Source organism: Aeromonas sp. S2(2024), from assembly GCF_041402505.1.
GTDB classification, from domain to species: domain Bacteria; phylum Pseudomonadota; class Gammaproteobacteria; order Enterobacterales; family Aeromonadaceae; genus Aeromonas; species Aeromonas media.
The window spans coordinates 452,291-508,162 of sequence record NZ_JBGLRL010000001.1 but is presented as its reverse complement, the minus strand read 5'-3'; the positions used below and the strand labels follow the sequence as shown (position 1 = coordinate 508,162).

The following is a 55,872-nucleotide window of genomic DNA, read 5'->3' as shown; positions in this document are numbered from 1 at the left end:
CCGTCCAGATCACCGGCAGCAGCCAGGGATTGAGATCCGGATGGGGCGAGAGCCACAGATGCCACAGGATGACCCAGCCCAGCAGACCGAAGAAGCCGACCAGGGTCAGCAGACGGGCGAAGCGGGTGCTCACTGGAGGATCTCCAGCACCTGCTCCGGCGGGCGGCCGATGCGGGCCTGACCATTCTTGATGACGATGGGGCGTTCGATAAGCTTCGGATGCTGGTGCATGGCGCGAATGAGGGCATCGCCGCTCATCTCGGCCAGCCCCAGCTCCTTGTAGAGATCTTCCTTGGTGCGCATCAGCTGGCGCGGATCGCGAAAGCCGAGCTGACCCAGAAGGGTGCGGATATCATCTTCGCTCGGCGCCTGTTCCAGATAGAGCACCACCTCCGGGGCTATTCCGTGCTGTTCCAGCAAGGCCAGGGTTTCACGGCTCTTGGAGCAGCGCGGGTTGTGATAGATTTGGGTCTCGCTCATGGTAACTCCCTGATATTGCAAGATGGGACAACAAATGGCGCTATTGTAGGGGAAACGGATGGGCAGGGTAAGCGGGAAGGATATGGAAATGAAACGAATCTGTTGGCTGATTGTGGCGACCCTGCTGGGGGCCTGCAGCCCGGCGCCCGACTTCACCGACGAGACGGGCAAGAGCATCAGCCTGAGCGCCCTGGCGGGCAAGCCGCTGCTGGTCAACTACTTCGCCCCCTGGTGCGCCCCCTGTCTGCGGGAGATGCCCCTGCTCGCGGCGCTGCACCGGGAGGGGCGGATTGGAGTGATCGCCATCAACTATGATCCCGCCTCCCCTGGTGAGCTGGCCGAGCTGGCCCGGCGCCATCAGATAGCCGTCCCCCTGATGGTCCCCCTCGATGAAGCCAGCCTCCCCTTCCCCAGACCCGGCGCGCTGCCCACCAGCTACCTGCTCGATGGCGAGGGCCGGTTGCAGGAGACACTGGTGGGAGAGATAGATGAACACAGGCTCGCCGACCTCAGGGCCTGGGCTGCAGCACAGCCCTGATGGCCCCATGACGAAACGGGGTGCCCCATCGCTGGTGCACCCCGTTTCGTCACAGGAGCGGTGAACCGGACTAGCCCTTCAGGCTGTCCAGATCCTTCTTCGCCCTCTCCAACTGGGTGATGCGTGCCTCGATGCGGGCCAGGGTCAGCTTGTCGCTGGTGGTGCCGCGAGCCACCACCAGCTCGTCGATGGCGGCCTGATAGTCGCCGCGCAGGGAGAGGGTCTCCGCCCGCGCCATGTGCAGGTCCGTCATCCTGCCGGCCTTGCGATAGGCGTCCGACAGCAGGCTCCAGGCCAGGCTGTTCTCGTCGTGCTCCCGGGCATAGGGGTCCAGGATGGCGATGGACTTCTGGTAGTTGCCCCCTTCCAGATAGGCGTTGCCGAGGTTGACCACTACCACCTCGTTGTCCGGCATCCGGGTGCGGAAGCGCTCCAGCCGGGCGATGGCCTGGGCGCTGCGCCCCTTGGCGAGATCGATGTCGGTCAGGGCATCCACCACGAACAGATCTTCCGGATGGCGGGCGGCCAGCCCCTGCATCAGGGTATCGGCCTCGTCGGTGCGCTTGAGCTGCAACAGGGCCAGCGCCTTGCCATAGGTGGCGGCGTCTTTGAGGGGGTAGTCCCCCTTCTGCAGGCGGCTGTCGAAATAGGTGAGCAGCGCCTGGGGGCTCTCGGTGCCATAACGCACCTGAATGCGCACCTTGGCCAGCCAGAAGTCGAGACTGGGGGGCAAGGCTCGGCGGCCATAGCTGCCCGCCCGGGCGCGGGCTTCGCTGATCCGGGTCTCGGGCAGAGGGTGAGTGAGCAGCATCTCGGGCGGCTTGCTGGCGTAGCGATACTCCGCCGCCAGCTTCTGGAAGAAGTTGGCCATGCCCATGGGATCGAAACCGGCGTCATACAGCGTCTTCATGCCGATGCGATCCGCCTCGTATTCGTTGTCACGGGTATAGTTGATGGCCGACTGCATGGAGAGCCCGAGGGTAGTCTGCAGCGCGGCGATACCGGCGGTGGGGTTGATCACCGCAAGCGCGATGGAGCCCACCAGGCCAGCCAGGGTCATGGCCGAGCTGCTCGCCTGCGCCTCCATGTAACGGGCGATGTGGCGCTGGGTCACGTGGGTGATTTCGTGCGCCAGCACCGAGGCCAGCTCGCTCTCGCTGTCGGCGTAGAGGAAGAGGCCGGTGTGCACCTTGACCCGCCCGCCGAGGAAGGCGGCCGCGTTGATGCTGGGATCGTTGATGAGGAAGAAGGTAAAGGGGAAACGTACCCCGTCGGCATTGGTGAGCAATCGCTGACCCAGATCGTCGATGTATTCGTTCAGCACGGGATCATCGATGATGGGCAAGCCCGCCCGGGCGAACCGCATGAAGGCGTTGCCATAGCGCACTTCCTGCTCGATGGGCAGGGCCGCGACCCCGGCGGTGCCGATGTCGGGCAACTGGTTGTTCGCCTGGGCATGGAAGGTGGCGCCCATCAGGGAGACCAGCAGGGGAAGTGATGCCATCAAGGGGGAAAAGCGGGCCACTGTGTTTCTATCTCCATCAGAAAGTGCTCGGGGGCAGAATACCCTTGCCCATCAAGGCCTACAAGCGTTGTTTCGCCCTCCCATCGCGGCCATAATGACGGCCATCACGCACCATGGAGCCTCCCCCGATATGGAACCGCACTGGGAACAGCTCGACCTGACCCCCTGGCGCTGCCCGGAGCCGCTGATCCGGCTCAAGCTCTGGTTGCGCGGCGCCCGGGCCGGTCAATCCCTGCTGATCCTGCTCAAGGATCCCGGCTCCCGCCAAGACATTCCGGCCTGGTTGCTGCGGCAGGGCCATCAGGTGCAGCGCCTGCAGGAGTCAGACGCAGCTCTCACCCTGCGGCTCGTCGTCCAAAACCGGCCATCATGATGGTGCCAATGCCCATGATATGGACCAACACCGGATCGACCCTTTCCATCGCCATGACCCGATAAACCAAGGAAGCCTCGATGTTAGATGTATTGAAGCGCTGGTATCAGACCCGTTTTTCCGACCCCGATGCCGTCACCCTGTTCCTGCTGCTGGTGTTCTGCTTCGCGGTGCTCTGGCTGTTCGGCGATCTGCTGGCGCCGCTGCTGGTGGCCGTGGTGATGGCCTACCTGCTGGAGTGGCCGGTCAGCCGGCTGCAACGCACCGGGCTCTCCCGTACCTTCGCCACCAGCCTGGTGCTGCTGCTGTTCATCACGGTGACCACCCTGATGGTGCTGGGCCTCATTCCCACACTGGTGAGCCAGGGCGTCAACCTCGCCAAGGAGGCGCCGTCCATGCTGGCCCATGCCCAGGACGCTGTGCGCACCCTGCCACAGAAGTACCCGGAGATCATCGACGTCAGCCTGGTCGAGACCATCATCGACAACATTCGCCAGCGTATCCTGGCAGGCGGCGAGCAGTTGGTGAGCGCTTCGCTCAGCTCCCTCATCAACGTGGTAGCCATCCTCATCTACGCCATCCTGGTGCCCCTGATGGTGTTCTTCATGCTCAAGGACAAACAGGTGCTGATGGGCGGCCTGCGCCGCTTCCTGCCCCGCAACCGCACCCTGGTCAACCGGGTCTGGGTGGAGATGAACGACCAGATCATCAACTACATCCGCGGCAAGGTGATCGAGATTCTCATCGTCGGGGTGGCGACCTATGTGCCCTTCGCCCTGATGGGGCTGCGCTACTCGGTGCTGCTGGCGGTGGCGGTCGGTTTCTCCGTGCTCATCCCCTACATTGGGGCCGTGGCGGTGACCGTGCCCGTCGCCATGGTGGCCCTGTTCCAGTGGGGACTGACCCCGGACTTCGCCTGGCTGATGGTGGCCTATCTGGTCATTCAGGCCCTCGACGGCAACCTGCTGGTACCCCTGCTCTTCTCCGAGGCGGTCAACCTGCACCCTGTGGCCATCATCATCGCCGTGCTGGTGTTCGGCGGGCTCTGGGGCTTCTGGGGCGTCTTCTTCGCGATTCCCCTGGCAACCCTGGTGAAAGCGGTGCTCAACGCCTGGCCCAAACGGGACGATCTTCCCCGCCCCGCCCCCTGATGACGGGAGAAGCCGCCACCTCTTTTCTGTTATTGCCGCGATCTCGTCGACCACAGACTCCGTTCCCGCCTGAATCCAGGCGGGACACCATGACGCTATCGACTTGAATTTCAAATAAAAACAGGCTTCACTGACAAGGTCATCGGCAGTATGCTCTGCCAGCCCCGACTCTGAAGGATCAGTCCATGCCCCCTGTTCGCCCCCTGCACCGCGCCGCCCTTGGCGCGCTCCTGACCCTGCTGTTCGCCACCCCGGCCCGGGCCGAGGTCGATCTCGGCTCCCTCGATATCTTCGTGCAGGACAGCCCCACCAGCCCGGTGCCCAAGGGGCTGGTGCTGGGCGGTGCCGTCATCGGTGGCGATGCCCGCTATCAGGGCCAGGATGACACAGCCCTCGCGATACCGGGTTTCATCTACTTCGGCGATCAGTTCATGTTTCTCGGGGACAGGGCCCGCTACTACTTTCACAAGGATGACAGTTTCGCCGCCTACGGTTACGGCAGGATGCGCTTTGGCAACCTGGATCCCGACGATGCCCCCGAGCTGGCCGGCATGGAGCAGCGCAAGTGGCAGCTGGAAGGGGGCATAGGCGCCAGCCTCATCACCCCCTATGCCCTGCTCAGCACCCGCCTCAGCACTGATGTGACCGGGCGCAGCAACGGCCAGGAGCTGCTGCTGTGGGCCGACTTCCCCATATTGCGGGACAAGCTGCTCATCATGCCCGGCATGGGGATGATGATCCGCAGCGACAAGATGGCGAACTACTACTTTGGCGGCGTCTCGGGGGGCGAGGCCAGGGCACAACGCCCCGAGTGGGACACGGGCACCACCCTCTCCCCCATGGTGGCCATCATCACCAGCTACCGTTTCAGCCCCCACTGGATCGGCATGTTTGCCGCCAACTACGAACGCTACGACGACGACATCGCCAACAGCCCCATCGTCCAGCACGATGGCGAACTCTACGCCGGCTTCGGCGTGGGCTATATCTGGTAACCCCATCCGGCAGGACTGAATAACAGAAAAGGAGCCCATGGCTCCTTTTCTTGTGCTATCGGGCAATGCATCACCCTTGCAACCCGGCCAGGAACTCGGCCAGCGTCCGGTTGACGAACTCGGGGTTCTCCAGGGTCGAGATGTGGCCCGCAGCCGGTATCTCCCTGAAGGGGCAGTTCAGCACCTCGGCCATCAGATAGCCCTCCAGCACCGGGCGCGCCTTGTCCTCGCAGCCTGTCATCACCAGGCTCGGCATCGCCATCTCTTCGAGCCACTCGATGCGATCCTCCCGGGTCACGAAGCTGCGCCCCACCGCCACCAGACTCGCCACCTGGTCCGCTGGCCACTGGGCGAGCCGCGCCTTGAAGCCGCTCATCAGGGCGGGATCCGGCTCATGGGCGAAGAAGAGCGGCGCCACCTGCTCGATGACGGGGGCAGGCAGGGTGCCCAGCTGCTCTATCATCGCCAGCATGCCGAGGTAGCGCTCGCAGGGGATCTGGGGCTCCCAGCCAACGAAGGTATCCATCAGCACCAGTCCCTTGAGCCGCTTGGGCGCCATGCGCGCGAGCTCCACGCCCCACATGCCGCCAATCGACAGCCCCACCAGCACGCACTGCTCGATGTGGAGGGCATCGAGCAGTGCCAGGTGATCCCGGGCCAGGGTTGCCAGGGTGCAGCCACCGTCAGGGAGCACGTCGGAATCACCGTGGCCCCACAGCTCGGGGACGATGCAGCGATAGCTACCCTTGAGCGCCTCGACTTGCGGCGCCCACATGGCACTGTCCCACAGATAGCTGTGGCCAAAGAGCAGCACAGGGCCCTGCCCCTCGTCCAGATAGGCCATGCGGCGACCCGCTATCTCCATAAAATGCTTCATGTTATCTCCTGTTGCCAGCGGCTGATGAGGCGGCAGTATCAATCGCCATACATTGCCTCATGTTTTTTCTATTGCCAGCGGCTGATGAGGCGGCAGTATCAATCGCCATACATTGCCTCATGTTTTCTTCTGTCTTGCTGCCAGCGATGGGGCGGCAGTGTAACACGTCGGCCTTGGCAGTGGCGCCTCCCTGGGGCAAGCTGGGACGACCCACAGAAAGGACTCGAACAGGAGAAGACCATGCCGAAGGAAAAGAGCAAGAAACGCCCGCGTCTGGACAAGAAAACCTATGAGCACAGCCTCGCCCGCCTGCACGAAGAACTGGTCAAGCTGCAGGAGTGGGTCAAGCAGGAGGGACTCAAGGTGGTGGTGCTGTTCGAGGGGCGCGATGCCGCCGGCAAGGGGGGCGTCATCAAGGCGATCACCGAGCCGCTCAATCCTCGGGTCTGCCGGGTCACCGCCCTGCCCGCCCCCTCGGACAGGGAACGCACCCAGTGGTACTTCCAGCGCTATGCCGCCCACCTGCCGTCGGCGGGCGAGATGGTGCTGTTCGATCGATCCTGGTACAACCGGGCGGGAGTGGAGCGGGTGATGGGTTTTTGCACCGACGCCGAATACCGCGAGTTTCTGCGCGCCTGCCCCGAGTTCGAGCGGATGCTGACTCGTTCCGGCATCACCCTCATCAAGTACTGGTTCTCGGTCAGTGACGAGGAGCAGGAGAAGCGCTTCAAGGAGCGCATCAACACCCCCATCAAGCGCTGGAAGCTCAGCCCCATGGACCTGCAATCCCGCTCCCGCTGGGTGGAGTATTCACGCGCCAAGGATGACATGTTCACCTACACGGATACCGAGGACTGCCCCTGGTTCGTGGTCGATGCCGACGACAAGCGCCGCGCCCGCCTCAACTGCATCGCCCACCTGCTCGGCAAGGTGCCCTACGAGGCGATCCATTACGAGCCCATCACCCTGCCCCCCATCAAGACCGAGGGCTATGAGCGCCCGCCCCTGACCAGCCAGACCTTCGTGCCCGACATCACCGCCGATCTCGAAGCCTGAACCTTGCGCCCTGCCGGCTCGATTACCGAAACGACAGGCAATAAAAAGCCGGTCTTTCGACCGGCAAAAAGGCATTGAATACTAAAGAAAACCAACGCAAAAAAATCATCAAGTACGGATATATCTGGCGGTACGGGGGAACGCCTGCTCCTTGGCATCGAACAGGTAGCAAGCCTCCGCCGGAATGCCGACGCTGTACTCCTGACCCGTGGCCACGTCCACGTCCGAGCTGGCCTTGACGGTGAAGTCGTGACCATCCACGTCCATGTAGACGAAGGACTCGGCACCCAGGTGCTCGGCTACCTGCACCACGCCGCTAACCTTGCTGTCGGCATGGGCATGATCGAGCGGTACCAGGTGCTCGGGACGAATGCCCAGCTCCACCTTGTCACCGACCGCGCCGCTGCGGGCATCGACCCGGGCACGCACGGTGTCGCCGGAGGTCAGCTTGATCACGCACTCCTGCTCGCCTATCTCCAGCAGCTCGCCCGCCAGGAAGTTCATCTTGGGGGAGCCGATGAAGCCCGCCACGAACTTGTTGTCCGGGTTGTGGTAGAGCTCAAGCGGGGTGCCGAACTGCTCCAGGTTGGTGGTCGCCTCACCCTTGAGCGGGCTCAGCACCACGATGCGGTTGGCCAGGGTCATGGCCTCCACCTGATCGTGGGTCACGTAGATGATGGTGGAGTTGAGCTCCTTGTGCAGCTTGGCGATCTCGATGCGCATCTTGACCCGCAGGGCGGCATCCAGGTTGGACAGGGGTTCATCGAACAGGAACACCTGCGGCTGCTGTACGATGGAACGGCCGATGGCCACCCGCTGGCGCTGACCGCCGGAGAGGGCCTTGGGCTTTCTGTCCAGCAGGGGCTCGAGCCCCAGGATCTCGGCGGCACGCATTACCCGCTTGTGGATGTTCTCCTTGTCCATCTTCTTGAGCTTCAGACCGAAGGCCATGTTCTCGTAGATGTTCATGTGCGGGTAGAGGGCGTAGGACTGGAACACCATGCCCACGTTGCGCTCCACCGGCGGCACGTCGTTCATGTAACGACCGCCGATGGTCAGCTCACCGCTGGTGATGTCTTCCAGCCCTGCGATCATCCGCAGCAGAGTGGATTTGCCGCAACCGGACGGGCCGACGAAGACGATGAACTCCCCTTCCTTGATGGCGAGGTTGATGTTGCGCAGCGTGTCCTTGTGGACCGCCGGATCGTAGTTTTTGCGAACGTTGTTGAGTACTACTTCAGCCATGACGAGCTCCGCTCTTGAATCTTTGCAAATCGTGACGGCCGGGGGAGCCTGCTCCCCCGGCCATTAACCTTAACCTTTCACACCGCCCGCGGTGAGGCCACCCACCAGCCAGCGCTGCGCCATGAGGAAGACGACAGTGATGGGCAGACCGGACAACACGGCGGCTGCGGCGAAGTCACCCCACAGATAGTTCTGCGGATAGAGGTATTGCTGGGCACCGACCGCCAGGGTCAGGTTGTTCACATCCTGCAGCAGGATGGAGGCCACGGGCACCTCGGTGATGGAACCGATGAAGGCCAGAATGAACACCACCGCCAGGATGGGCACCGACAGGGGCAGCAGGATCAACCTGAATGCCTGCCAGGGAGTCGCACCATCGATGGCCGCCGCTTCTTCAAGCGAAGAGTCGATGGTCTCGAAGTAGCCCTTGATGGTCCACACGTGCAACGCGATGCCGCCCATGTAGGCCAGGATCAGGCCGCCGTGGGTGTTCAGACCCAACCAGGGGATGTAGTCACCAATCTTGTTGAAGAGCGCATAGATGGCCACCAGTGCCAGCACCGCCGGGAACATCTGGAAGATCAGCATCCCCTGCAAGATGGTCTGCTTGCCACGGAACCGCAGGCGGGCAAACGCATAGGCACAGGTGGTGGAGAGCACCACTATCATCAGGGCGGTGATGCCCGCGATCTTGATGGAGTTCCACAGCCAGGTCAGCACTGGGAACGGTGGCGGCGTGATGCTGCCATCGGCGTTGGTGATGGACATGCCGAGCGCCAGCTTCCAGTGATCCAGAGTCGGATTGGAGGGGATGATCTCCCCCACCGAGAAGTTGCCGTTACGGAACGAGATGGCGATAACCATGATCACCGGGAAGATGATCAGTGCGAGGAAGCCCCACATGACCAGGTGGGTTGCCCACACCCGGTATTTCACTGATTTGGGTTGTACGATAGCCATTGAGAAGCCTCCTTACAGCTTGTCCGCTTTGGACAATTTCAGGTTGAGCAGTGCAAGCGCGCCGACGATCAGGAAGATGGCGGTGGCGATGGCACTGGCCAGACCGTAGTCCTGACCACCCGAGCCCTGGAACGCGATCCGGTAGGTGTAGTTCACCAGCAGATCCGTGGTCCCGGCCGGGGTACTGGCCCCTATGATGTCCGGCGCTCCGTTCGTCAACAACTGGATAAGCACGAAGTTGTTGAAGTTGAAGGCAAAGGATGCAATCAACAGGGGCGTCAGCGGCTTCATCAAGAGCGGTACCGTGATCTTGAAGAAGTTCTGTACCGGACCCGCACCGTCCATGGCGGATGCCTCATAGAGATCTTCCGGGATGGCCTTGAGCAGCCCCATGCAGAGGATCATCATGTAGGGATAGCCGAGCCAGGTGTTGACGATGAGGATCATCACCTTGGCCAGGAAGGGGGTGGTGTACCAGTCCGGCTTGATGCCGAACGCCGCTTCCAGGAACAGGTTGATCTCGCCAAAGTTCTGGTTGAACAAGCCCTTGAACACCAGGATGGAGATGAACGCCGGTATCGCATAGGGCAGGATCAGCATGACCCGGTAGAAACCGCGCCCCCTGAGCTGCTCCCACTGCACCAGGCAGGCCATCACCATGCCGATGGCCAGGGTGAAGGCCACGGAGCAGGCGGAGAAGATCACGGTCCAGACGAAGATCTGCATGAAGGGACCCTGGATGCCCGGGTCTGTCATGATGCGGACGAAGTTCTTCCAGCCCACGCTCACCACGAAGCCAGGGGCTATGCCCTTGCCGACGAAGTGACCGTCAGTATCTATGTACTGATAGAAGCCGGTGTCCGGGTTAGGCAGCATCAGCTCGCCACTCTGGTTGTCACGCAGCAGGTTGCCGTCCTTGATAACGACACCGGACTGCTTGAGCACGGCTCCGTCCACCAGCTGGGTGTAGAGGGGCTTTTGCGCCGCGAACTTGCGCAGGCTGCTAAGGGTCAGGTGAATATTGCCATCCGGCAGTACCAGATCCAGAGCACTCAGGTGAGTACGGTGATCGACGATGGCACGGATGGGTGCCGCTTGGTCGATCGCTTCCCCGTTCAGGGGTTGCAACTGAACAGCCTGTGGCTCGTCATGAACCCGGCCCTCACGGACGGCCAGTTCACGTGCCTTGTTGTTCAGCAAGGTAAGGGGTTGACTGATAAAGGATTGGTCGTCCTGTTGCAGCAGCAGCTGAAACTGATTGTTCTCACCACCCAGAAGGGTGAAATCGAATTCACCGCCGGTCACCTTATAGATTTTTTTCAGATGGAAATCCCGTGCCTGCTCGAGGGAGAGCAAGTTGGACCCCGAATAGTTGGTGAAGGCGATGCCGATCGTGTAGGCAAGAGGGAAGATGATAAAAACAACCATGCCTGCCACACCGGGGAAAATATAGCGGTGGGCATAGGTCTTCTTGTTCATGAAGACATAGAGACCGACGGAAACGACCACCAGATCGAGCAGGGCAAACACCCACTCGCCGCTGGCATACATCATCACGGCCGCATAACCATTAAGCACTGCGATCAGTGCCGCCATGGTCCACTTCAGCCAGACGTACTTGTCTTTCTTCGGACCGGCATAGGATTCAATAGAAGGTACTACTTCCATGCCAATTAACCTTTATTGCGCCAAGAGAGATTGGAGAGAGTGGGAGGCCGTTGCGGCCTCCCGGGTAGTGTGTGCTTACTGGACGATGCGCTTGGCAGCGGTATCCAGGGCTTCGTCAACGCTCTGACGGCCAGAGGTGACGTTCTTGAGGGCAGTTTCGAAGGAAGACCAGAAACGGCTCATCTCAGGCACGGACGGCATCGGCTCGCCATTCTGGGCGTTCTGCATGGTGGCCTTGATGTTGGGGTCGGTTTCCAGAGTCTTCTGGAAGGACTTCAGCGCCACGGCACCCAGCGGCTTGTCGGCGTTCACCGGTGCCAGACCGGCATCGGTCAGCAGGTAGTTCTCGAGGAACTCGATGGCCAGATCCTTGTTCGGGCTGGCGGCGTTGATGGTGGCACCCAGTACGCCGACGAAGGCCTTGGCCGGATTACCCTTCAGGGTGGGCAGCGGCGCTACGCCGTACTTGATGCCGCTCTTGTCCAGGTTGCTCCAGGCCCAGGGGCCGTTGATCATCATGGCCACTTCGCCCTTGTTGAACTTGGCATCCATGACACCGTAGTCGATGCCCTTCTCCAGGTGACCGGACTTGATCATCTCGGAGATGTAGCCGACGCCCGCCTTGGCACCCGCGTTGGCCACGCCGGTGTCTTTCACGTCATAACCGGTGGCGGTCTTCTTGAAGGCATAGCCACCGTTGGCAGCCACCAGGGGGTAGCTGAAGTAGGGGGTGTCATAGGCCCACATGATGGCGCGCTTGCCATTTTTCTTCATCTCTTCGTCGATCTTGGCGATCTCTTCGAAGGTCTTCGGCGGATTGGGCAACAGATCCTTGTTGTAAATCAGGCTGACGGCTTCCACCGCGACCGGGTAGCCATAGGTCTTGCCATCGACAGCCATGGCGTCCCAGGCGAACTGCTCGAACTTGGCCTTGGTGGCGGCGTTCGGCGTCACGGGCACCAGCAGACCGGCCTTGACCCACTCACCGTAACGGTCGTGAGCCCAGAAGAAGATGTCCGGGCCGTTGCCAGTGGCGGCGGCTTGCTGGAACTTCACTTCTACCTGATCCGGGTGAGCGACGGTCACCTTGATGCCGGTCTCGGCTTCGAACTTCTTGCCTACTTCGGCCAGGCCGTTGTAGCCCTTGTCACCGTTGATCCAGATGGTCAGCTGACCTTCGTCAATGGCGGCAGTGGCAGAGCAAGCCACGCCCAGAGTAGCCAGACCGATCAGGGATGACAGCAATTTCTTTTTCATGAGCCTTTCCTTGTATTAGTTCCGCGCTGTAAGAGCATTGTGTGCGAGATGAATATTATCCCAAGCCGTCACCGCCTCACATGACGCAACTCGCATTTTTGAAATGCAATTACGTATTTTCTTCCAGAAAGTTCTGAAAACATTTTCTTATTTCAGGGGGTTATCGCCATTTATTGGCATATTCCTCGCCAAAAATGGAAATTAAATAACCAAATGGAAATAAAAAAACACGAATGAAAGGGTTTTCACCTCATTGAAAACCCTTTCATGGTGGTTATTCTGTTTAATTTGTTAACAAAGCACCGAGTTGGTTTCGATGCGACTTACCCCCTTAAATAAAAAGACACCGCAGCGAAGTGCGGTGTCTTTTTGCCAAAAGTGGAAAGCAGATCACATTACGACTGACGCAGCAGCTGATCCTTGAGGTTGGGCGGCACGCCCCGTATGGTCAGGGTGTCGGTCTGGGGATCGTAGAAGACCCGGCTGTTCAGCAATTTCTGCTCGAAGCTCAGGGTCAGGCCGCCACCCGAGCCGACAAACTTGGTCAGGCCGCGCAGGGTGGAGCGATCGGCCGGGAAGCGATCTTCCAGCTCGTATTCCTGGCCGATGAAGCTGTAAAAATCGAGATCGCCATCGCCAGGCAATTCCGCTGACAGCTCCTTGATTTCGATCTCTTCACCGGCGCTGGCCTGCTCGGTGCAATATTTGAAGACCTGCTTCTTGTAATCATTGCGCTCGTCGGATTCGAGCTGGCGGCTGTCGCAGTAATCGTCCACCGCCTGCAGCAAGCCTTTATTTTGTACCTTGGCATCCATGCCCTCACGGGCACCCAGCAAGTCCATGAAAAAGTCCCCCAGCTTGCGGCCGACCCGCCCCTTGCTGAAGGTGATATAACGGCGAGAGTCTGGCTGGGTTTTCCACTCGGTCAGATCGATGCGGGCCACCAGGTTGAGTTTGCCGATATCCAGATAATGAATGTGGCGCAGGTCCAGCGCCTCACTGACGGTGACGCTCTCCTTGCCCTCCAGCAGGGCAACCATCATATAATCGACCCCGACATAGTTGTATTTGGCAATCAGCAACACGCCCTGCTCGTCCAAGGCGTGCTCCACCAACTGTTTGACCAGCATCTGGGTCAGGGTAATAGAGAAGGGGACGAATTCGGTCTGCTCGCCAAGCAGCTGTTCGAGGGCGATGCGAAAGGCCGGTGACGGCTGTCTGGGAGCCTCTTCACCTTCTGCCAGCTCGGCGACGTCGGCTTCCGGGTCGGCAAAGAAGCCGAAGCCCTTGCCACCCTTGCCGTTGTAGATGCGATGCAGTTCTGCCATCAGCCCTTGCACCGCCTCGTCGGCAGGCAGCGTCTGACTGCGGGTATCGGCGTGCGGCTGACCGTCATTGCCGGCGCGCAGGGAGTGAAGAATGATCTTGTCGATATCGAGACTCATGTCACAAAGCCATAGTGTTAGCCGAAAGGGTGAAGTATTATAAGGCGCTTTGAACCGAGATGAACCCAAGATTATGCCCATCGTATCAAAGTACAATAACGAGCAGTTTGACGCCCTGATGAACGACCTGATCACCGCCCTGGAGAAACACAAGGCGCCGGTGGATCTCAGTCTCATGGTGCTTGGCAACCTGACCACCAACATCATCAACGGTATGGCCCCGGCCCAGCGTCAGGCGATCACCGAGAAGTACATCCAGGCGCTCACCGCCTCGGTGGATCATCGCCACGATGCTCACTGAGTTTCTTCGCATTATTTGATGTTTTTCAAGCAGATGGATCATTATGGTCGAAACCGGCAACCCCTATCGTGATAACGTTTCTCGCCTGATCACCTGGGGGCATTGGTTCTCCTTCTTCAACATCATCCTGGCCATGCTGATCGCGACCCGCTATCTGGGTTCCATCAGCTGGCCATCGACCACGCTCGGGGTCACCTATCTCATCATCAGCTGGATAGGTCATTTCTCGTTCCTGAGCTTCGTCACCTATCTGCTGACCGTCTTCCCCTTGAGCTTCGTGCTACCCAGGGAGAAGCCACTGCGCTTCATCTCGACCATCATCGCCACCCTGGCGCAGGTGCTGCTGCTCATCGACACCCAGGTGTTCCAGCTGTTCAAGTTCCACTTGAATGGCCAGGTGTGGCAACTGCTGCTGGATCAGGCCCAGACCGAAGAGGGCTCGATCTGGAGCATCATCTTCGTCGCCGTGCCCACCATCTTCCTGCTGCAACTGCTGCTGTCGGCCTATGTGTGGCGCAAGATCAACAAGCGCAAGCGCCGCCAGTACGGCAATCAGGTGGGGCTGGCCCTGCTGGTCTGCTTCATGCTGACTCACCTGGTCAACAGCTGGGCCGATGCAACCCTGTATCAACCCATCACCATGCAGCGCGCCAACTTCCCGCTCTCCTACCCCATGACAGCCCGAAGCTTCCTGGCCAAGCATGGCTGGCTCGATCTCGAGCAGTATGAGAAAAAGGCCGAGAACCAGGGCAGCGCCGAGCATCGTCTGCTCTATCCCCTGCGCCCCCTCAGCGTGAGTGCGCCGAGCGAGCACAAGAACCTGCTGGTGGTGGTGGTCGACTCCCTGCGGGCCGACATGCTCAACAACATCAACATGCCCAATCTGCAGCGCTATGCAGATCAGCACCTCAACTACAGACGCCACATGAGTGGCGGCAACGATGACGCCATGGGGATGTTCGGCCTCTTCTACGGGCTGCCCGGCCACTACTATGGCGACATCCGTGCCGACAAGCGCCCGCCGGTGCTGTTCGACGAGATGCTGCGCCAGGACTACCAGTTCGGCCTGTTCGGTGCACTGGAAGACGCCAAGCAATATCAGCAGAGCCTGCTCGCCGGCCTGCGCAAGCAGGTGTTTGTCTCCCGCCAGAGTGATGACACTCGCCTCATCGGCGACTGGCAGCAGTGGCTTGGCACCCGCACCGCGGACAGACCCTGGTTCTCCCTGGTCTATCTCTCGAGCCCGGGAGATTATCAGGTGCCCGCCAGCCTCAAGGGCCCCTTCCAGCCCGAGCTGACCCGGTTCAACCCGGCCACCGCCTATAGACCCGAGAACCTGCAAAAGCTGGAGAATCGCTACAAGAACTCGGTGTTCTACACCGATCAATTGCTGGAGCAGATGCTCTCCCAGCTGCAGCAGCGGGGGCTGAGCGAACAGACCATAGTCGTCATCACCTCCAATCACGGCCAGGAGTTCAACGAAACCCAGAGCAACAGCTGGGGCTATGGCAGCAACTACTCTCCCTATCAGGTGCAGGTTCCTTTGGTGCTCGCCTGGCCTGGGATAGATAGCCAGCCACAGGAGCAGGCAAGTAGCCACCTGGATCTGGTGCCGACCCTGATGAAGGGCATGCTGGGGGTACGCAACCCCCCTCGGGACTACAGCACGGGGCGCAGCCTGTTCGACACCAGCCCGCGCAACTGGCTGCTGGCCGGCGATCAGAATGACTTTGCCATCTATCAGGACAACACCATCACCCAGTTCAACAAGCAGGGTGACTTCGAACTGCTGGATCGCGCCACCTATCGCCCCATCAAGCACGGCACCCCGGACATGGGCGCCATGATCCAGGTGATGAACGAGCTCAACCGCTTCTATCGCACCCCCTAGATGCTCTGATGGCGTAGGTGCTCTGACGGCTCCAATCAGCCCGCCTTCTCGGCGGGCTTTTTATTGCCTCAAGATCCAGTCAGGACACCTCACTTCCCCTCCCCCGGTCAGCGCCCTTCGCAAACGTATGCCCTGCAACTACTGATTCATCTCTCAAAAAACTCAGTCCGATCAAGATCATAAAACCAAAATGATAATGATTATCAATTATTGAAGCGAAGGGATTCATCTGCAATAATCCGCGCCCTTCAGGCTTAAATAAAAATCATTATCAACAATGAAAACACTGCTTCACTACTGGCCCATGCTGCTGTCCGGTACAGCCCTGGCCGCCAGCGATCCCGTTGGGACAGATCCCGAACCCAGGGCCCACGAGACCATAGTGGTCAAGGGGCAGCGCATCGAGCAGAAGCTGTCCGATGTCTCAGTCTCCATCACCGTCATCACACAAGAAGATCTGGATCGCCAGGTCGCCACCGAACTCACCGACGTGTTCAAGAACGAACCCGGGGTCTCGGTGACCGGCTCGGCCGGTCGGCCGGTCGGCCGCAGAACATCATTATCCGCGGCATGGGCGGCAACCGGGTGCTCATCATCAAGGATGGGGTGCGGGTCAGCGACGGTTTCGGCGCCGACGACCTCAACGACAAGGTGGGCCGTTTCAGCTTCGATCTCGATGACGTCAAGCAGATAGAGGTCGCCAAGGGTGCCGGCTCCTCTCTCCATGGCTCCGACGCCATCGGCGGCACCATTGTCATCTCTACCAAGCAGCCGGAGGACTACCTGCAGGGGCAGGATGCTTATCTGGGCAGCAAGGTGCTGCAGGACGGCAGCAGCGACAAGCAGAAGCTGAGCGCCACCGGCGCCGCCCGGGTATTGAATAGCGAGCACCTGCTGCGGGTCTCCGGCTGGCAGGGGCACGAGACCGCCAACTATGACGAGAGCCGCATCCCGGCGGATCTGGACGGCCTCAGCGCCTCCACCAGCTCCCGCTTCCCGTTAAGCGATCACCACCTGCTGCGCCTGGAGCTCGACTACTTCGAGGACAATGCGAAGCGGGATCAGGGGCCGCGCGAAGTGCCCCAGCCTGACGGCAAGTGGCAGGTGCGCCAATACCACGAGCAGGGCAGCCAGCGCACCCAGGGGGGCAAGCTTGGCTGGGAGGCGAGCGATCTCGACAGTCTGCTGGCGGATCAGTTCACCTGGAGCCTCTATGGCAACCACTCCAAGAACAGCGCCAACAAGCGCAGCCTGCTGCAAAACGACCTGCTGAGCGGCTATCCCCGCTACCGCAGCGAGCGGGAGCTCTCCACCTTCACCGAAGAAAGGGTCGGCAGCGAGCTGGACGTACGCCGGGATCTCGTCACCGGCGACATCGCCCACAAGCTGAACTACGGCGTCGAGCTGGAGCGTACCCGCCACGAGCGGCCGGTGGAGAAGCTGAGCCTAGAGGCGGGGGTGCCCCAGCCCAGCCAGTCCGAGCCCTTCAGCAGTGCCCGCACCGACCGGGCCGGCGTCTGGCTCGGCGACGTGGCGACCCTGGGCCGGTGGCAGTTCACCCCCACCCTGCGCATGGATCACCAGTGGCTGCGCCCGCAAGATGGCAATCAGGGCGAGAACCACAGCTGGCATCTCTCCCCGAGCCTGGCCACCAGCTACCGCGTCAACGAGCAGTGGCGCAGCTGGCTCAGCTATGCCAACGGCTTTCGGGCCCCCTCCTACGACAAGGTGTACGGCAACATTCCCCACTACTTCGCCCTGCCGCCATTCCAGATCATCGCCAACACGGATCTGAAGGAGGAGACCAGCCACAGCGTTGAGTGGGGGCTCAGCGGCGAGGGGGAGAACTGGAGCATCAAGCCGGCCCTCTTCTACAACCGCTACTACAACTTCATCGACTGGCGCGAGGTGGGATTGCGCCTGAGTGACGGCGTCATCCTGCGCCAGTACCGCAACGTGGCCAAGGCAGAAACCTGGGGGGCGGAAATCGCCGCCAGCTACTGGCTGACCCAGGAGTGGGAGCTGGCCACCAAGCTCGGCTGGGTCGACGGGGAAGACAGCCAGGGCGAGGCGCTGCGCACCCTGACGCCGCTGGAGGGCAACACCCGCCTGAGCTACCAGACCCATGACTGGAGCCTGGGGGTGCAGGCGGACTACGCCGCCGCCATGGACAGGGTGCCCAGCTGCGGCAACAGCCTGACCAAGCGCCAGGATGCCTGCCTCACCAGCGCGGGCTGGTTCAGCCTCGCCATGACGGCGGACTGGCTGATCACCGATGCCCTCAAGGTCAACCTCAAGCTCGATAACCTGTTCGACACCCGCTACACCCGCTATCAGGATGTGGCCGGGCTGGAAGCCGGTACCGATGCCGGGCTCTTCACCCAGAGCGGCCGCACCTTCAGTGCCAGCCTGCGCTACACCTTAGTGGGGATCTGATGCACAGCCTGCTTGTACTGGCCAGCCTGCTGGCCACCCCGGCCCCTGCCGCCCCGCTTCCTGAGGCAACCCAGGAGGCCGCGCCCCTTATCCCCGAGCGCCCACTGCTGATGAAGGGGGAGATAGCCCGCCTCGACCCCTATGGCGGCTGGCGTGACGACAGTCGCCGCGCCCCCGAGCTGCTAACGCTGCTGCGCGAGCAGAACCGCTGGACCGAACAGCAACTCGCCGGCCAGCAGCCGCTTGCGAAGACGCTGCAAGCCGAGTGGCAGGCCCGGGATAGGGGCGAACCCCTGCCAGAAGAGTGGCTGACCGAGGCCGGCAGCCAGTGGCGCATGAAGGCGGACGGCAGCCTGTGGCAGCGCAGCGACGCGCGCTCCGCCCCCCGCCAGCGGCTGGCCTCCCGTCAGCCCGATCAGGGTTACTACGAGGTTGCCGCCTGGGCCCTGCACCCGGATGGCCGCCTGCTTGCCCTGGCCGAAGACCACCGAGGGGACAGGGACTACCGCATCACCTTGCTGGATCTGGCGAGCGGCGAGACGCTTGCCTCTTTGCCACACCGCGCCAGCGATCTGCTCTGGAGCCTGGATGGCAAGGCCCTCTATACGGTCGCCAACGAGCGCCACACCCTGCGCCCCTGGCAACTGTGGGCCTGGCAGGCAGGCAAGGAGGCGCTGGTGCACCAGGAGGCCGATCCCGCCTGGCTGCTCAGCCTCTATCGCACCACGGACAAGCGTCACCTCATCTTGCAGAGCAACAACCACGACAGCTCGGAGCAATACCTGCTGGATGAGGGCGGTCCTACCCTGCTCAAGCCCCGTGAGCGCGGGCTCGAGTACTACCTGGATACCCAAGGGGACAGGGTGCTTGTCAAGAGCAACCGGGCCGGGGCCATGGGTCTTTATCAGGCACCCAGCCTAGCTCAGGTAGCGGCCGGGCTCTGGCAACCCCTCTGGTCAGGCGAGGGCCGGGAGCTCGAGAAGTGGCGCCTGTTTGCCCACCACACTGTGCTGCAATACCGCAAGGCCGGGGACGACTGGCTCGATGTGCTGGATGCAGGCGGCAAGCTGACCCACAGCCTGGCGCTCACCGAAGGGGCCGGCACGGCCTGGATCCAGGGTGCCCATGATCCCGCCAGCCAGCAGATTTTGATCCGCCGCCAGGGCATGGCCGAGGCGCCGCACCAGCGCTGGCTGGATCTGGCCTCCGGCACCTGGAGCCAGGAGCAGCTGGCCTCCTCCTCCCCCTACCGCAGCGAGCGGCGCTGGGTCGTCGGCCGGGACGGCGTCCGGGTGCCTGTCTCCCTGGTGTGGCGCAAGGACATTCAGGCGCCCAAGGCGCTGCTGCTCTATGGCTATGGTGCCTACGGCACCCCCATGCGCCCCTACTACCAGCCCCAGGTGCTGAGCCTGCTGGATCGCGGCTTCGTCTACGCCATTGCCCATGTGCGCGGCGGCGGTCTGCTGGGAGAGGCCTGGTACAAGGAGGGTCGCGGCCAGCAGAAGCAACACAGCGTGGACGATTTCCTGGCGGTGGCAGAGAGCCTCGCCCGGGATCCCGCCATCGATCCCACCCGGCTGTTCGCCATGGGCGGCAGCGCCGGCGGTCTCTTGGTAGCGGCGACCCTCAATCAGGCGCCGACTCGCTTCGCCGGCGCCGTGCTGCAGGTGCCCTTCGTCGACATGCTCGGCACCATGATGGATCCCGAGCTGCCCCTCACCCGCCAGGAGTACGGGGAGTGGGGCAATCCGGCCATCCCGGCCGACTATGCGGCCATGCGCCGCCTGAGCCCCTACGACAACCTGAACGCGGCCCCCTACCCGCCCCTCTATGTGACGGCCGGGCTGCACGACAGCCAGGTGCCCTACTGGGAGCCCCTCAAGTGGCTGGCCCGCCTGCGGGCCCACAGCACAGGGGCCGGACCCTATCTGCTGCACACCGAACTCGAGGGGGGCCACCTGGCCAATCCCCGCACGGCCGAGCTGCGCGCGGCCCGGGAGTATGCCTTCCTGCTCTCCCTGGCGGGGGTCCGTCACTGATGTCCGCATTCACCTTTTCTGTTTTGGAGTCACCCATGAAACCCTCCTCCCTGGCCCTCTGGCTGGCGGCAACCCTGCTCTCCCAGCCCCTGCTGGCGGCCGAGCTGCAGTTTGTCGATGAAGAACCCCTGGCCACCACGCCCCAGGCCTGGCTGGAGCAGCGCCTCGGCGTGACCCTCGCCCCCGACTACGACAGGGCCAGCCTGCTCGGCCACCACCATAGCTTCCGCATGCTGGTCAACGGCCTGCCGGTGGCCACCACCCAGGCCGCCGTCAGCATAGACAGCGCCGGCAGACCCTGGCGCCTCTATCACAATCTGCGCCCCCTGCAGAGCGCAGCGCCCGGCTGCGATGCCAGCATCAGCCTGGATCCCCTGCTGGACCAGCTGCGCGCCGACGGCAGCCAGATAGCACCGCTGGGACAGGTCGAAGCCTGGTACTGGCGTGACGGCGACACCCTGGTGCCGGCCCTGCGCCAGCGGGTGAGCGAGCACAAGGCGGGCAATGCCAAGGCCAGCCGAGTCCAGCTGTTTGCCAGTTGCGACGGCGATCGCGAACTTGGCCGCTGGGGGGATCAGGCGAGCACCCAGGCGCTGCGTACCCCGGATGCGGGGGATCTGCGGGTCCTGGCGCGGGTGTTCGATCCCGATCCCCGCACCCAGTTGCAAGACGCCAGCCTGGTCTGGCACGAGACCCTGGTGCTGGCAGATGCCGCCTATCAGGACAAGGTGGCACTGCCGGTCACCCTGCTGGGCAATGACTATGTGCTGAGCGGCCCCCACGCTCGAGTGGTGGATGCCATCGAGCCCACCACGACCCCCTACGGGGCAGACAGCCAGCAGGCCTTTCGCCTGACCCGGGACGATCCGGGCTTTGCCGACATCAACGCCTACTACCACCTGGACTTGGCCCAGCGCCACCTCAAGGCGCTCGGCTTCACCGACCTCATCCCCGGCGCCCTCGACATCGACACGGACGCAGGCTATCAGGACAACTCTCTCTACGATCCGTTCGAGCGCAGGCTGGAGCTGGGTCGCAGCGGTGTCCCCGATGCCGAGGATCCCATGGTCATCTGGCACGAGTTCGGCCACGGAGTGCAGCACCACATAGTGCCGGATCTCGGGGAAGAGGGGGACTGGGGCGCCATCGGCGAGGGCTTCGGCGACTTCCTGGCCGCCAGCCATCGCCAGCGCAGCGAGGCGGGCCGCCAGTTCGAGCCCGCCATGGTGTTCAACTGGGATGCCCGCTTCACCGACCGCACCCCGCGCCAGCTGGACGATGCTCGGGCCCGCTACCACCCGGACTACAACTACCCGGCCCACCGCACCATCAACGGCAGCAACGGGGATCAGCTGTGGGGCACCCCGCTGTTCCAGGCCCTGCTGGCGTCTGTGGCCGAGCACGGGGAAGGGGCGCGGGACGAGTTCGATCGCCTCGTCATCGAGTCTCACTTCGGCCTGGGGCCCGCCATCCGCATGCCGCAGCTGGCCCGCATTACCGTGGACACGGCGGCGCGCCTCTATCCGGCGCGCTCCTATGCCCGCCATCTGGAGCAGGCGTTTCGCCAGCACGGCCTGCTGCAGGCCCCCGTCAACGTCGCTCTGGCCGAGGGCAGCGCTCTTGCGCTGGGGCAGCGTCAGTCGGTGCAGCTGGACCTCAGCAACGCCGGCAGCACCCCGGTGACCCTCAACGCCCTGACCCTGTCCCTGCCCGCCGGCTTGCAGGCCGATCCCCTGGCCTGGTCAGCAACCACCCTGGCGGCCGGTGCCAGCCTCACCACCACAGTACGACTGCTGGCCGCCAGCCCGCTGGCCTGTGGCGACGAGGTGAGCCTGCCGGTGAGCCTCGCCATGAGCGGTACCAGCCCGACCGAGCGTCAGTGGCAGCAGTCCCTCACCCTGCCCATCGGCACCCCCGTCATCAGCCGGGCCAACGGCCAGCCGCTGACCCTCAAGGATGCCCAGAGCGAGGAGGTGCGCGGCATCAGCGAAACCAGCCTGGTGCTGGAGAAGAGCGACGCCCGGGTGAGCGATCGCCTGCAGCTGAACCTGGACTTGCAACACCAGGCCCTGGATGAGCTGGAGATCTGGCTCAACTCCCCCTCCGGCACCCGCATCCAGATCTGGGACAAGGGATACAGCCCGTTGCCACGGCTCAAGGGGGTCTTCCCCACCGAGCTGCTGCCCCTGCAGCCCTTCACCCCCCTGGTGGGAGAGCCGCTGGCCGGTCGCTGGACCCTGGAGGTGGTGGACAGCAAGCCGGGCCATCAGGGGCGCATCACCGGCTGGAGCATCAGCCAGCGCACCGGCGCCCAGTGTGGTGAGCCCGTCGCCCCGCCGGATGACGGCATCATCCACTTCGACACCGCGGACAGCAGCGGGGGCGGCACTGTCAACCTGCTCTGGCTGCTGTCGCTCACCCTCTGGCGCCGCCTCTGCCGTCGCGGCTGATCCATCCCCATAAAAGCAAAGAGGGACCAAGGCCCCTCCAAGGACAAGAAATGAAGATGAGAATGACCCCGCTGGCCTGTCTGCTGGCCCCCCTGCTCAGCGCCTGTGGTGGTGGTGGATCCGATGAGGCGCCCCTGACCGCGCCGGACTACCGTCTGACGGTCAACCTGCCCGCAGCAGGCACCCTGTGCGTCAACCTGAACCAGAACGACAACTGCGAGCCAGGCGAGCCTGTGGTCAGTGGCGAGGCTGGCGCGCGCCAGTTGAGCGCCAGCGCCCCCGGCCTGCTCACCAGCCCCTTGCTGTTCATCCCCCGGGAGCCGGACGCCCTGGCCCTGACCCACCCGGCTGCGCGCCTGGACGATCAGCACCTCACCCCCACCCCCTTGAGCACACTGTTGCAGAGCCGGGTCGCGGACGGGATCCCGCCGGCCCAGGCCCTGGCCGAGCTGCTGCTCGCCCTTGCGCCCCTGCAACCGGGTCAGGGACTCGCGGCCCTGGTGCAGCTGGAGGAGTTCAACAGGGCACTGGAGGCGCTCGCCCTGACGACACGGGATGACGCCGCCAGCCTGCCCGGTCTTGCCACCGGCGAGCGCCAACGCCAGATCTGGCAGGGGCTGGTCACCCTGCTGCCCGAGTTCGCCCGGCACTTTGCCGCCAGCCCCGAGCTCCTGAGCCAGCAGGCCAGACTCGCCGCCGTGCTGATGCAGCAGCAACCCCGGGCGTTGGTGACCGCCAGCGGCGTCACTACCTACACGGACGAGGTGGATTACCTGCTGACCCAGGAGCCTGCGGATCACCCGGGTCAGGAGGCGAGCCTGGGCCAGGCGCCCCTGCGCTATCGCAAGCTGGACAGCAAGGGGCAGCCCCTGGCGGACAATGCCGACGAGTGGGAGTGCGTGGAGGATCTCAACACCGGCCTCATCTGGGAGAAGAAGCTCGATGATCCGGACAGTCCGCGGGATCTGCACAAAGTCTTCGCCTGGGAGTTTGGCAACTATCACCCCAGTCAGGCGGAGCTGGATTATGCCTGCCCCGAGGGGGAGGCCATCTGCTCCACCGAGCAGTATCGCCAATGGCTCAATGGACAACGACTCTGCGGCATAGGGCACTGGCGCCTGCCCACAGCCCAGGAGCTCGGCAGTCTGCAACACTATGGCTCCCTCGCCCGCCAGGATGGCCAGCTGGTCAGCCTGGATGTGCGCTACTTCCCCGACGTCGGTCCCTCGAGCGGCGACTTCGATGGCAGCTACTGGACCCAGACCCTGACCCCGTCCCGGCGCCTCGAGAGCGTCCCCATCGCCGTCATCAGCCCTCAGTTCCTGGGGGAGGATGCGGGCACCGATTACCCCTATGGCGTCCAGAACGAAAATGAAATCAATGCCATACAACTGCGCCTTGTGGCCGAGGTAACCCGATGAACAAGTATCTTCTGACCCTGCTGCTCACCCTGTGCAGCCCGCTGGCACTGGCCATTGCCATCTGCGACGACACCCTGCCGCGCACCAGCCCCAGCTCCCGCTTCCTGGATCGCGGCAACGGCACCGTCACCGACCGGGCCTCCGGCCTCACCTGGATGCGCTGCCAGCTCGGCCAAAGCTGGCAGAATGGAAGCTGTAGCGGCGAGCCGACCCGGCTCTACTGGCAGCAGGCCCTGCTGACCGCAGAGCGGATCCGCACCGAGCCGAGCCATGCCCTCCACGGTTTCGGCGGCCACACCGATTGGCGCCTGCCCACCATCAAGGAGCTCATCAGCATACTGGAGTCCGCCTGCTACAAGCCGGCATTGAACGAGACCCTCTTCCCCCGCGCCATGGCCGGGGACGGCAAGGAGGTGAACGACGGCTATGTCTACCTCTGGTCCTCCACCCCGGTGCCCGCCAGCAAGGGCGTCGCCTATCTGGACATCACCAGTGGCGCCGTCGGCATGCGGGCCCCCGGCTCCTGGGCAAAGCAGGTGCTGCTGGTAAGGTGAGCCATCCGGGCGGGGACTCCCCTGCCCGGTTTTCCCCCGAATGGCCCCTTTGGGGTGGAAGGCGTCAAAAAAGCATCAAATTACGTCACCCTGTGCCGGTTCAGGCGGGTTTTGCGCGCCGGAGCGCTGGCGTGAAACGGGCAGAGCGGTTAGTCTAGCGGCGTTGAACCAATCCCATGAGGTACAGATGAAAACCGTATTGCGTTTTAGCCTGCTGGGCGCCTTGTTACTGGGCGGCCATGCCTTCGCCGCCGAACCGAAAAAATTTGATATCAGCATGTTCCCTGCCGCCGAAGTGAACCAGGAACGTGTCGTGATCCGCCTGCCGGAAGTCGAAAACGAAGCCGACATGATGGTCGAGCTGCAAGTGGGCAAGAAGATGCTGGTGGACTGCAACCTGCCCCGCTTCGCCGGCAACCTGGAACAGCACAGCGTCAAGGGCTGGGGCTACAACTACCTGACCCTGGGCCAGGTCTCGGGTCCTGTCAGCACCCTGATGGCCTGCCCGGATGGCCAGAAGAAAGAGAGCTTCGTCCAGATCTATGGTCAGGGCTTCTTCGTGAACTACAACTCCAAGCTGCCGTTCGTCATCTATGTGCCGCAGGAGTATGAAGTGCGCTACCGTCTGTGGCGTGCCGACAACCTGGCGCAGCCAGCCATGATTGAATGAGCGCCCGACGCTCAGGTTCAGCCAATCCATGAACACATAAAGGCGCCGCATGGCGCCTTTATTTTATTGTTTTTACCCTGCAGAGACCGGGTCCAGCTGTACAAAACCTGACATAACTCCACTATTTTTCAGGCTTTTTGTGCTGCGGACCGCAAAATTCTCCCTCGGGATGAGACAAAGGCTGTTCGATAAAAGATATTTATTAACATAGTAAGAAAATTGATTTTGCACTCTGCGACGGCCTGATGATACTTGCCCGCAAAGGTCAAACTAACCAGAACAAGAGCACTATGAGCTTCGAATCAGACAAGCGTTTCAACGACTTCAAACATTTTCCCCGTGGCCTGCGTCGCAGTGGCGAATTCACCGTGGCCGAAGCGGACAGTCTGGAAAAATACGGCACAGTGATGCTGGCGCTCTATCAGGGCAACCTGGCCCCCCGCGATGACGTAGAAAGCGCCTTCATTGAGCAGGTCAAGTCTGGCGCAGCCGGCAGCAACCCCCACGCCAAGGTATGGTTCAAGTACCTGAAGGTGATTGGTCCCAAGCGGGTGCACCGTCTGTGCACAGTCGCGGGTGGCGCCAATGAGGATGCGGGCGGCAGCTTTGAGGGCGGTGGCGGCGGTGGCAGCGACGAGTCCCTCGATTAATGGATACCGAGCTGCTTCGGACCTTCATCGAGGTCAGCAAGACCCGGCATTTTGGCCGGGCTGCCGAGAATCTCTACCTGACCCAGTCGGCGGTCAGCTTTCGGATCCGCCAGCTCGAGCAACAACTCGGGGTCAGCCTGTTTGCCCGCCATCGCAACAACATCCGTCTGACCGCCTCCGGTGAGCGTCTGCTGCCTTACGCAGACGCCATCTTGCATACCCTGGGCCGCGCCAGGCAGGACGTGGCCCTCTCCCCCGGTTTCAGTCAGCAGCTCGCCATAGGTGCACCCGCGGTGTTCTGGGAGCTCGACTTCAATGACTGGCTCAACCATGTCTATGCCCTGGCCCCCGGTCTCGCGGTGCGCCTCGAAACCGCCTCCCGCGAGCACCTGTGCCGCCAGTTGCTGGAGCGTTCCCTCGATCTCGCCCTGCTCTCCGAGCCGACCAAGATAGACGAGATAGCCCTGCACCCCATCGGCGAGCTGGTGTTCGAGCTGGTAAGCCGGGAGCCGGCCGCCAATGCGGACAGCCTGATGCAGATGCCCCATATTCACCTCGACTGGGGCACCAGTTTCGAGCCCCCTTCCAGCCGGTTGCAGAGCCTGCAGAAGACTCCTGTGCTGCACTCGAGCTCTGCCAGCATGGCGCTGCAGTTCGTGCTGGCCAATGGGGGCGCCGCCTATCTGCCGCGGCGCATGGTGAGCCCCTTCCTGGAGCAGGGACAACTGCACCTGGTGGAAGGGGGACAGGCGCTGAGTCGCCCGCTCTATCTCGCCTATCTGGAGAAATCCGATCGCCGGGAGCTCATCGATCAGCTGCTCACCCTGCCGCTGGGATGGGATGGCGCCGATCTGCGGCTGCCATCGGCCGAGTAGCCGGGCCTCAGCCTGAGCAGCATGAAAAAAGGGGCCAAGCGGCCCCTTTGTTATGGATGCGTGCCGTCAGCCATGGTGACGACGGTCGTTGGCCTGGGCCAGCAGGGTGCGGCTCTCGCGCAGGAACTCGTCGGCGTGTTCGCCGAAGAAGCTGGACACTTGCGAGAAGGCCTCGATGAAGCCGTCCCTGTCCCCCCGCTCCAAGAGCCCCAGCGCCTCGCCGAAGTTCTGGTAGTAGCGGCGGATCATCGCGAGGTTCTGCGGTGACGACAATATGATGTCGGCATAGAGGTGGGGATCCTGGGCAAACAATCGTCCCACCATGGCGAGCTCCAGCCGGTAGATGGGGGAGCTCAAACTCAGCAGGCGATCCAGATTGGCCTGCTCCCGGGAGAGGTGCCAGCCGTAGGCGAAAGTAGCGAAGTGGCGCAGCGCCTGAATGAGGGTCATGGCCTCGTCGTGAGCCTTGGCCTCTACCTGCTGCAGCCGTGCACCCCAGATGGCCATCTGATCCAGCAGCCACTGGCTGGCGGCGGGGTCGCGGCCCTGGCAGCAGACGATCACCTGCTTGGCGAGGCTCGCCACATCCGGCCCGAACATGGGGTGCAGCCCCAGCACAGGTCCCTGGTGCACCGCCAGCATGTGCTCGAGCGGCGCCGCCTTCACGCTGGTCACGTCCACCAGCAGGCAATCCGCAGGCAGCTTGCCGAGCCGGTCGATGATCTGGCAGGTGATGTCGATGGGCACCGCCACCATCACCAGCCCCGCATCGGCGAGGATCTCGTCGGCGCGCGGCCAGTCCCCCTGCTCCAGGGTTTCGACCCGGTAGCCGGAGAGGCCGAACATCTGGCCAAACAGGCGGCCAAGCTGACCCTGACCGCCTATGATGACCACCTTGCCAAGGGCTGGCTTCATGCATTTGAAGTGGTGCTCCTTGTCGCTGGTGGATTCCAGAATATAGGATTCGCGCATCACCCGGCGCAGCACGTCCTCGATGAGATCGCCGGGCACCCCCAGCCGTTCGGCCTCGGCGCGGCGGCGGGCCAGCATGCTCGCCTCCCTGTCCGGTGCATAGATGGGCAGACCGTGCCGGCTCTTTACCTCACCCACTTCCCCCACCAGGGCCAGACGGGCGGCCAGCAGATCAATAAGCTGCTTGTCCACCGCATCTATCTTGTCCCTGAGGGCATTCAACTCTTCAGCCATATCCAGTCCCTGCCAGCGCCGCTGGCGGCGGCGCCCTGTGATTCAAGAGGCAACAAGGTATCACTGCGTGGGCAGTGATACCTCTATGGTTCAATCAGTTACGACAAGATACCACGACTTACAGCGCGGTTCTGCTCTTGAGCGGCGCCGCCAGCTGGCTGTGGCAGCGGGCCAGCAGGTCCGCCGTGGTCTCCCAGTCGATGCAGGCATCTGTGATGGAGACGCCGTAGCGCATCTGCGCCTTGGGTTGCTCGCTGGACTGGTTGCCCTCGAACAGGTTGGATTCGAGCATCACACCTATGACGGAGCGGTTGCCCTCCTGGATCTGGTGGATGACGTTGTCCGCCACCTTGGGTTGCAGGCGGTGATCCTTGCTGGAGTTGCCGTGGCTGCAATCCACCACCAGACCGGGCAGCAGGCCCGCCTTCTCCAGCGCCTCTTCCGCCAGCGACACATTGACCGAATCGTAGTTCGGGTGCTTGCCGCCGCGCAGGATCACGTGACCATCCGGGTTGCCCTGGGTCTGCAACAAGGCGACCTGGCCCTGCTGGTTGATCCCCATAAAGGCGTGGGGGCTGGAGGCCGCCTGCAGCGCGTTGATGGCGGTGCCGAGGTTGCCGTCGGTGCCGTTCTTGAAGCCGACCGGCATGGAGAGGCCGGACGCCATCTCCCTGTGGGTCTGGGATTCTGTGGTACGGGCGCCTATGGCCGACCAGGAGAAGAGCTCGGCCAGGTATTGGGGGCTGATGGGATCCAGCGCCTCGGTGGCCAGCGGCAGCTCCAGCTCCGCCAGCCAGCAGAGCAGCTCGCGGGCACGGTGCAGCCCCAGCTCTACATCGAAGGTGCCATCCAGATTCGGGTCGTTGATGAACCCTTTCCAACCGACCGTGGTGCGTGGCTTCTCAAAGTAGACCCGCATGACAATGTAGAGAGAGTCCTGGTAGGCATCATGCAGCGCTTTGAGTCTGGTTGCGTACTCTTTGGCGGCGTCCATGTCGTGGATTGAGCAGGGTCCACAGATCACCAGCAGGCGGTGATCCCGGCGGTGGATGATGTCGGCTATGGTATTGCGGGCCCCTTGCACGAATGCCAGCGCCTTGTCGGAGATGGGTAGCTTCTCCTTGAGCTGGGCAGGCGTGATCATCACTTGTTCGGACTGGATATGGATGTTGTTCAGGGGATCTCTTTGCATTTTCTCATTCTCTCTACTGTATTCAAGCCAATTGCGCCAAGGTGTATTCATTTGTTTACACAAGTCAGCGCTTTGTTACGCAACCGCCCTCACCTTACCAAGGAAAAACAAACAATCAAGTGAAACTAGCGGTTTACTGCATCAATAGATGGATTAATGACCACTCCCGTGACCAAAACAGCCAGAAAGTAGCGTGTAAAAGGCCCTCTGCACCATGAAAATCGTAAACAAATAATTACACCCTGTACCTCATCACGCCTTTGCCGGCCTGCCGCCATAAAAAAGCGGGGCACCTGGCCCCGCTTGCGTTCCCGTGTTGCTCTTCTTTTATTATTTGCCGTGGGCCTTGATGACCGCCACCGCCTTGTCCGGGAAGTCGCTGAACACCCCGTCCACGTCCACCTGGTAGAGGAAGATGTTGAGCAGGTCGGTGAAGTCTTTCGCATAGGGCGGGATCTGGCCTTCGTCTTGGCGGAAGGTATAAGGGTGCACCTTGAGACCAGCGGCGTGAGCCTCCTTCACCATGGCGGTGAACACCGGCTTGCCCGGGGTGCCCGGCTCGGTGACTATCATTGGCTTCCAGGGGCCTATGCCGTCGGCGTAGCCGGCGATGGTCTTCATGGCACCCGGCTTGAACATCCAGTCATAGTCGTAGGGGGTCGCCTTGCCCTTGGTGTCGTAGACCATGGTCTCGTTCCAGTCGGTCTCGGCCATCAGCTGCACCAGCTTCAAGTCCATGCCGAGGGCCGGCATCAGCTCGCTGTTGATGCGTTTGAGCTCATCCACATCGAAGCTCTGCAGATAGACCCTGTCGCTCTTGCCGGTATAGCCGTACTCCTTGAGCACGGTCAGCACCGCCTTGGAGATGTCCTTGCCCTCGTGGCGGAACAGCCAGGGGGCCTTGATCTCCGGGTAGATACCGATGTTCTTGCCGGTGCTCTTGTTGAGCCCCTGGATCATCTCTATCTCTTCCTGGAAGGTGTGGATCTTGAAGTCGGACTGCCACAGCGGGAAGCGGGCCGGATAGACGGGCACCTGTTTGCCGTCCACCAGCTGGAACGGCTCCGTCATGCGCAGGGAGCGCACCTCGGCCAGGGTGAAGTCCACCACATAGTAGCGACCGTCCGGGCGGGCACGACCGGGGAAGCGCGTCGCCACGTCGGTGATGCCGTCGAGGAAGTGATCGTGCATCACCACCAGCTGGTCATCCCTGGTCATCACCAGATCCTGCTCCAGATAGTCGGCCCCCATGCCATAGGCCAGCGCCTTGGACTCCAGGGTGTGCTCGGGCAGATAGCCGGAGGCGCCGCGGTGGGCAATCACTATCTTGCCTTCATCTGCGGCCAGGGCGGGCAATGCGAGGGCGACCCCGAGGCCCAGGGCCACGAGAGAGAGGTGAGGTTGTTTCATGAAAGGTGCTCTTTGTTATTGTTTATTGGATGTAGGTAGTTGTTATAGCAGAGGTTTATTGCAGTTTTACGGCGGGCGGCCAAGGGGCAGCCCGCCGCTTCAATCAGCTTGCCTTGGGCAGGGCGTGATGGTGTTCAAGCAGCCAGGCACCGAGCTGCTGCTGCTCGGATTCGGACAGGCGCAGCCCCAGCTTGCTGCGGCGCCACAGGATGTCCTCCAGGGAGTGGGCCCACTCGCGGCTGATCAGATAGCGCACTTCCGACTCGTACAGCCCGGCACCAAAGTGCTGGCCGCGATCCTCGTGCAACCAGAGACGGGCATGACTGCCATAGGCTTCGGCGATGCGGCGGGCGCTGCGCTCGTCCAGCCAGTCGAATTCGAGCATGTAGGCGCGGGCCAGCTCGGTGGTGGAGCAGTCGAACTCGCCGCCGGGCAGACGGCTGGTGGCGGTCCAGTCCTCGCCCATCTGGCTGAACCAGGGCTTGAGCTTGTTGCAGGCGGCCTGGGCCAGCTTGCGATAGGTGGTGAGCTTGCCGCCAAACACCGACAACAGCGGCGCCCCGTCGGATTCGCCGGAGAGCTCAAGGGTGTAGTCGCGGGTCACCGCCTGGGGTGAGTCGGACTCGTCATCGCACAGGGGCCGCACCCCGGCATAGGTCCAGATGACTTCGGAGGGCGCAATCTGGCGGGTGAAGTGGGCGTTGACCACCTTGCACAGGTAATTTATCTCGGCTTCGCTGATCTTCGCCTCCCGCGGGCTGCCATGGTGCTCCACGTCCGTGGTGCCGATGAGGGAGTAGTCCTGCTGGTAGGGGATGACGAAGACGATGCGGTTGTCCTCGTTTTGCAGGATATAGGCCTCTTCGCGCTCATGGATGCGCGGCACTATGATGTGGCTGCCCTTGATGAGGCGAATGCCGCGCGGGGATTTCTCGTGCAGGCTCTCGTCATAGAAGGTCTTGACCCAGGGACCGGCCGCATTGACCAGACCACGGCAGGTGACGTTGAACTGCTCGCCCCCTTCTCGCTCCAGGGTCAGGGTCCAGTGCTTGGATCCGCGCACCGCCTTGACGCAGCGGGTGCGGGTCTGCACATCGGCGCCCTTGTCCCGGGCCATCATGGCGTTGAGCACCACCAGGCGGGCGTCGTCGACCCAGGCGTCCGAGTACTCGAAGCCCTTGTTGATGCCACTCTTGAGACCATCTTGCGGCAGGAAGCGCAGGCCGCAACTGCCCTTGAGCTTGTCGCGCTTGGCCAGGTTGTCGTAGAGGAAGAGGCCGGCACGGATCATCCAGGCCGGGCGCAAGTGCGGGCGGTGCGGCAGGCGGAATCGCATGGGACGGGCGATGTGCGGCGCCATGCCGAGCAGCACCTCCCGCTCCGCCAGCGCCTCTTTCACCAGCCTGAATTCGTAATGTTCGAGATAGCGCAAGCCGCCGTGGATCAGCTTGCTGGAGTTGGACGAGGTGGCCGAGGCGAGATCCTGCGCCTCGAACAGCGCCACCTTCAGCCCCCGCCCCGCCGCATCCGCCGCAATGCCGACCCCGTTGATGCCGCCGCCGACGACGACCAGATCATAATGTTCGCTCATGTTCACCTACTTTCTTATTTTGTGTTCGCCATGCCGGCAATGTTTGATTTCGCTCATATTAGAACATGAAAAAATGATAAACGAACATTTTATGAGGGAAATGTGATCGCGATTGTTCTGACAATGCTAAAAATGCTGCCGGTCGGTGACAAAGTGCCGCCCCAAGCCCTCGCCATTGTCCCTACTGCCAGGGCGAATCTGCCGCAACGGATGCGGGCGCGGCTGGCCGAGACCGCAACACAGGGACAGACGGAGAGAGGCTGCAGGGGCAAGGCGCCCCGCATGGGGAAGGCCCCGTGAGAGCGCAGCAAGAAAGCGGCCGCCTGACGGCGGCCTGATGCTAATGCGGCGTGGGGAGACTCAGCAGATGTGGCAGGCGATCTGATGCTGGGACATCAGTCGCATCAACTTCTCCGGCGGCTCCTGATCCGTGAACAGGGCGTGGATCTGGTTGAGGTTGCCGAGGTTGACCATGGCATTGCGCCCGAACTTGGTGTGGTCGGCGGCCAGGAACACTTGGCGGGAGTGGGCGATGATGGCCTGGGCTATCTTCACCTCGTGGTAGTCGAAATCGAGCAAGGAGCCGTCGTTGTCGATACCGGATATGCCGATGACGCCATAGTCCATGCGGAACTGGCCGATGAAGTCGCGGGTCGCCTCCCCGACGATGCCCCCGTCCCGGTTGCGGATCTCGCCACCGGCGATGATGACGGTGAAGTCATCCTTGGCGGTGAGTATGCTGGCGACGTTGAGGTTGTTGGTGACCACCCGCAGCTCACGGTGATCGAGCAGGGCGCGGGCGATGGCCTCGGTGGTGGTGCCGATGTCGATGAAGAGCGATGAACCGTCGGGAATATTGGCGGCCACCTCGCGGGCGATGCGCTCTTTCTCCTTGAGCTGCATCACCTTGCGGGCGCTGTAGGCGGTATTGACGGTACTCGAATGCAGGGAGGCCCCGCCGTGATGGCGCCGGATCTTGTTCTGCTCGGCGAGATCGTTCAGATCCCGGCGAATGGTCTGGGGGCTGACGTCAAAATGGGTCACCAGATCGTCGGTCGAGACAAAGCCCTGCCTTGTCAGAACGTCCAGGATCTCCAGATGTCGTTGGGTTTGCTTCACGCTTGCACTCCGCTTGAGAGACGAAAAAAGGCCCCGGCATTGCGGGGCCTTTGGCAGTGTACCCTATCCCTTTTCGGACTGATAAGGGCAGGATCACGTTTTATGCCTTGTCGGCAGCGGCCTTGTGGGCGATCGAGATGTTCTCGTGCTTGAGGGTCAGGGCCAGCAGTACGATAGAGAGCAGGCAGGAAATGGTCAGCACCAGGAAGCCGCCGTCCCAACCGAAATGGTCAACGGTATAGCCCAGCATGGCGTTGGCCGCGACCGCGCCGCCCAGGTAACCGAACAGGCCGGTGAAGCCCGCTGCGGTACCGGCGGCCTTCTTGGGCGCCAGCTCCAGGGCATAGAGGCCTATCAGCATGACGGGGCCGTAGATGAGGAAGCCGATGGCGACCAGGGCCATCATGTCGATGGTCGGGTTGCCCGCCGGGTTGAACCAGTAGACCAGCACGGCCACGGTCACCAGCACCATGAACAGGATACCGGCCGGGGCGCGGCGGCCCTGGAACATCTTGTCCGAGATCCAGCCACACAGCAGGGTGCCCGGGATCCCCGCCCACTCATAGAGGAAGTAGGCCCAGGAGGAGTGATCCACGCTGAAGTCCTTGGCTTCCTTGAGGTAGGTCGGTGCCCAGTCCAGCACGCCGTAGCGAATGAGGTAGACGAAGGCGTTGGCAATCGCGATGTACCACAAGAGCTTGTTGTGCAACACGTACTTCATGAAGATCTCCTTGGCGGAGAACTCCTGCTCGTGACTCTCGTTGTAATCCTTCGGGTAGTCGTTCTTGTACTCCTCGATGGGTGGCAGACCCACGGACTGCGGGGTGTCACGCATCACGAAGAAGGCGATCACCGCGATGGCAGCCGCAGCCGCAGCCGGCACATAGAAGGCGCTGCGCCAATCATTGAACCAGCCCATGCCGAGGATGAACAGCGGACCTATCATGCCACCACCCACGTTGTGGGCCACGTTCCAGACCGAGACGATTTCGCCCCGCTCCTTCTGTGACCACCAGTGCACCATGGTGCGACCGCAGGGCGGCCAGCCCATGCCCTGAACCCAGCCGTTCAGGAACAACAGCACGAACATGATGGCGATGCTGGAGGTGGCCCAGTGCACAGTCCCCATCATGAACATGATGCCGGCCGAGAGCAGCAGGCCGGCGGAGAGGAAGTAGCGCGCATTGGAGCGGTCCGACACGTTCCCCATCAGGAATTTGGAGAGACCGTAGGCGATGGAGACACCGGACAGGGCCAGCCCCAGATCACCGCGGGAGAAGCCCTGCTCGATGAGATAGGGCATCGCCAGACTGAAGTTCTTGCGCACCAGGTAGTAGCCGGCATAACCGAAGAAGATCCCGAAAAACACCTGCCAACGCATGCGTTTGTAGAAGGGGTCCACCTTGTCGGCCGGTAGCCGGTCGATGTGGGGTGCAGGCCTGAAGAGACTAAGCATGTTCTGCTTCCTTATTGTTGTTATGGGCGATTGAGGGTGCCCCGATCGTGCCTGCGACCAGTTGAGTCCTTACTTCGCAAGCGAGCCTATTGTGCTCATATGTGAACATTTAATCTGTGATGAAGGCTAAATTATTGCAGTTTTATTACAAAGAATGTCACCCGATGAGTGATCGCGCATCGGCCTCCAGCCCTTGCAGGGCACGGAATTTAGCTACCCACTAAGGAGTATTAATGCCGATAACTGTTGCTTTTCGTCACATTTTCTTAGCAATGAATGGGATCTTGTCCACATTTCCAGTGGCGGGGGTCTGGTGAATTGGCACAGAAGGTTTATTTTCTCTCTCGTCCAATAACGAGCGCAAACGAGCATAACGTTTGCGTCAGCTCAAACAACAAGAAGAAACGTTTTCGGACGCAAGAAATGGGAATGCAAGATAACGAAACGGAACATCAAACCTACTCTGGGTGGATATAAGGAATAACAACTATGAGCATACAAAGACCCAATACCCTGCTCGGCGAGTGCCTCGCCGAGTTTATCGGCACCGGCCTGCTGATCTTCTTCGGCGTTGGTTGTGTGGCCGCCCTGGTGCTGGCTGGCGCCAACTTCGGGCAATGGGAAATCTCCATTACCTGGGGCCTGGGGGTCGCCATCGCCATCTACGTGACCGGCGGCATCTCCGGTGCCCACCTGAACCCGGCCGTGACCCTGGCGCTGATGACCTTCTGCGGCTTCGACAAGCGCAAGGTGGTGCCCTTCATCATCGCCCAGATAGCGGGCGCCTTCGCCTCCGCCGCCCTGGTCTACTTCCTCTATGGCAACCTCTTCACCCAGTGGGAACTGACCCACAACGTGGTGCGCGGCAGCGTAGAGAGCCTCGGCACCGCCGGCATCTTCTCCACCTACCCCAATGCCCTGCTCAGCAACATGCAGGCATTCGCGGTCGAGCTGGTGATCACCGCCGTCCTGATGCTGGGCATCATGGCGCTGGGTGACAACAACAACGGCGCCCCCAAAGGTTTCGCCGCCGCCCTGCTGATCGGCATCCTGATCGCGGTGATCGGCGCCTCCCTCGGCCCCTTGACCGGTTTTGCCATGAACCCGGCCCGTGACTTTGGTCCCAAACTGTTCGCCTTCTTTGCAGGCTGGGGCGATGTGGCCCTGACCGGTGGTCGCGACAACCCCTACTTCTGGGTCCCCATCCTCGGCCCCATCGTCGGCGCCCAGCTGGGTACCGCTCTGTATGTGAAAGTGCTGGCTCCCTGCGTCCCGGGCAACCGTGTCGTGACCGAAGAAGCCGCCAAGCTGTCCAATAAAGAAGAGGCCGCCGCCTAAGAGCGGTCCCCCCAAACGTGGAGAACATCATGTCTGCTGAAAAGAAATTTGTCGTCGCGCTGGATCAAGGTACCACCTCCTCCCGTGCCATCGTGTTCGATCAGGATGCCAACATAGTCGCGACCTCCCAGCGCGAATTCACCCAGCACTACCCGAAAGCGGGCTGGGTCGAGCACGACCCCATGGAGATCTGGGCGACCCAGTCCTCCGTCTTCACCGAGGTGCTGGCCAAGAGCGGCCTGCACAGCGAGCAGATCGCCGCCATCGGCATCACCAACCAGCGTGAAACGACCGTGGTGTGGGAGAAAGCCACCGGCAAGCCCATCTACAACGCCATCGTCTGGCAGTGCCGCCGCACCGCGGCCATCTGTGAAGAGCTCAAGGCCCGCGGCCTGGAAGAGTACGTGCGCGAGAACACCGGCCTGGTGCTGGACGCCTACTTCTCCGGCACCAAGGTGAAGTGGATCCTGGACAACGTGGAAGGGGCACGTGAGAAGGCGATGAACGGCGAGCTGCTGTTCGGCACCATCGACACCTGGCTGGTGTGGAAGATGACCAACGGCGAGGTGCACGTCACCGACCCGACCAACGCGTCGCGCACCATGCTCTACAACATTCGCGATCTGAAGTGGGACGAGCGGATGCTGGACGAGCTGGGCATCCCCGCCTCCATGCTGCCAGAGGTCAAACCCTCCTCCGAGGTCTATGGCTACACCACCCGTGGCGGCGGCTCCCGCATCCCCATCGCCGGCATCGCCGGTGACCAGCAGTCTGCCCTGTTCGGCCAGCTCTGCTTCGAGAAAGGCATGGCCAAGAACACCTATGGCACCGGTTGCTTCCTGCTGATGAACACCGGCACCGAGCCGGTCCGCTCCAGCAACGGCCTGCTGACCACGGTCGCCATCGGCCCGAAAGGGGAAGTGAATTACGCGCTGGAAGGTGCGGTATTCATGGGTGGCGCCACCATCCAGTGGCTGCGTGACGAGCTGAAAATCATTCACGATGCCCGCGACACCGACTACTTCGCCTCCAAGGTTGGCGACACCAACGGCGTCTACCTGGTACCGGCCTTCGTCGGTCTGGGCGCCCCCTACTGGGATCCGTATGCTCGCGGCACCATGGTCGGCCTGACCCGCGGCGCCAACCGCAACCACATCATCCGTGCCGCGCTGGAATCCATCGCCTACCAGAGCCGCGACGTGCTGGATGCCATGCAGCAGGACTCCGGCATCAAGCTGGCTGCCCTCAAGGTAGACGGCGGCGCCGTGGCCAACGACTTCCTGATGCAGTTCCAGGCCGACATGATGCACACCCCAGTGGTGCGTCCGACCCGCATCGAAACCACCGCCATGGGCGCCGCCTTCCTGGCAGGCCTGGCCGTCGGTTTCTGGAAGAGCTCCGAAGAGCTGGAAGACAAGTTCAGCGTCGATCGCGAGTTCATCCCCCAGATGGACAAGGAAGATCGCGCCAAACGCTACAACGGCTGGAAGAAGGCGGTGGAGCGTTCACGCCGCTGGGCCGAAGAGGAGTGATCGGGTAACCGGCACATCCTTGAGATGAAGAAAACAAAGAGGCCGACAGCAATGTCGGCCTCTTCTTATTGGCGCTGGCGAGCGCCCCCTCTGTCCCCTCCCCTTCGTCAGGAAAGGTATGCAATCTCCTCCCTCTGGTAGAAAGCGGTCGGCAGAGAGTGCAACCTCCTGCCCGCCTCCTACAACGCCTCGGCGCCGAGTTGCTCCTTGAGGAAATCGAGCCAGACCCGCAGTCGGATATCCCGCTGGGCATCGGAGTAGAACACCGCATGGATGGGGCGCGAGGCGCCGCTGTTGCTGCGGGCCAGCACCTCCACCAGGGCACCGCTCGCCCTGTCCTCTCCCGTCATGAAGTCCGACAGGCAGACGATCCCCTGACCTCTGAGCGCCAGCTGGCGCAGGGTCTCGCCGCTGCTGGCCCGCAAGGTCGGGGTGATGGCGAACCTGTCCCCCTGTTCACTGCTCAGCAGCGGCCAGTGGTTGAGGTGATCGGGGTGCAAAAAGCCGAGCAGCTCGTGGCCCGCCAGCAAGTCAGCCGGCTGGCGCGGGGTACCGCGCTCCGCAAGATAGTCCGGGGAGGCGAGCAACCGCAGCTTGGATCGTCCGAGCGACAGGGCCCGCAGGGAGGAGTCCGTCAGCTCGCCGATGCGAATGGCCATGTCCACCCGCCGCTCCATCAGGTTGATGAAGCCCTCGGAGCTGTGCAGTTGCAGCTCGATCCCTGGATAGCGGCGGCGAAACTCGCCGATGATGGGCACCAGCCGGTGCAGGATGAAAGGGGTGGCGGCGTCGACTCTCAACACCCCTTCGGGTTGTTCCCGGCGCATCAGCAGATGACTCTCCGCCTCGCTCATCTCGGTCAGTACCTTCACCGCCCGCTGATAGAACCAGCTCCCCTCCTCGGTCAGGCTGACCCGACGGGTGGTGCGGTTGAGCAGCACGGTGGCGAGCTTCTCTTCGAGGCGCTTGATGCCGCGGCTCACCACCGAGTTGTCCATCCCGAGGTTCTCCGCCGCCTGGCGAAAGCTGCCCGCCTCCACCACGGCCACGAACAGGGTCAGTTCATCGGAATGGGTCTTCATTGTTGTTGTCCTGGCAAGAGTCATGGGGCTTTATAGTCATTATGGCGATGAGTTGGCAAGCGTCATGGCCCGCTAGGGGTCACCTGCGCGCATTAGCCCGCCAGAGGCGTCCGACGCGGGATGGCTATACTGAGTCGGTTCGCGCATCCCATCGGGACAAGCCCTGCGGGTAATGAAGATGGCCTTTGGCAGACAAGTGGTTCGGTACCTGCCTAAGGATCAAGCCAGACAACAAGGAGTCGGGTGATGAAATACAAGGGAAGCTGCCACTGCGGCAGGGTGGCATTCGAAGTCGAAGGGGAGCTGAGCCAGGTCATGGCCTGCAACTGTTCCATCTGTCAGCGCAAGGGGTCCCTGCTGTGGATCATGCCCCATGACAAGATGAGGTTGCTGACCCCGGACGAGGCGGCCAGCACTTACACCTTCAACAAGCATGTGGTCAAACACAGATTCTGCCCAGTGTGCGGCATGCACCCCTATGGCGAAGGCGTGGATCCCAAGGGCAACCATATCGTCGCCATCAATGTCCGCTGCCTGGAGGGGATAGAGCCCGAGTCGCTGCCGGTGCAGCACTACGATGGTCGGGCGCTGTGACCATAGAAGCCGTCTGACGCTGTCAATCAGGCCGGAGGTGCCTCTCTTCCCTCTGGCCTGTCCCTCTCTATCCCCACCGCCCGCTCTCCCCTTCTCCTGCACGGCTCGATGTGATCCGGCGCTAACACCCCAGCCGGAAAAAAAGGCTACAATCGGAGCCCGCATAGAGATATTCTGGGCAGGCATCTCATCGTGAGCCCTGCTCTGCTACCACACAAAGGAAGCACAATGTTATTTGAACACCGTCTATTCGCCGCCCATAAAGAGCTGGCAAGCAAGGGTGTGAAGGAGCCCAATTACGCCCCGCCGCTATACCGTCTGCTGCGCCGAACTGGCTGGCAGCTGAGGCCGCCCCACTATGAGCGTTTCATGATCAATCTGCTCGCACTGGGGCTACCGACTGGCATCATCTGGGGACTGCTGATGTGGTTTTTCGGCCGGGAACATGAGGTGAGTCTGGAATATGCCCTGCGTCAGGCCACTTTCTTCACCCTCTGTTTCGGTCTGCTGATGGCCATCTTCTTCCAGATCCGCCGGCTACAGCTAAAGCTGACTCCCTGGGGGGCTCTGCCCTGCTCCACGCCAAAGACACAGAAACGCTGGCAGCCCAGATAATCACGCGGCCGCCATCACACATCGTTTGAAACAAAAGGAAGCTGCCATGACCAAGGCCCATGAAAAACTGAACTATGTGGAGTTTGCCGCCAGGGATCTCGCGGCCACCAAGGCCTTCTTCACCGCCGCTTTCGGCTGGCAGTTCGCGGACTACGGCCCCGACTATTGCGCCTTCGAAGGGGAAGGGCTAGATGGTGGTTTCTACCGCGCAGATATGTGCAGTCACAGCCATCAGGGAGGCGCCCTGCTGGTGTTCTACAGCGCCGATATAGAGGCAACCCAGGCCAAGGTGCAGCACCATGGCGGCATCATCAACCGCCCGCTATTCGACTTCCCCGGCGGCCGGCGCTTCCACTTTGTCGAGCCAAGCGGCAATGAATTTGCGGTCTGGTCCGAGCCGGCCAATGCCTGATGGCAAGGGGGCGCTCCGGCGTTCCCTGCTCCTTTACCTCCCTGACTTCCTCACCTCAGCCTCGCCCCTGCCCATTCATTGCTGCTCTTATCTCAATAGTGTTTTGCGACTGCTGCCCTGTTTCCCACGATAGGCGGCGGGCATACTGATTCTCGTCTTAACGAGGAGGTTCAGATGTCATCCCCCGTGATTGTGATTGCCCAGCTTGAGGCCAAGCCTGAATTCGCCGCCGAGTGTCGTGCCGCCTTGGGCCCCTTGATAGCGGCTACCCTGCAAGAGCCCGGGTGCCTCTGCTACCAGTTGCACCAGAGCCTGGAGAGCCCCCACGGCTGGATGATCCACGAGGAGTGGGAGAGTGAGGCCGCCCTCAGTGCCCACCAGCAGCAGCCCCATTTTCTCGCCTTCGTGGCCAACACCCAGGGCTGGTTTGCCAGCACCAATGTACGCCGCTATCAACTAGCCTGAATCCAGCAGCGGCCTGCCCCTGCCCGCCCTGGATGCGGGATGGGCCGACACAATATTGAGCGTAGAAACAATAACTTGAGGAATATGATGATGAAGATGCCCAACCTGGGTCTTGGTACCTTTCGCCTGAAGGGTCAGCCCCTGCGCGACTCCCTGCTGCAGGGTCTGGATCTCGGCTATCGCCATATCGATACCGCCCAGATCTATGACAACGAGGCCGAAGTGGGCCGCTTGATGAACGAAAGCGGCGTGCCCCGCCAGGATATCTACCTGACCACCAAGGTGTGGATCAGCGAGTTCGGCCCGGGCAAGGTGATCCCGAGCCTGGAGCTGAGCCTGGAAAAGCTGGGCACCGACTATCTGGACCTGGCGCTCATTCACTGGCCCTCCCCCCAGGATGAGGTGCCAATGGCAGTCTATCTGGAGCAGCTGGCCGAAGCCAAGGCCCAGGGTCTGACCCGGGAGATCGGGGTTTCCAACTTTACCGTGGCTCAGCTCCAGCAGGCCATCGAGATCCTGGGGCCGGGCGCCATCGCCCACCAGCAGGTGGAGATCCACCCCCTGCTGCAAAACCGCAAGGTGGTGGCGTTCTGCCAGGAGCACGGCATCGCCATCACCGCCTATATGCCGCTGGCCTATGGCAAGGTGCTCGCCGAGCCGCTCCTGATGGAGCTCGGCAAGCGCCACGGCGTCTCGGCGGCGCAGGTGTCGCTCGCCTGGCTGCTGGCCCAGGGCATGACGGTGATCCCGAGCTCCACCAAACGGGAAAATCTCGCCGCCAACCTGGCTGCGCTGAAGGTCAAACTCAGCCCCGAGGAGATGGCACAGATTGCCACCCTGGAGCGAGGCGAGCGCTGCGCCAACCCGGACTTTGCGCCAGATTGGGATTGATCCCCCTTATCCCCAGCCCTTCTCCCGCCAGGGGAGAAGGGAGCAAAGAAAACCCAACACCATCGACGAGCAGCCAAGCGGGAGGCACTGTGCCTCCCGCTTTTTTGCTTCCAATACCGTGCGCCACTGCCGCCCGTGCGCTGGCCCTCTCCCCTGCAACCATCCCTCTTTGTTCCCAGTTCGGTCTGTACGCTTTGCCTCTGCACTCAACTCGCGCTCTTCGCCCGCTCTTGCCTCAGCCACTCCTCCTTCCACGGCACCATTGCTGCTGATTTGGCAAAAGTAATTTGACGTTGCCGTCATTTTTGCCAACAAAGCTCATCGGCATACTGGCGCCATTCTCCCGTCGGGAGCCACTATCCAAGGAGTTTGTATGCCACTGGCGTTATTTGCCCTCACCCTGAGTGCCTTTGCGATCGGTACCACCGAGTTTGTGATCGTGGGGCTGATCCCCACCATAGCCGAGCAGCTCAATGTCTCGCTCCCCTCGGCGGGCCTGCTGGTCAGCCTCTATGCCCTGGGGGTGGCCATAGGCGCGCCGATCTTAACGGCGCTCACCGGCAAGCTGCCGCGCAAGTGGCTGCTGGTCGGGTTGATGGCGCTCTTCACTGCTGGCAACCTGCTGGCCTGGCAGGCACCGGGCTACGAGAGCCTGATCGTCGCCCGCATCCTCACCGGCCTGGCCCACGGGGTCTTCTTCTCGGTGGGCAGCACCATCGCCACCGGGCTGGTGGCCAAGGAGAAGGCGGCGAGCGCCATCGCCATCATGTTCAGCGGCCTCACGGTCGCCCTGGTGACAGGCGTGCCGCTTGGCACCTGGATTGGTCAGGTCTTTGGCTGGCGCGAGACCTTCCTGGTGGTGAGTGCACTCGGGGTCATCGCCATGGCAGGCAGCCTGCTGCTGATCCCGAACAACCTGCCAAAAGGCGCGGCCTCCAGTATTCGTGAGCAGCTCGCCGTGCTGACCAAGAAGCCCCTGCTGATGGTCTATGCCAAGACGGCCCTGGGCTACGGCGGCGCCTTCACCGCCTTTACCTTCCTCGCCCCCATCTTGCAGCAGGTGAGCGGTTTTGGTGCCAATGCGGTGAGCCTCATTCTGCTGGTGTACGGGGTCTCGGTTGCCGTCGGCAATATCTGGGGCGGCAAGCTCGCGGACAAGATGGGCCCGCTGCCCGCCTTGAAGCTGATGTTTGGCGGTCTGGCACTCATCCTGCTGATGCTCACCTTCACCGCGCCCCATCCGGTGCTGGCGGTGTTCACCGTGCTGGTGTGGGGCGCCTTCGCATTCGGCAACGTGCCGGGGCTGCAGGTACTGGTGGTAAAACAGGCAGTAATCCACACCCCCAATGCAGTGGATGTGGCCTCCGGCCTCAACATCGCCGCCTTCAACGTCGGCATAGCGCTGGGATCTGTCGTCGGTGGCTTCGTGGTGGAGCACCTCGGATTGATGCACACCCCCTGGATTGGTGCGCTGATCGTGCTGCTGGCCTATGGCCTCACCCACGTCAGCGAGAAGCGCGAGGCCAAATTGGCGCTGGCGGTTTAACTTCCCACATACGACAAGGCCGACACCCAGTGTCGGCCTTTTTCATTGGCAAAATAGTGCGGCTCAAGACTCCTTGAGATCCTCATCCGCAGCCCAGCGCGCCTCCAGCCAGAGCAGATTGACCAAGCCGCACAGCAGCGCGAACCCCAGCCCCAAAATCCAGGTGAAATACCACATATCAACAACTCCTCAATTCCAGTGTTAGTAGAGGCTATGGCCCTGCTGGCGCACCTGCTCGGTACTCATCTTGCCCCGCGCCACCCAATAGACCCAGAGCGTATAGCCGATGTTGATGGGCATCAGCACGGCGACTATGCCCAGCATGATGAAGAGGGTGTGCTCGCTGGAGGTACCGTCCCACAGGGTCAGGCTGCTCGACGGTTCCAGGGACGAGGGCAGCACAAACGGGAACAGCGCAATGGCCACGGTCAGCATCATGGCGGCGCAGGCACCGCCACTGGCGAGGATGGCCAGCCGCCCCCGGCCCAGGGCGCTTGCCAGCGTGCTCAAGAGCGGCAGCAAGAGACCCAGGGCAGGCACAGTCCAGAGCCAGGGGTGCGCCATAAAGTTGCCCAACCAGCCATCCGGCGCTGTCACCACCCGCTTCATCAGGGGCGTCAGAACGCTGTTGAGATCCCCGATCTCGGCTATCCGGTAACCGCGCATCTGGCTCAGCCAGAAACCACCCAGGGCAAACAGGCCACTCGCCAATGGGCCGAGCCAGCGGCTCTGGCGGGCGCAGCGCTGTGCTATCACCCCCTGGGTCTTGCACAGCAGGAAGCTGCTGCCATGGAGCATCAGCAGAGCCAGCGCCGTGCCCATGCAGGTCAACAGCAGCGGCCAGTTGAAATCGAAGGCGCCGTAGTGGATGCGAAGGGCCGAGTCGAAGCGAAACGGCAAGCCTTGCAGCAAGAAGCCGAGGGTCGCGCCAAACACCAGGGTCGGCAGCAGAGCCCCCATCACCAGGGCCCTGTCCCACCAGCGGCGCCACAGGGGATCCGGCAGCTTGCTGCGATAGTCAAAGCCGACCGGGCGCAGGAAGAGGCCGAACAGCAGGAACATGAAGGGCACATAGAGCGCCGAGAAGGAGGCGGCATAGACCAGAGGCCAGGCGGCGAACAGGGTGCCGGCACCGGCGATGAGCCACACCTGGTTGCCTTCCCACACGGGGCCCACGCTGTTGAGCAGCACGCGCCGCTCCTCATCGGTGTTGGCCACCACGGGGAGCAACATGCCGACCCCGAGATCGAAGCCGTCCATCACCACGAAGCCGATGAGCAGGAACAGCACCAGCCCCCACCAGATGAGTTTCAGGGTTTCGTAATCCATCAGACGGGACTCCCGTTTTTCAACACTTCACCTTGATAACGACCCGTCTGCAGGCTGGCGGGCCCTTTGCGGATCACGTGACGCAACAAGAACAGCTCCACCACCAGCAGCGTGCTGTAGATAAGGAAGATGGAGATGAGGCTGAACCAGAGCTGCCCAGGTTGCAGCAAGGAGACGGAGGCCGAGACCGGCAGCACGTCGCTGATGGTCCAGGGCTGACGACCGAACTCGGCCACGAACCAACCCGCCTCTATGGCAATCCAGGGCAGCGGAATAGACCAGAACAGCGCCTTGAGCAGACGCGGGGATTGCACCAGCTTGCCCCGGCACAGTTGCAGGAAGGCGGCGGCAAAGAGCCCGAGCAACACCACGCCTATGCCCACCATCAGCCTAAAGCTCCAGAACAGCGGCGCCACCTGAGGGATGGAGTCGTCGACCGCCTTGGCAATGGCCGACTCGTCCGCCTTGCCAATCTCCTTGGCATGGGGGGTGAGCAGCAGGCCGTAGCCGAGATCCGCGCGGTGACGCTCGAAGGTGGCGCGGGCCTCGGCATTGCTACCGTCTGAGCGCAGCGCCTCCAGGGCGTCATACGCCAGCATGCCGCTGCGAATGCGCACCTCGTGCTGCGCTTTCAGATCTTTAAGGCCGGTCACCTGCTCATCGAGAGAGCGGGTGGCGATGATGCCCATCAGGTAGGGAATTTTGATGGCCCCGTGGGTGGTCTCGTCACCCTGATCCGGCAGGCCGAACAGGGTGAAGGAGGCAGGGGCGGGTTCGGTGTGCCACTCCGCCTCTATGGCGGCGAGCTTGACCTTCTGCACCTCCCCGGAGCGGTAGCCCGACTCGTCCCCCAGCACGATGACAGAGAGGATGGCGGCCAGGCCAAAGCCCGAGGCAATGGCAAAGGATCGCAGGGCGAAGCGCACCTCCATGCGGCGCAGCAGATACCAGCTGCTCACCCCCATCACGAACAGGGAGGCCGCCACATAGCCCGCCGCCACCGTGTGGACGAACTTGACCTGGGCCACCGGGTTGAAGATTACCGCCGCCACGTCGGTCAGCTCCATGCGCATCGTCATGGGGTTGAACTCGGCGCCGACCGGGTTCTGCATCCAGCCGTTGGCGATGAGGATCCAGAGTGCGGAGAGGTTGGAGCCGAGCGCCACCAGCGCGGTCACCAGCAGGTGCTGACCCCGGGAGAGCTTGTCCCAGCCGAAGAAGAAGAGGCCCACCAGAGTGGATTCCAGGAAGAAGGCCATCAGCCCCTCTACCGCCAGCGGGGTGCCGAAGATGTCGCCAACGTAGTGGGAGTAATAGGCCCAGTTGGTACCAAACTGGAACTCCAGGGTGATGCCGGTAGTGACCCCCATGACGAAGTTGATACCAAACAGCTTGCCCCAGAAGCGGGTGATGTCCTTGTAGATCACCTTGCCGGTCATCACGTAGGCGGACTCGGCAATCACCAGGATCCAGGACAGTCCCAGGGTGAGGGGCACAAACAGAAAGTGGAACATCGCCGTCGCGCCGAACTGTATTCGGGAGAGGCTGACCACATCATCCAGGCTTATCATGCATGACTCTCTATGTTGCATTTAACAGACAGGTTTTCGCCCGTTAAGTACAACACGTGCCATGACACCTATAACAGATGCAGTTATAGTGAAATCTACCTATAACAGTTTAGGCCACCCCATGTCCCGTTACGGTCAGCTGGCTGCCTTGTTGCAGCAGCAGATAGAGAGCGGCCTCTGGCAGCCGGGGGAGCGCATCCCCTCCATCCGCCAGAGCTGCAAGACCCATCATTTGAGCCCCATGACGGTGCTGCAGGCCTACCAGTTGCTCGAGAGCCTCGGCCTCATTCTGGCCAGGCCCCAGTCCGGTTACTACGTCAAGGCCGCCGCCTCCCCGCTGCGCGCCAGCACGCCGCAGCAGGCGCACTACACCGGCTCGGTGGACATCAACGATCTGGTGTTCGAGGTGTTGCAGGCGAGCAAGTCCCGGGAGCTGGTGCCGCTGGGGCTCGCGGTGGCGGATCCCGCCCTCTTCCCCCACCCCCAGCTCGGCCGGGCCCTGGCGAGCTGCATGCGCCGCCTCGATCCCTTCAGCACGGTGGCAGATCTTCCCCCCGGCAACGAGGCGCTGCGCCGCGCCATCGCCCAGCGTTACGCCAACGACGGCCTAGCGGTGGATCCCCAGGAGATCATCATCACCACGGGCGCCATGGAGGCGCTCTCCTTAAGCCTGCAGGTGCTGACCGAGCCCGGGGACTGGGTGGTGGTGGAGTCCCCCACCTTCTACGGCGCCCTGCAGGCCATAGAGCGGCTCAAGCTCAACGTGGTGGAAATACCCGTGATCCCCGGGGTGGGCATCGATCTCGCCCTGCTCACCGAGGCCCTCGCCCAGCGCCCCATCAAGGCGTGCTGGCTGATGGGCAACGTGCAGCATCCGCTCGGTCACACCATGCCGGATGGCCACAAGCAGGCACTGATGCAATTGCTCAACGCCCATGAGGTGCCCCTGGTGGAGGACGACGTCTACGCCGAGCTCTATTTTGGCCGCGAACGCCCCAGCCCCATCAAGCGCTGGGACGCCCGGGGCGACAGCCTACTGTGCGGCTCCTGGACCAAGTGCCTGGCGCCGGGCTTTCGGGTCGGCTGGGTGGTGGCCGGATCCCATGCCGAGCGCATCCAGCGGCTGCAACTGATGTCGACCCTCTCCACCAATGTGCCGAGCCAGCTGGCGCTCGCTGACATGCTGCGCCAGGGCGGGGTGGACGCCCACTTTCGCCGCCTGCGCCACACCCTGGCCCAGCGCCAGCAGCAGATGCGGGCGGCCCTGCTGCGCCTCTTCCAGGACGAGGTGCATATCTCGACCCCGGACGGCGGCTACTTCCTCTGGCTGACATTCGACGCGCGCCTCGACAGCCGGGCCCTCTATGCCCAGGCGCTGACCAGCGGTTTCTCATTGGCCCCCGGGGCTCTGTTCTCGAGCCAGGGCCAGCACAACCACTGCCTGCGCCTCAACAGCGCCCATCCCTGGAGCTCGGCACTGGAGGCCGCCCTCACCCGGCTGGCAGCCCTGGTCCACCAGCAGCTGGGAGGCTCCTAGCCTTTATCGATAGCTGCGCCTGAGGCGGGTTCGGCTTTATTGATAAATTAATTTTTCCTCAACTGCATCCAATCGCCTCCCTCCTTCGTCTCTTGCTTGAACCTCAATCAAGGAGAGACGATGAAATCCCAACCCCTCTGGCTCGCCCTGCTCTGCTCGGCCCTCATCCAGCCGCTGCAGGCCGCCTCCCTCTCCCAGTCTGCCCAGACCGACCCAGTCCATCAGGCCGGTGATGGCGTGATCCGCCTCTACGGTCCCGGTGGCCCGGACACCGCCCTGAAACGGGCGGCCGCGGCCTTCCAGCAGGAGACCGGGATCCCGGTCGAGGTCACCGCCGGCCCCGAACATAGCTGGCGTGACAGGGCCGTCAAGGATGCGGATCTCATCTTCGCCGGGGCCGAGCAATCCATGTCCGCCTACCTGCAGAGCTACTCCTTCCTCGACAGGGAGAGCGCCCACGCCTACTACCTGCGCCGCAGCGTCATCGCGGTACAGAAGGGCAACCCGGCGCGGATCACCGGGGTGGAGGATCTGATCAACCGATCCCTCAAGGTGGTGGTGACCGAGGGGCTCGGCAGCTACAACACCTCGGGCACCGGGCTCTGGGAAGATGTGGCCGGGCGCAGGGGCAAGCTGGCCGATGTGCAGAAGCTCAGGCGCAACATCGTCGCCTTCGAGCAGGGCAGCGGCGCCAGCTTCCGGGCCTTCACCCATCAACAGGCCGATGCCTGGATCACCTGGGTGCACTGGCCCCTGAACCACCAGGACAAGGCCGACTTCGTCGAGATCGAGCCGGAACGCCGCATCTATCGCGGTCTGCTGATCACCAAGGCGCAGGGCGCGGATGCCAGCACCCAGCGCTTCATCGATTTCATCGACAGCCCCCAAGGCGAGCCCTTCTTCGCCCAGGATGGCTGGACCCGTTAACCCTGCCTTCCATAGCCAAAAGACTATCGCCAACAGACCCTAGGAGAACACCATGAACAAGTTCCTCATCACCCTCGCCTGCCTGCCCCTCGCCTCGGCCTGGGCCCTGGACACCCAGCCCCTGAGCGGGGCCGAGCAGTTGCCCATCGCCCGGATGACCGAGAACGGCAAGACCTATCTGGTTGATGCCAAGGGCTTCAGCCTCTACCGCTTCGACAAGGATGCCCAAGGAAAATCAACCTGTTATGCTGAGTGCGCCGAAAAGTGGCCGCCAGCATTGGCCAGCGCGGAGCAGGCCAAGGTGGGGGTCGGCAGCGCGGCCGACATCGGCATCAGCCTGATCCTGCGCGACGATGGCAACTATCAATGGAGCTACCGTGGCCAACCGCTCTATCGCTGGATCAAGGATGAGCAGCCCGGCCAGAGCAGCGGGGATGGCGTGAAGAATGTCTGGCACCGCGTCCAACTATGAGGTCTGAGTGAATATCGACAACCAGCAACTTGCCCACCTGCTCGCCCGCAGCCAGCAGAGGGACAAGCAGGCATTTGAAGCGCTCTACCGGCTGACGGGCCAGCCTCTGTATGCCATGCTCCACGCCCTGCTCAAGGACAAGCAGTGGGCCGCAGACATCCTGCAGGAGGGCTTTTTGAAGATCTGGCACGGTCAGAGCGCCTATCCCGTCGACTATCCCTGGGCCTGGCTCTGCCAGTGCATGCGCCATCTGGCCATCGACGCCCTGAGGGCGAAGAAACGCCACGGGGAGACCCCACTGGATGAGTCCTGGGAGGAGAAGCCCGGCCAGGAGACAGAGGGGCTGGCCCCCTCTTTTTCCCTCGAGCATTGCCTCGGACGGCTCTGTGCCGACAAGCGCAACGCCATCGTGCTCGCTTATCGGCACGGTCTGAGCCACCAGGAGATAGTCAGCCACACCCAGACCCCGCTCGGCACGGTCAAGTCCTGGATCCGGCGCGGACTGGAGGAGCTCAAGCTATGCCTGACTCAATGACCCCCAAACGCTATCGAGACCCCGCCCTGCGCGAGCGGCTCGCCGGCGAGTATGTGCTGGGTACCCTGAGCCCGCGGGTACAGGCCAGGATGAGCCGCCTGATGGCCCGCGATCCTGGCTGGTGGCAGTGGATCGAACAGTGGCAGCAACATCTGGATCCTCTGCTGCGCCAGCCTCAACCCGCCCCGCCCCTGCCCCGCCAGATCTGGCACGGGATAGCGCAGGGGATCTCCCCCAAGCCCGGACCCAACCGCCTGTGGTGGCCGCTCGCCATGGCCGCCTCCCTGCTGCTGGGGGTATGGCTCCAGCCGCTGCTTCCCTGGCACTCCGCGCCCATCCAGCCGGTGCGCTACCTGGCCACGATGTCCTCCGCAGGTGAGGAAGCCCCCTTCGTGCTGGTGGCCTATCAGGGCAAGCGGCCGGGTCAGTCCAGCATCCGCTTGCAACAGAATCTGGCGAACCCGCTGCGCCTGCCCGCCGACGCCATGCTCTGGATGCGTGACAAAGAGTCCGCCAAGCTGGTGCCCCTCGCCCCCCTCGGGGAGGTCATGGCGGGCCGCTTGATGACCCCCACCGAATGGCAACAGCTCAAACAGAGCAGCGAGCTGCTGGTGATGGCGACGGGAAGTGAACGCCCGCTCTATCGTGGCCACTGCATCGAGCTCGGCCCCTGGCCGGCGGAGAGCTAAGCACGATCGCAGCACTTTCACCACGCGCTGCACTTTCAACAACAGCAACAACAAGGCCCCATGATGGGGCCTTGTTTATTCACCGGACGTCGGGCTATCTGGCGTACGTTTCAGACTGCCGGGTAAAGCCAAGGGATTCGTAAAGCGACCTGGCCCTGTCATTGAATGACATCACCTCCAGCCGGATCTGGCTTGCGTCGCGGGCCTTGGCCCAGCAATCGCAATGGGCGATCAGTGCCTTGCCTATGCCACGGGATCTGTGATGCTCATCCACCACCACGGTCGTGATCCGACAGACGGGCAGCTTGGTAAGAAACGGAATGGCTTCATTGATATCGATTCGGGCAGTCAGAAACCCCGCGACCACCCCCTCCACCACGGCGACACAAAACAGTCGCCCCTCGCTCTGGATGGCGTCCAGCAGAAACGCCCGCTGCCGTGAAGAGGGAGGGCAGAACACCTCGGGAGCCTGCTCGAAGTGGATCTGCCCTATCTGCCGATCCAGCTCGACAATGGCGTCGAGATCCTGCTCGGTTGCCTTGCGTATTTCCAATGGGTGCTCCTTGCATTTGGCTGACGAACTGACCCCAAGGCCTGGGGGAGGGTTCATCATAGGAGGAGTCGGCACCAAGGTGAAGCGCCGAATGTATCCATTCAGAATGGCCACAAACCACAAGGCCCCGTGTCGGGGCCTTGTGCACAATCCTGATGGCAGCAAGGGCTCAACCCGGCGCACCCAGCTGGGCGACCTGGCGTTCTATGCTGGTTTTCAGATTGTCATCGAGCTTCAAGGCCCGGGCCAGCTCGTCGAGATAGCCGCGCTCCATGAAGTGATCCACCTCGACAGCGAGCAGGGAGGCGAGATAGACCTCGGTGGCCTGCTCCATGTCGGTGACCTCCCGGGCCAGGGCCTGGGGATCCAGCGGGCGGGCCAGCTCGGCGTCAATCCAGCGAGCGGCATCGGATTGGCCCTGCTCGGTCAGGTACTGCTGGATCTTCAGCCGCTCGGCGTCATCGATATGACCGTCGGCCCGGGCCGCGGCCACCATGGCGCGCACCAGCAAGCTGGCTCGGGCATCCAGTTCGGCGCCCGCCAGCTCGTTGAGGGGATGGGGCGTGCCGGCCGCTGGCGCACTCTGGTTCTGCTGCCAGTCCTGATAGAGCTTGTAGGCCAGACCGCCGAGGGCCGCCGCCCCGCCCACCGCCGCCACCTTGGTGCCGTATTTGCGTATATTCTTGTTGCCAAGCAGCAGCGCCATGGCTCCGGCGGCCAGCCCCCCCTGGGCCATACCTTTCATCTGGGCCTTGCGCGTGTCACCACCATCGTTGAGCCAGCCCTTGCCAGCTCCCATCAATTGCTCCAGCATCTGTTTCATGGGGCCTCCTCATTTGCATGAAATACCATGCTGTGCCGCGCCCACTGAACTCAAGGTGAATGGATGTCACTACCCCGCCTGTTGCTGCTGACCCTGCTGACGCTCACTGCGTTCGCTGCCAATTCGGTACTCTGCCGCCTCGCCCTGTTCGAAGAGCGGATGGATCCGGCCCTGTTTACCCTGCTGCGGCTGACCAGCGGCGCCCTGATGCTGATCCTGCTGTGCCGGGTTCGCCACTCGTCGCCGCGCCAGGGAGACTGGGGGGGTGCCCTCGCGCTCATCGCCTATGGCGCCGCCTTCTCGTTCGCCTATCTCACCCTGACCGCAGGCACCGGTGCCCTGCTGCTGTTTGCCGCCGTCCAGCTCAGCATGCTGGCACCGCCCCTGCTGCGCGGAGAGTCCCTGCCACTGCGCCAGTGGGCTGGCCTGCTGCTCGCCATGGCAGGGCTGGTATTGCTGTTGCTGCCCGGCATCCGGGCGCCGGATCCCCTGGGGGCGGCCCTGATGATAGGCGCCGGCATCGCCTGGGCCTGCTATACCCTGCGGGCCTCACGCTTTGCCGATCCCATCGCCGCCAATGCCGGTCACTTCCTGCGGGCCAGCCTGCCGGCGGCGCTGCTCTACCTGCTGCTTGGCCGGCTTGAGGCCAGCCCGGCGGCCATTGGCTACGCCCTGGCCTCGGGGGCTCTCGCCTCCGGCCTTGGGTATGCGCTCTGGTATCTGGTGCTGCCCCAACTGGGACGCACCCTGGCCGCCAGCGTCCAGCTGCTGGTGCCCCTGCTTGCGGCGCTGGCCGGGATCATCTGGTTGGATGAGTCTTGGTCGCTGCGGTTGTTATTGTCATCTCTGGGCATTCTGGGGGGCATAGCCCTGGTCATAGCAGGACGCCCCCCACAAGGAGACAAAGCATGATGAAGATGGTCATATTGCTGCTCGCCAGCAGCCTGTCGAGCGGCCTGCTCGCCATAGAGCAGGATCGGGAAACCCATCAAGCCGGGCTGGATCGGGCCTGTTCCGACGCCCAGCAACTGCTGATCGTGCAGGGCCGACAGCAGCGCATCGACGCCTGCATCAAGGAGGGGGGCAAAACGACCCGCTGCCAGCAGGAGTTTGCCAGCTTCGGCCAGCGCGAGGGCAACAAGCGTCCCGATTTTTCCAAGGTGCCCGCCTGCCAGCAGGCCGAGGCCTATCGCAAGAGTTACCGGCAATAAGCCGAGGAGAGAGCATGATCCCACCCCGCGAACTGACCCTGCAATTTCTGGCCGAACCGGCCGACGTCAACTTCGGAGGCAAGGTCCATGGCGGCATGGTGATGAAGTGGATCGATCAGGCCGGCTACGCCTGCGCCGCCGGTTGGTGTGGCGGCTATGCCGTCACCGTCTATGTGGGGGGCATCCGTTTTTTACGCCCCATCCAGATAGGCCAGCTGGTGGAGGTGCACGCCAAGGTGATCCACACCGGCACCACCAGCATGCACCTGGCGGTAGACGTCTACAGCCGCCACCCCACTGACCCTGCGCGCCACAAGACCACCCACTGCATCATCATCTTCGTGGCCATGGACGAGCACGGCAAACCGAGTCCTGTGCCCCAATGGCAGCCGGTGAGCGAGCAGGATCTGCAATTGCAGCAGTACGCCAGGAAGCTGATGACCCTGCGCGAGGAGCTCGACAAGGAGATGCGCCAGCACATGTGACACCCGTCAAACCCCGGCAGCCGAGGCGTGTCTTCGCCGTCCGGGGCGCTATAATGGCGACCACGCTGCCCCATGAGAAACCAAGATGTCACTGGAAACTGCACCGCCCGAGGTCAAACTCGCGGTGGATCTGATAGAACTGCTGGAAACCAACCAGATTGCCCCGGATCTCGTCCTGGCGGCGCTCGCCATCGTTCGCCAGGACTATGAGCGCAAGCGTGAGGAAGGTCGGGCGCACTGACGCGCTCACCTCGACCCTGTCCCTTCACCTCTTTCCCTTCAACCCTTCTCCTACAACCCAGGAGGCACCATGTCAGACCCCGTTCGCTTCGAAACCGGCAACGCCATGCTGCTTGGCGGCCTGCGTCGCCATCACGACTTCCAGCACGGTGACTTCGGTGGCCAGTGGCGTGACTTCAGCGCCCTTGGCCCCCTGCCGGGTCAGCTGGGGGAGCACGCCTACGGCGTCATCTGCGGCGCAACCGCGACGCAATGCGAGTATATGTGCGCGGTGGAGGTCGCCGCCCTGGAGGTGCTCCCCCCCGGGCTTGGTCGGATGCGCATCGCCCCCCAAACCTATGCGGTCTTTCGCCATCTGGGCCATGTCGATGCCCTGCCACACACCTGGCAACAGGCGCTGGACTGGCTGGCACACTCGGACTATGAGTCCGCCCACAAGCCGGACTTTGAGCGCTACGGCGACAAATTTGACCCAAAGAGCGGTTGTGGGGAGGTGGAAGTCTGGCTCGCCGTGGTACCGAGGCAAGCCCTGGCCTGAGGGGCTGAGACGAAAGCGGCCTTCGCAGGGCACGTCTCAACACGGCACTGTTCGGCGCCGCGCTGCCCTGCTCAGCGCGGTACGATTGCCTCCTCCCCCATTACCTCGTCACAGAGCGCGATAAGGGCCTCGCACAGCCGGGCGAGGGACTCACTGCCCCCGGCCCCCAGGTGCAGGGCCAGCTCCACCGGGCGCACCGACGGCCAGTGTGTCAGTTCAACCTGATCGGGCTGCAGCAAGCGGGTGGGCAACAGGCTCACCCCTATGCCCGCGCTCACCGCCCCCTGCAGGCTGGCGAGGCTGGCACTCACGTAGGTGATGCGCCAGGGGATCCCCCTGGCATCCAGGGCGTCGGTTATCTGGCGCCGGTAGAGGCCTTCGTTCGGAAACACCACCAGGGGAACAGGATCCCGCTCCCCCGCGGGCCAGTCGCGGCTGTCGACCCAGGCGAGCGGCTCGCGCCAGCGGGCGATGGGCACCCCCTGCCCCCGCCCCTGCTTGATCAGCGCCAGATCCAGCTCCCCCGCCTCAAAGGCCTGCCACAGGGCGTGGCTGAGATCGCTTCGCACCTCCAGCCTCACCTCGGGGTATTGCCGGGCGAAGGCCGCCAGCACCGCCGTCATGGCACCGGCGGCGAAATCCTCCGGCACCCCGAGGCGCAGGGGCAGGCTCGCCTCCCCCACCCGATCCCCCGCCTGGGCCAGCAGCCCCAGGATGCGGCGCGCCAGCCCGAGCAGGGTCTCCCCCTGGGCCGTGGTCACCACCTGGCGGCCGGATCTGTCGAGCAGCGGGCAACCGAGCTGCTGCTCGAGGCGGCGCATCTGCTGGCTGATGGTGGACTGGGTCAGATGCATCCGCTCGCCGGCTCGGGTGAAGCTGCCTGTCTCGACGATGGCGACAAAGCTCTGCAGCAGGTGGGGATCCAGCAAGGGTCGCTCCATGGGAGGGCTCCATTTATAAAATCACTGAAAGTCATTTTATCATTTAATTTCCAAATGACTTGCGGCCCCGTTAGGCTGCCGTCACTCCTCTCTTTTGCCAGGAAAATCCATGTCACAGCCCCCCCAGTCTGGAACACACCCCGTCAACGCCCTCAGCACCGTCTCGGCCCCCAGCCATCAGGGGTGGCTGGAACAGACCGTTCAGCTGGCACTGACCCACCGTCAGCAGGGGGGCCGCCCCTTCGCCGCCCTGCTGGTGCGAGACAATCAGCTGGTGGCGAGCGCCGTCAACCGGATGCTGGAAGCGGGGGATCCCACCCGCCACGCCGAGCTCGAGGCGCTGCGCACCGCCAGCCAACATGGGCCGCTCAAGGGCGCCGTGGTCTACGCCAGCGGCCATCCCTGCCCCATGTGTCTGTGCGCCCTGGTGATGAACGGCATCAGTGCCGTCTACTACGCCTTCGACAATGAAGACGCGGCCCCCTTCGGCTTTGACAGCAGCGCGGCCTACGCGGCGCTGCGGCTACCCCTCAGTCCGCCGCCCCTGCCATTGATCAAGCTGCCAAGCCCCATCCCGGCCGCCGCCCTCTACGGCCCCCAGTCCCATGATTAAGCGCCCGCTTCCCTCCGGCAGCGGCGCCCTGCTGGTGTTGGTGGTGCTCATTGGCATCAATCTGCGCCCCTTCCTCACCGCCATCGGCCCCCTGGCGGGGGA

The 55,872-nt window shown here is 62.7% G+C and carries 56 protein-coding genes and 1 pseudogene (2 of these 57 only partly in view); 35 read left to right on the top strand and 22 right to left on the bottom strand.

The features are described from left to right. Together ACB039_RS02385 and arsC are read right to left on the bottom strand one after the other, a co-directional pair. Positions 1–133 carry the beginning of a DUF2069 domain-containing protein gene (locus ACB039_RS02385; protein ID WP_043130029.1) on the bottom strand. It extends 248 nt beyond the left edge of the window, so only the first 133 of its 381 coding nucleotides appear in the window; the start codon lies at positions 131–133; its stop codon lies off the left edge, out of view. Further along, complete coding sequence (arsC, locus tag ACB039_RS02380; protein ID WP_371165041.1) at positions 130–480, bottom strand: arsenate reductase (glutaredoxin); 351 nt, start codon at positions 478–480, stop codon at positions 130–132. The genes ACB039_RS02385 and arsC overlap by 4 nt, the downstream gene beginning before the upstream one ends. Positions 481–538: 58 nt before the next feature. Here arsC and ACB039_RS02375 point away from each other — a divergent pair, with 58 nt between their 5' ends. After that, positions 539–1,018: a TlpA disulfide reductase family protein gene (locus ACB039_RS02375; RefSeq protein WP_042648265.1), complete on the top strand. Its 480-nt coding sequence runs from the start codon at positions 539–541 to the stop codon at positions 1,016–1,018. A gap of 70 nt (positions 1,019–1,088) precedes the next feature. Here the strand turns inward: ACB039_RS02375 and ACB039_RS02370 are convergent, their stop codons facing one another. Continuing rightward, on the bottom strand, positions 1,089–2,543 hold the full coding sequence (locus tag ACB039_RS02370) for a M48 family metalloprotease (protein ID WP_371165040.1): 1,455 nt from the start codon (positions 2,541–2,543) through the stop codon (positions 1,089–1,091). 130 nt (positions 2,544–2,673) lie between these two features. On the opposite strand from ACB039_RS02370, the gene ACB039_RS02365 reads away from it, so the two are divergent. From ACB039_RS02365 to ACB039_RS02355, 3 genes are all read left to right on the top strand, one after another. Beyond that, positions 2,674–2,916: a sulfurtransferase TusA family protein gene (locus ACB039_RS02365; protein ID WP_042648267.1), complete on the top strand. Its 243-nt coding sequence runs from the start codon at positions 2,674–2,676 to the stop codon at positions 2,914–2,916. Positions 2,917–2,996: 80 nt separating this feature from the next. Further along, a complete protein-coding gene (locus tag ACB039_RS02360; protein ID WP_317841120.1) occupies positions 2,997–4,067 on the top strand; it encodes an AI-2E family transporter in 1,071 nt (356 codons plus the stop codon). Positions 4,068–4,252: 185 nt separating this feature from the next. After that, a complete protein-coding gene (locus ACB039_RS02355) occupies positions 4,253–5,062 on the top strand; it encodes a MipA/OmpV family protein (RefSeq protein ID WP_371165039.1) in 810 nt (269 codons plus the stop codon). A gap of 70 nt (positions 5,063–5,132) precedes the next feature. Here the strand turns inward: ACB039_RS02355 and ACB039_RS02350 are convergent, their stop codons facing one another. Continuing rightward, complete coding sequence (locus tag ACB039_RS02350) at positions 5,133–5,939, bottom strand: alpha/beta fold hydrolase (protein WP_371165038.1); 807 nt, start codon at positions 5,937–5,939, stop codon at positions 5,133–5,135. A 240-nt stretch (positions 5,940–6,179) separates the two neighbouring features. On the opposite strand from ACB039_RS02350, the gene ppk2 reads away from it, so the two are divergent. Then, positions 6,180–6,995 (top strand): polyphosphate kinase 2, encoded by an 816-nt coding sequence (gene ppk2, locus ACB039_RS02345; protein WP_371165037.1) that lies wholly within the window; start codon positions 6,180–6,182, stop codon positions 6,993–6,995. A 108-nt stretch (positions 6,996–7,103) separates the two neighbouring features. Here ppk2 and ACB039_RS02340 read toward each other — a convergent pair whose 3' ends face one another. The 5 genes from ACB039_RS02340 to yejK form a co-directional block, all read right to left on the bottom strand. Then, a complete protein-coding gene (locus ACB039_RS02340; protein ID WP_005328154.1) occupies positions 7,104–8,240 on the bottom strand; it encodes an ABC transporter ATP-binding protein in 1,137 nt (378 codons plus the stop codon). 69 nt (positions 8,241–8,309) lie between these two features. Next, the gene (gene malG / locus ACB039_RS02335; RefSeq protein WP_025326477.1) at positions 8,310–9,200 is read right to left on the bottom strand and encodes a maltose ABC transporter permease MalG; all 891 of its coding nucleotides are present in this window, start codon (positions 9,198–9,200) and stop codon (positions 8,310–8,312) included. Between the two features lie 12 nt (positions 9,201–9,212). Next, positions 9,213–10,868: a maltose ABC transporter permease MalF gene (malF, locus tag ACB039_RS02330; protein ID WP_139751570.1), complete on the bottom strand. Its 1,656-nt coding sequence runs from the start codon at positions 10,866–10,868 to the stop codon at positions 9,213–9,215. Between the two features lie 75 nt (positions 10,869–10,943). Then, positions 10,944–12,125: a maltose/maltodextrin ABC transporter substrate-binding protein MalE gene (malE, locus tag ACB039_RS02325; protein ID WP_005328161.1), complete on the bottom strand. Its 1,182-nt coding sequence runs from the start codon at positions 12,123–12,125 to the stop codon at positions 10,944–10,946. 395 nt (positions 12,126–12,520) lie between these two features. Then, positions 12,521–13,570, bottom strand: coding sequence for a nucleoid-associated protein YejK (gene yejK / locus ACB039_RS02320; protein ID WP_371165036.1), 1,050 nt, complete (start codon positions 13,568–13,570; stop codon positions 12,521–12,523). A gap of 73 nt (positions 13,571–13,643) precedes the next feature. Here yejK and ACB039_RS02315 point away from each other — a divergent pair, with 73 nt between their 5' ends. The 10 genes and pseudogenes from ACB039_RS02315 (at position 13,644) to hdfR (ending at position 26,857) form a co-directional block, all read left to right on the top strand. Beyond that, on the top strand, positions 13,644–13,871 hold the full coding sequence (locus ACB039_RS02315) for a DUF1414 domain-containing protein (RefSeq protein WP_011705556.1): 228 nt from the start codon (positions 13,644–13,646) through the stop codon (positions 13,869–13,871). Between the two features lie 43 nt (positions 13,872–13,914). Continuing rightward, positions 13,915–15,762, top strand: a complete 1,848-nt coding sequence (locus ACB039_RS02310) for a DUF3413 domain-containing protein (RefSeq protein ID WP_371165035.1) — start codon at positions 13,915–13,917, stop codon at positions 15,760–15,762. A gap of 277 nt (positions 15,763–16,039) precedes the next feature. Continuing rightward, positions 16,040–18,198: pseudogene (locus tag ACB039_RS02305) on the top strand (TonB-dependent hemoglobin/transferrin/lactoferrin family receptor). Then, positions 18,198–20,237: a prolyl oligopeptidase family serine peptidase gene (locus ACB039_RS02300; protein WP_005328171.1), complete on the top strand. Its 2,040-nt coding sequence runs from the start codon at positions 18,198–18,200 to the stop codon at positions 20,235–20,237. Before ACB039_RS02305 ends, ACB039_RS02300 begins: the two are co-directional and overlap by 1 nt. A 35-nt stretch (positions 20,238–20,272) precedes the next feature. Then, the gene (locus tag ACB039_RS02295; RefSeq protein WP_371165034.1) at positions 20,273–22,687 is read left to right on the top strand and encodes a proprotein convertase P-domain-containing protein; all 2,415 of its coding nucleotides are present in this window, start codon (positions 20,273–20,275) and stop codon (positions 22,685–22,687) included. Positions 22,688–22,749: 62 nt separating this feature from the next. Then, positions 22,750–24,108 (top strand): DUF1566 domain-containing protein, encoded by a 1,359-nt coding sequence (locus ACB039_RS02290; RefSeq protein WP_148304741.1) that lies wholly within the window; start codon positions 22,750–22,752, stop codon positions 24,106–24,108. Then, positions 24,105–24,662, top strand: coding sequence for a DUF1566 domain-containing protein (locus ACB039_RS02285; protein ID WP_171274092.1), 558 nt, complete (start codon positions 24,105–24,107; stop codon positions 24,660–24,662). Before ACB039_RS02290 ends, ACB039_RS02285 begins: the two co-directional genes overlap by 4 nt. Before the next feature lie 187 nt (positions 24,663–24,849). Next, positions 24,850–25,332, top strand: a complete 483-nt coding sequence (gene eco / locus ACB039_RS02280; RefSeq protein WP_005328180.1) for a serine protease inhibitor ecotin — start codon at positions 24,850–24,852, stop codon at positions 25,330–25,332. A 290-nt stretch (positions 25,333–25,622) separates the two neighbouring features. Next, complete coding sequence (maoP, locus tag ACB039_RS02275; RefSeq protein WP_005328181.1) at positions 25,623–25,982, top strand: DUF413 domain-containing protein; 360 nt, start codon at positions 25,623–25,625, stop codon at positions 25,980–25,982. Next, positions 25,982–26,857 (top strand): HTH-type transcriptional regulator HdfR, encoded by an 876-nt coding sequence (gene hdfR, locus ACB039_RS02270; protein ID WP_005328182.1) that lies wholly within the window; start codon positions 25,982–25,984, stop codon positions 26,855–26,857. The genes maoP and hdfR overlap by 1 nt, the downstream gene beginning before the upstream one ends. 66 nt (positions 26,858–26,923) lie before the next feature. Here hdfR and tyrA read toward each other — a convergent pair whose 3' ends face one another. From tyrA to glpT, 6 genes are all read right to left on the bottom strand, one after another. Further along, on the bottom strand, positions 26,924–28,063 hold the full coding sequence (gene tyrA, locus ACB039_RS02265; RefSeq protein ID WP_042648709.1) for a bifunctional chorismate mutase/prephenate dehydrogenase: 1,140 nt from the start codon (positions 28,061–28,063) through the stop codon (positions 26,924–26,926). Positions 28,064–28,181: 118 nt separating this feature from the next. After that, positions 28,182–29,255 carry a 3-deoxy-7-phosphoheptulonate synthase gene (locus ACB039_RS02260; RefSeq protein ID WP_042648708.1) on the bottom strand — a complete coding sequence of 358 codons (1,074 nt, stop codon included), beginning with the start codon at positions 29,253–29,255 and terminating at the stop codon, positions 28,182–28,184. A 330-nt stretch (positions 29,256–29,585) separates the two neighbouring features. Further along, positions 29,586–30,665, bottom strand: coding sequence for a glycerophosphodiester phosphodiesterase (glpQ, locus tag ACB039_RS02255; protein ID WP_371165033.1), 1,080 nt, complete (start codon positions 30,663–30,665; stop codon positions 29,586–29,588). Positions 30,666–30,768: 103 nt separating this feature from the next. Next, positions 30,769–32,256, bottom strand: a complete 1,488-nt coding sequence (gene glpD / locus ACB039_RS02250; protein ID WP_371165032.1) for a glycerol-3-phosphate dehydrogenase — start codon at positions 32,254–32,256, stop codon at positions 30,769–30,771. A gap of 360 nt (positions 32,257–32,616) precedes the next feature. Next, positions 32,617–33,375, bottom strand: a complete 759-nt coding sequence (locus ACB039_RS02245; protein WP_005328190.1) for a DeoR/GlpR family transcriptional regulator — start codon at positions 33,373–33,375, stop codon at positions 32,617–32,619. 100 nt (positions 33,376–33,475) lie between these two features. After that, positions 33,476–34,831 carry a glycerol-3-phosphate transporter gene (gene glpT / locus ACB039_RS02240; RefSeq protein WP_371165031.1) on the bottom strand — a complete coding sequence of 452 codons (1,356 nt, stop codon included), beginning with the start codon at positions 34,829–34,831 and terminating at the stop codon, positions 33,476–33,478. Positions 34,832–35,320: 489 nt separating this feature from the next. On the opposite strand from glpT, the gene ACB039_RS02235 reads away from it, so the two are divergent. Next, positions 35,321–36,169, top strand: coding sequence for an MIP/aquaporin family protein (locus tag ACB039_RS02235; protein ID WP_005327692.1), 849 nt, complete (start codon positions 35,321–35,323; stop codon positions 36,167–36,169). 29 nt (positions 36,170–36,198) lie between these two features. Next, complete coding sequence (glpK, locus tag ACB039_RS02230; RefSeq protein WP_041206102.1) at positions 36,199–37,701, top strand: glycerol kinase GlpK; 1,503 nt, start codon at positions 36,199–36,201, stop codon at positions 37,699–37,701. Between the two features lie 179 nt (positions 37,702–37,880). On the opposite strand, the gene ACB039_RS02225 is transcribed toward glpK, so the two are convergent. Beyond that, positions 37,881–38,783: a LysR substrate-binding domain-containing protein gene (locus tag ACB039_RS02225; protein ID WP_139750856.1), complete on the bottom strand. Its 903-nt coding sequence runs from the start codon at positions 38,781–38,783 to the stop codon at positions 37,881–37,883. A gap of 246 nt (positions 38,784–39,029) precedes the next feature. Between ACB039_RS02225 and ACB039_RS02220 the strand changes: the two genes are divergently transcribed. From ACB039_RS02220 to ACB039_RS02195, 6 genes are all read left to right on the top strand, one after another. Next, positions 39,030–39,377 (top strand): GFA family protein, encoded by a 348-nt coding sequence (locus tag ACB039_RS02220; protein ID WP_041206103.1) that lies wholly within the window; start codon positions 39,030–39,032, stop codon positions 39,375–39,377. Positions 39,378–39,605: 228 nt separating this feature from the next. After that, positions 39,606–39,992, top strand: a complete 387-nt coding sequence (locus tag ACB039_RS02215; protein WP_139750857.1) for a DUF6404 family protein — start codon at positions 39,606–39,608, stop codon at positions 39,990–39,992. A gap of 46 nt (positions 39,993–40,038) precedes the next feature. Continuing rightward, positions 40,039–40,404 (top strand): VOC family protein, encoded by a 366-nt coding sequence (locus ACB039_RS02210; RefSeq protein WP_139750858.1) that lies wholly within the window; start codon positions 40,039–40,041, stop codon positions 40,402–40,404. 174 nt (positions 40,405–40,578) lie between these two features. Next, positions 40,579–40,869 (top strand): putative quinol monooxygenase, encoded by a 291-nt coding sequence (locus ACB039_RS02205; RefSeq protein WP_139750859.1) that lies wholly within the window; start codon positions 40,579–40,581, stop codon positions 40,867–40,869. An 87-nt stretch (positions 40,870–40,956) separates the two neighbouring features. Further along, a complete protein-coding gene (gene dkgB, locus ACB039_RS02200; protein WP_371165030.1) occupies positions 40,957–41,760 on the top strand; it encodes a 2,5-didehydrogluconate reductase DkgB in 804 nt (267 codons plus the stop codon). A 373-nt stretch (positions 41,761–42,133) separates the two neighbouring features. Continuing rightward, positions 42,134–43,306: an MFS transporter gene (locus ACB039_RS02195; protein WP_139750909.1), complete on the top strand. Its 1,173-nt coding sequence runs from the start codon at positions 42,134–42,136 to the stop codon at positions 43,304–43,306. A gap of 63 nt (positions 43,307–43,369) precedes the next feature. Here the strand turns inward: ACB039_RS02195 and cydX are convergent, their stop codons facing one another. From cydX to ACB039_RS02180, 3 genes are read right to left on the bottom strand one after another with little or no spacing between them, the layout of a single operon-like run. Continuing rightward, positions 43,370–43,483 (bottom strand): cytochrome bd-I oxidase subunit CydX, encoded by a 114-nt coding sequence (cydX, locus tag ACB039_RS02190; RefSeq protein WP_005310033.1) that lies wholly within the window; start codon positions 43,481–43,483, stop codon positions 43,370–43,372. A gap of 24 nt (positions 43,484–43,507) precedes the next feature. Further along, positions 43,508–44,635, bottom strand: a complete 1,128-nt coding sequence (gene cydB / locus ACB039_RS02185; protein ID WP_139750908.1) for a cytochrome d ubiquinol oxidase subunit II — start codon at positions 44,633–44,635, stop codon at positions 43,508–43,510. Then, complete coding sequence (locus tag ACB039_RS02180) at positions 44,635–46,206, bottom strand: cytochrome ubiquinol oxidase subunit I (RefSeq protein ID WP_182785759.1); 1,572 nt, start codon at positions 46,204–46,206, stop codon at positions 44,635–44,637. Before ACB039_RS02180 ends, cydB begins: the two co-directional genes overlap by 1 nt. Before the next feature lie 121 nt (positions 46,207–46,327). On the opposite strand from ACB039_RS02180, the gene ACB039_RS02175 reads away from it, so the two are divergent. From ACB039_RS02175 to ACB039_RS02155, 5 genes are all read left to right on the top strand, one after another. Further along, entirely contained in the window at positions 46,328–47,743 is a 1,416-nt protein-coding gene (locus ACB039_RS02175; protein ID WP_182785760.1) for a PLP-dependent aminotransferase family protein, read from the top strand. Between the two features lie 120 nt (positions 47,744–47,863). After that, positions 47,864–48,670, top strand: a complete 807-nt coding sequence (locus ACB039_RS02170) for a substrate-binding domain-containing protein (protein WP_171274105.1) — start codon at positions 47,864–47,866, stop codon at positions 48,668–48,670. A 52-nt stretch (positions 48,671–48,722) separates the two neighbouring features. Next, positions 48,723–49,142 (top strand): hypothetical protein, encoded by a 420-nt coding sequence (locus tag ACB039_RS02165; protein WP_171274106.1) that lies wholly within the window; start codon positions 48,723–48,725, stop codon positions 49,140–49,142. A 7-nt stretch (positions 49,143–49,149) separates the two neighbouring features. Next, the gene (locus tag ACB039_RS02160) at positions 49,150–49,677 is read left to right on the top strand and encodes an RNA polymerase sigma factor (protein ID WP_171274107.1); all 528 of its coding nucleotides are present in this window, start codon (positions 49,150–49,152) and stop codon (positions 49,675–49,677) included. Then, positions 49,662–50,366, top strand: a complete 705-nt coding sequence (locus ACB039_RS02155; RefSeq protein ID WP_171274108.1) for a hypothetical protein — start codon at positions 49,662–49,664, stop codon at positions 50,364–50,366. The genes ACB039_RS02160 and ACB039_RS02155 overlap by 16 nt, the downstream gene beginning before the upstream one ends. A gap of 94 nt (positions 50,367–50,460) precedes the next feature. Here ACB039_RS02155 and ACB039_RS02150 read toward each other — a convergent pair whose 3' ends face one another. Further along, on the bottom strand, positions 50,461–50,919 hold the full coding sequence (locus tag ACB039_RS02150) for an N-acetyltransferase (protein WP_218408906.1): 459 nt from the start codon (positions 50,917–50,919) through the stop codon (positions 50,461–50,463). Positions 50,920–51,088: 169 nt separating this feature from the next. After that, a complete protein-coding gene (locus ACB039_RS02145; RefSeq protein ID WP_043130072.1) occupies positions 51,089–51,742 on the bottom strand; it encodes a tellurite resistance TerB family protein in 654 nt (217 codons plus the stop codon). 63 nt (positions 51,743–51,805) lie between these two features. Between ACB039_RS02145 and ACB039_RS02140 the strand changes: the two genes are divergently transcribed. The 5 genes from ACB039_RS02140 (at position 51,806) to ACB039_RS02120 (ending at position 54,216) form a co-directional block, all read left to right on the top strand. Next, positions 51,806–52,654: a DMT family transporter gene (locus tag ACB039_RS02140; protein WP_371165029.1), complete on the top strand. Its 849-nt coding sequence runs from the start codon at positions 51,806–51,808 to the stop codon at positions 52,652–52,654. After that, complete coding sequence (locus ACB039_RS02135; RefSeq protein WP_182310770.1) at positions 52,654–52,953, top strand: hypothetical protein; 300 nt, start codon at positions 52,654–52,656, stop codon at positions 52,951–52,953. The genes ACB039_RS02140 and ACB039_RS02135 overlap by 1 nt, the downstream gene beginning before the upstream one ends. Positions 52,954–52,967: 14 nt before the next feature. Continuing rightward, complete coding sequence (locus ACB039_RS02130) at positions 52,968–53,438, top strand: acyl-CoA thioesterase (RefSeq protein ID WP_041207030.1); 471 nt, start codon at positions 52,968–52,970, stop codon at positions 53,436–53,438. 85 nt (positions 53,439–53,523) lie between these two features. After that, a complete protein-coding gene (gene rsmS / locus ACB039_RS02125; protein WP_081805738.1) occupies positions 53,524–53,679 on the top strand; it encodes a pleiotropic regulatory protein RsmS in 156 nt (51 codons plus the stop codon). Between the two features lie 69 nt (positions 53,680–53,748). Then, positions 53,749–54,216, top strand: a complete 468-nt coding sequence (locus ACB039_RS02120) for a GyrI-like domain-containing protein (protein ID WP_103859193.1) — start codon at positions 53,749–53,751, stop codon at positions 54,214–54,216. A gap of 71 nt (positions 54,217–54,287) precedes the next feature. On the opposite strand, the gene ACB039_RS02115 is transcribed toward ACB039_RS02120, so the two are convergent. After that, positions 54,288–55,145, bottom strand: coding sequence for a LysR family transcriptional regulator (locus ACB039_RS02115; RefSeq protein WP_371165048.1), 858 nt, complete (start codon positions 55,143–55,145; stop codon positions 54,288–54,290). Between the two features lie 121 nt (positions 55,146–55,266). On the opposite strand from ACB039_RS02115, the gene ACB039_RS02110 reads away from it, so the two are divergent. Continuing rightward, positions 55,267–55,770: a nucleoside deaminase gene (locus ACB039_RS02110; protein WP_371165028.1), complete on the top strand. Its 504-nt coding sequence runs from the start codon at positions 55,267–55,269 to the stop codon at positions 55,768–55,770. Continuing rightward, positions 55,763–55,872: the beginning of an MFS transporter gene (locus ACB039_RS02105; protein ID WP_371165027.1), read on the top strand. 1,129 nt of this gene lie beyond the right edge of the window; 110 of the gene's 1,239 nt are visible here — the first part of the coding sequence; its start codon is at positions 55,763–55,765; the stop codon falls past the right edge of the window. Before ACB039_RS02110 ends, ACB039_RS02105 begins: the two co-directional genes overlap by 8 nt.

Coding starts and splice junctions, on each gene's coding strand:
- tyrA (WP_042648709.1), bottom strand. CDS start 28,063: ATGGCTGAAGAGTTGAATGCCCTCAGGGACAAGATAGATGCGGTGGAC.
- cydX (WP_005310033.1), bottom strand. CDS start 43,483: ATGTGGTATTTCACCTGGATTTTGGGGCTGGGGTTCGCGCTGCTGTGC.
- ACB039_RS02130 (WP_041207030.1), top strand. CDS start 52,968: ATGATCCCACCCCGCGAACTGACCCTGCAATTTCTGGCCGAACCGGCC.
- ACB039_RS02225 (WP_139750856.1), bottom strand. CDS start 38,783: ATGAAGACCCATTCCGATGAACTGACCCTGTTCGTGGCCGTGGTGGAG.
- dkgB (WP_371165030.1), top strand. CDS start 40,957: ATGATGAAGATGCCCAACCTGGGTCTTGGTACCTTTCGCCTGAAGGGT.
- ACB039_RS02110 (WP_371165028.1), top strand. CDS start 55,267: ATGTCACAGCCCCCCCAGTCTGGAACACACCCCGTCAACGCCCTCAGC.
- ACB039_RS02215 (WP_139750857.1), top strand. CDS start 39,606: ATGTTATTTGAACACCGTCTATTCGCCGCCCATAAAGAGCTGGCAAGC.
- ACB039_RS02135 (WP_182310770.1), top strand. CDS start 52,654: ATGAAGATGGTCATATTGCTGCTCGCCAGCAGCCTGTCGAGCGGCCTG.
- hdfR (WP_005328182.1), top strand. CDS start 25,982: ATGGATACCGAGCTGCTTCGGACCTTCATCGAGGTCAGCAAGACCCGG.
- ACB039_RS02180 (WP_182785759.1), bottom strand. CDS start 46,206: ATGATAAGCCTGGATGATGTGGTCAGCCTCTCCCGAATACAGTTCGGC.
- ACB039_RS02175 (WP_182785760.1), top strand. CDS start 46,328: ATGTCCCGTTACGGTCAGCTGGCTGCCTTGTTGCAGCAGCAGATAGAG.
- ACB039_RS02375 (WP_042648265.1), top strand. CDS start 539: ATGGGCAGGGTAAGCGGGAAGGATATGGAAATGAAACGAATCTGTTGG.
- ppk2 (WP_371165037.1), top strand. CDS start 6,180: ATGCCGAAGGAAAAGAGCAAGAAACGCCCGCGTCTGGACAAGAAAACC.
- ACB039_RS02290 (WP_148304741.1), top strand. CDS start 22,750: ATGACCCCGCTGGCCTGTCTGCTGGCCCCCCTGCTCAGCGCCTGTGGT.
- ACB039_RS02300 (WP_005328171.1), top strand. CDS start 18,198: ATGCACAGCCTGCTTGTACTGGCCAGCCTGCTGGCCACCCCGGCCCCT.
- ACB039_RS02355 (WP_371165039.1), top strand. CDS start 4,253: ATGCCCCCTGTTCGCCCCCTGCACCGCGCCGCCCTTGGCGCGCTCCTG.
- arsC (WP_371165041.1), bottom strand. CDS start 480: ATGAGCGAGACCCAAATCTATCACAACCCGCGCTGCTCCAAGAGCCGT.
- ACB039_RS02155 (WP_171274108.1), top strand. CDS start 49,662: ATGCCTGACTCAATGACCCCCAAACGCTATCGAGACCCCGCCCTGCGC.
- ACB039_RS02365 (WP_042648267.1), top strand. CDS start 2,674: ATGGAACCGCACTGGGAACAGCTCGACCTGACCCCCTGGCGCTGCCCG.
- ACB039_RS02210 (WP_139750858.1), top strand. CDS start 40,039: ATGACCAAGGCCCATGAAAAACTGAACTATGTGGAGTTTGCCGCCAGG.
- maoP (WP_005328181.1), top strand. CDS start 25,623: ATGAGCTTCGAATCAGACAAGCGTTTCAACGACTTCAAACATTTTCCC.
- ACB039_RS02140 (WP_371165029.1), top strand. CDS start 51,806: ATGTCACTACCCCGCCTGTTGCTGCTGACCCTGCTGACGCTCACTGCG.
- ACB039_RS02310 (WP_371165035.1), top strand. CDS start 13,915: ATGGTCGAAACCGGCAACCCCTATCGTGATAACGTTTCTCGCCTGATC.
- eco (WP_005328180.1), top strand. CDS start 24,850: ATGAAAACCGTATTGCGTTTTAGCCTGCTGGGCGCCTTGTTACTGGGC.
- ACB039_RS02195 (WP_139750909.1), top strand. CDS start 42,134: ATGCCACTGGCGTTATTTGCCCTCACCCTGAGTGCCTTTGCGATCGGT.
- malE (WP_005328161.1), bottom strand. CDS start 12,125: ATGAAAAAGAAATTGCTGTCATCCCTGATCGGTCTGGCTACTCTGGGC.
- yejK (WP_371165036.1), bottom strand. CDS start 13,570: ATGAGTCTCGATATCGACAAGATCATTCTTCACTCCCTGCGCGCCGGC.
- ACB039_RS02340 (WP_005328154.1), bottom strand. CDS start 8,240: ATGGCTGAAGTAGTACTCAACAACGTTCGCAAAAACTACGATCCGGCG.
- ACB039_RS02145 (WP_043130072.1), bottom strand. CDS start 51,742: ATGAAACAGATGCTGGAGCAATTGATGGGAGCTGGCAAGGGCTGGCTC.
- malF (WP_139751570.1), bottom strand. CDS start 10,868: ATGGAAGTAGTACCTTCTATTGAATCCTATGCCGGTCCGAAGAAAGAC.
- ACB039_RS02170 (WP_171274105.1), top strand. CDS start 47,864: ATGAAATCCCAACCCCTCTGGCTCGCCCTGCTCTGCTCGGCCCTCATC.
- ACB039_RS02360 (WP_317841120.1), top strand. CDS start 2,997: ATGTTAGATGTATTGAAGCGCTGGTATCAGACCCGTTTTTCCGACCCC.
- ACB039_RS02165 (WP_171274106.1), top strand. CDS start 48,723: ATGAACAAGTTCCTCATCACCCTCGCCTGCCTGCCCCTCGCCTCGGCC.
- ACB039_RS02220 (WP_041206103.1), top strand. CDS start 39,030: ATGAAATACAAGGGAAGCTGCCACTGCGGCAGGGTGGCATTCGAAGTC.
- cydB (WP_139750908.1), bottom strand. CDS start 44,635: ATGGATTACGAAACCCTGAAACTCATCTGGTGGGGGCTGGTGCTGTTC.
- ACB039_RS02315 (WP_011705556.1), top strand. CDS start 13,644: ATGCCCATCGTATCAAAGTACAATAACGAGCAGTTTGACGCCCTGATG.
- glpD (WP_371165032.1), bottom strand. CDS start 32,256: ATGAGCGAACATTATGATCTGGTCGTCGTCGGCGGCGGCATCAACGGG.
- malG (WP_025326477.1), bottom strand. CDS start 9,200: ATGGCTATCGTACAACCCAAATCAGTGAAATACCGGGTGTGGGCAACC.
- glpK (WP_041206102.1), top strand. CDS start 36,199: ATGTCTGCTGAAAAGAAATTTGTCGTCGCGCTGGATCAAGGTACCACC.
- ACB039_RS02120 (WP_103859193.1), top strand. CDS start 53,749: ATGTCAGACCCCGTTCGCTTCGAAACCGGCAACGCCATGCTGCTTGGC.
- glpQ (WP_371165033.1), bottom strand. CDS start 30,665: ATGAAACAACCTCACCTCTCTCTCGTGGCCCTGGGCCTCGGGGTCGCC.
- ACB039_RS02260 (WP_042648708.1), bottom strand. CDS start 29,255: ATGCAAAGAGATCCCCTGAACAACATCCATATCCAGTCCGAACAAGTG.
- rsmS (WP_081805738.1), top strand. CDS start 53,524: ATGTCACTGGAAACTGCACCGCCCGAGGTCAAACTCGCGGTGGATCTG.
- ACB039_RS02285 (WP_171274092.1), top strand. CDS start 24,105: ATGAACAAGTATCTTCTGACCCTGCTGCTCACCCTGTGCAGCCCGCTG.
- ACB039_RS02235 (WP_005327692.1), top strand. CDS start 35,321: ATGAGCATACAAAGACCCAATACCCTGCTCGGCGAGTGCCTCGCCGAG.
- ACB039_RS02350 (WP_371165038.1), bottom strand. CDS start 5,939: ATGAAGCATTTTATGGAGATAGCGGGTCGCCGCATGGCCTATCTGGAC.
- ACB039_RS02295 (WP_371165034.1), top strand. CDS start 20,273: ATGAAACCCTCCTCCCTGGCCCTCTGGCTGGCGGCAACCCTGCTCTCC.
- ACB039_RS02205 (WP_139750859.1), top strand. CDS start 40,579: ATGTCATCCCCCGTGATTGTGATTGCCCAGCTTGAGGCCAAGCCTGAA.
- glpT (WP_371165031.1), bottom strand. CDS start 34,831: ATGCTTAGTCTCTTCAGGCCTGCACCCCACATCGACCGGCTACCGGCC.